44 protein-coding genes (1 of these 44 running past the window's edge) are annotated in these 57671 nt (G+C 46.1%); 25 read left to right on the top strand and 19 right to left on the bottom strand.

The annotated features are described in order from the left end of the window. The 5 genes from NE536_RS16790 to NE536_RS16770 form a co-directional block, all read left to right on the top strand. Positions 1-383: the 3' portion of a glutathione S-transferase family protein gene (locus NE536_RS16790; protein ID WP_261273400.1), read on the top strand. It extends 259 nt beyond the left edge of the window; the window shows 383 of its 642 coding nt (coding positions 260-642); its start codon lies off the left edge, out of view; the stop codon is at positions 381-383. 62 nt (positions 384-445) lie between these two features. After that, positions 446-1114 (top strand): glutathione S-transferase family protein, encoded by a 669-nt coding sequence (locus NE536_RS16785; protein WP_011790070.1) that lies wholly within the window; start codon positions 446-448, stop codon positions 1112-1114. 236 nt (positions 1115-1350) lie between these two features. Further along, positions 1351-2742 carry an RsmB/NOP family class I SAM-dependent RNA methyltransferase gene (locus NE536_RS16780; RefSeq protein WP_261273399.1) on the top strand — a complete coding sequence of 464 codons (1392 nt, stop codon included), beginning with the start codon at positions 1351-1353 and terminating at the stop codon, positions 2740-2742. Between the two features lie 288 nt (positions 2743-3030). Next, positions 3031-3192, top strand: a complete 162-nt coding sequence (locus NE536_RS16775) for a hypothetical protein (RefSeq protein WP_006080915.1) — start codon at positions 3031-3033, stop codon at positions 3190-3192. 235 nt (positions 3193-3427) lie between these two features. After that, complete coding sequence (locus NE536_RS16770) at positions 3428-6550, top strand: NAD(P)-binding protein (protein ID WP_261273398.1); 3123 nt, start codon at positions 3428-3430, stop codon at positions 6548-6550. A gap of 122 nt (positions 6551-6672) precedes the next feature. On the opposite strand, the gene NE536_RS16765 is transcribed toward NE536_RS16770, so the two are convergent. Continuing rightward, positions 6673-8346: a diguanylate cyclase gene (locus NE536_RS16765; RefSeq protein WP_261273397.1), complete on the bottom strand. Its 1674-nt coding sequence runs from the start codon at positions 8344-8346 to the stop codon at positions 6673-6675. Positions 8347-8592: 246 nt separating this feature from the next. Between NE536_RS16765 and NE536_RS16760 the strand changes: the two genes are divergently transcribed. Further along, positions 8593-9444 (top strand): DMT family transporter, encoded by an 852-nt coding sequence (locus NE536_RS16760; RefSeq protein WP_261273396.1) that lies wholly within the window; start codon positions 8593-8595, stop codon positions 9442-9444. Positions 9445-9504: 60 nt separating this feature from the next. Here the strand turns inward: NE536_RS16760 and NE536_RS16755 are convergent, their stop codons facing one another. The 3 genes from NE536_RS16755 to NE536_RS16745 form a co-directional block, all read right to left on the bottom strand. Continuing rightward, the gene (locus tag NE536_RS16755) at positions 9505-10044 is read right to left on the bottom strand and encodes a YfaZ family outer membrane protein (RefSeq protein WP_012196813.1); all 540 of its coding nucleotides are present in this window, start codon (positions 10042-10044) and stop codon (positions 9505-9507) included. 165 nt (positions 10045-10209) lie between these two features. Continuing rightward, positions 10210-10713, bottom strand: a complete 504-nt coding sequence (locus NE536_RS16750; protein ID WP_261273395.1) for a GNAT family N-acetyltransferase — start codon at positions 10711-10713, stop codon at positions 10210-10212. Positions 10714-10853: 140 nt separating this feature from the next. After that, positions 10854-12224 (bottom strand): magnesium transporter, encoded by a 1371-nt coding sequence (locus tag NE536_RS16745; RefSeq protein ID WP_011846297.1) that lies wholly within the window; start codon positions 12222-12224, stop codon positions 10854-10856. A gap of 150 nt (positions 12225-12374) precedes the next feature. On the opposite strand from NE536_RS16745, the gene NE536_RS16740 reads away from it, so the two are divergent. Further along, the gene (locus NE536_RS16740) at positions 12375-12860 is read left to right on the top strand and encodes a glutathione peroxidase (RefSeq protein ID WP_261273394.1); all 486 of its coding nucleotides are present in this window, start codon (positions 12375-12377) and stop codon (positions 12858-12860) included. 1027 nt (positions 12861-13887) lie between these two features. Here NE536_RS16740 and NE536_RS16735 read toward each other — a convergent pair. The 5 genes from NE536_RS16735 to NE536_RS16715 all read right to left on the bottom strand — a co-directional run bounded on the left by NE536_RS16735 (position 13888) and on the right by NE536_RS16715 (position 20881). Beyond that, positions 13888-15759 (bottom strand): M1 family metallopeptidase, encoded by a 1872-nt coding sequence (locus tag NE536_RS16735; protein WP_261273393.1) that lies wholly within the window; start codon positions 15757-15759, stop codon positions 13888-13890. 722 nt (positions 15760-16481) lie between these two features. Continuing rightward, a complete protein-coding gene (locus NE536_RS16730; protein WP_006080906.1) occupies positions 16482-17453 on the bottom strand; it encodes a PstS family phosphate ABC transporter substrate-binding protein in 972 nt (323 codons plus the stop codon). A gap of 228 nt (positions 17454-17681) precedes the next feature. Beyond that, positions 17682-18980, bottom strand: a complete 1299-nt coding sequence (phoR, locus tag NE536_RS16725; protein ID WP_261273392.1) for a phosphate regulon sensor histidine kinase PhoR — start codon at positions 18978-18980, stop codon at positions 17682-17684. Positions 18981-19060: 80 nt separating this feature from the next. Beyond that, the gene (gene phoB / locus NE536_RS16720) at positions 19061-19750 is read right to left on the bottom strand and encodes a phosphate regulon transcriptional regulator PhoB (RefSeq protein ID WP_006080904.1); all 690 of its coding nucleotides are present in this window, start codon (positions 19748-19750) and stop codon (positions 19061-19063) included. A gap of 186 nt (positions 19751-19936) precedes the next feature. Next, positions 19937-20881, bottom strand: a complete 945-nt coding sequence (locus NE536_RS16715) for a porin (protein ID WP_261273391.1) — start codon at positions 20879-20881, stop codon at positions 19937-19939. A 291-nt stretch (positions 20882-21172) separates the two neighbouring features. Between NE536_RS16715 and rdgC the strand changes: the two genes are divergently transcribed. Next, complete coding sequence (gene rdgC / locus NE536_RS16710; RefSeq protein WP_261273390.1) at positions 21173-22087, top strand: recombination-associated protein RdgC; 915 nt, start codon at positions 21173-21175, stop codon at positions 22085-22087. A gap of 176 nt (positions 22088-22263) precedes the next feature. On the opposite strand, the gene NE536_RS16705 is transcribed toward rdgC, so the two are convergent. Beyond that, positions 22264-24081 carry a M61 family metallopeptidase gene (locus NE536_RS16705; protein WP_261273389.1) on the bottom strand — a complete coding sequence of 606 codons (1818 nt, stop codon included), beginning with the start codon at positions 24079-24081 and terminating at the stop codon, positions 22264-22266. Positions 24082-24215: 134 nt separating this feature from the next. Between NE536_RS16705 and NE536_RS16700 the strand changes: the two genes are divergently transcribed. The 5 genes from NE536_RS16700 to NE536_RS16680 all read left to right on the top strand — a co-directional run bounded on the left by NE536_RS16700 (position 24216) and on the right by NE536_RS16680 (position 30847). After that, positions 24216-26384: a tetratricopeptide repeat protein gene (locus NE536_RS16700; protein ID WP_261273388.1), complete on the top strand. Its 2169-nt coding sequence runs from the start codon at positions 24216-24218 to the stop codon at positions 26382-26384. A 151-nt stretch (positions 26385-26535) separates the two neighbouring features. After that, positions 26536-28092, top strand: coding sequence for a GGDEF domain-containing protein (locus tag NE536_RS16695; RefSeq protein WP_107404121.1), 1557 nt, complete (start codon positions 26536-26538; stop codon positions 28090-28092). A gap of 56 nt (positions 28093-28148) precedes the next feature. Continuing rightward, positions 28149-29504, top strand: a complete 1356-nt coding sequence (gene ppnN, locus NE536_RS16690; protein ID WP_006080898.1) for a nucleotide 5'-monophosphate nucleosidase PpnN — start codon at positions 28149-28151, stop codon at positions 29502-29504. A 21-nt stretch (positions 29505-29525) separates the two neighbouring features. Next, positions 29526-30314, top strand: coding sequence for a flap endonuclease Xni (xni, locus tag NE536_RS16685; protein ID WP_261273387.1), 789 nt, complete (start codon positions 29526-29528; stop codon positions 30312-30314). 110 nt (positions 30315-30424) lie between these two features. Beyond that, positions 30425-30847: a DUF3192 domain-containing protein gene (locus NE536_RS16680; protein WP_006080896.1), complete on the top strand. Its 423-nt coding sequence runs from the start codon at positions 30425-30427 to the stop codon at positions 30845-30847. A 131-nt stretch (positions 30848-30978) separates the two neighbouring features. Here NE536_RS16680 and NE536_RS16675 read toward each other — a convergent pair whose 3' ends face one another. Further along, positions 30979-33813, bottom strand: coding sequence for a S9 family peptidase (locus tag NE536_RS16675; protein WP_261273386.1), 2835 nt, complete (start codon positions 33811-33813; stop codon positions 30979-30981). Positions 33814-34067: 254 nt separating this feature from the next. On the opposite strand from NE536_RS16675, the gene NE536_RS16670 reads away from it, so the two are divergent. Next, positions 34068-35075 carry an isocitrate dehydrogenase gene (locus NE536_RS16670; RefSeq protein WP_006080893.1) on the top strand — a complete coding sequence of 336 codons (1008 nt, stop codon included), beginning with the start codon at positions 34068-34070 and terminating at the stop codon, positions 35073-35075. Positions 35076-35329: 254 nt separating this feature from the next. On the opposite strand, the gene rlmM is transcribed toward NE536_RS16670, so the two are convergent. From rlmM to NE536_RS16650, 4 genes are all read right to left on the bottom strand, one after another. Continuing rightward, the gene (rlmM, locus tag NE536_RS16665) at positions 35330-36415 is read right to left on the bottom strand and encodes a 23S rRNA (cytidine(2498)-2'-O)-methyltransferase RlmM (RefSeq protein WP_006085158.1); all 1086 of its coding nucleotides are present in this window, start codon (positions 36413-36415) and stop codon (positions 35330-35332) included. 178 nt (positions 36416-36593) lie between these two features. Next, complete coding sequence (locus tag NE536_RS16660; protein WP_261273385.1) at positions 36594-36986, bottom strand: DUF423 domain-containing protein; 393 nt, start codon at positions 36984-36986, stop codon at positions 36594-36596. Between the two features lie 58 nt (positions 36987-37044). After that, a complete protein-coding gene (locus NE536_RS16655) occupies positions 37045-37689 on the bottom strand; it encodes an alpha/beta family hydrolase (protein WP_261273384.1) in 645 nt (214 codons plus the stop codon). After that, positions 37670-38581, bottom strand: coding sequence for a transcriptional regulator GcvA (locus tag NE536_RS16650; RefSeq protein WP_006080889.1), 912 nt, complete (start codon positions 38579-38581; stop codon positions 37670-37672). Before NE536_RS16650 ends, NE536_RS16655 begins: the two co-directional genes overlap by 20 nt. 211 nt (positions 38582-38792) lie before the next feature. Between NE536_RS16650 and NE536_RS16645 the strand changes: the two genes are divergently transcribed. Continuing rightward, positions 38793-39035 (top strand): hypothetical protein, encoded by a 243-nt coding sequence (locus NE536_RS16645; protein ID WP_006080888.1) that lies wholly within the window; start codon positions 38793-38795, stop codon positions 39033-39035. A 131-nt stretch (positions 39036-39166) separates the two neighbouring features. Here the strand turns inward: NE536_RS16645 and thiI are convergent, their stop codons facing one another. The 3 genes from thiI to pomA all read right to left on the bottom strand — a co-directional run bounded on the left by thiI (position 39167) and on the right by pomA (position 42483). Further along, positions 39167-40621, bottom strand: a complete 1455-nt coding sequence (gene thiI, locus NE536_RS16640; RefSeq protein WP_006080887.1) for a tRNA uracil 4-sulfurtransferase ThiI — start codon at positions 40619-40621, stop codon at positions 39167-39169. Between the two features lie 158 nt (positions 40622-40779). Next, on the bottom strand, positions 40780-41712 hold the full coding sequence (locus NE536_RS16635) for a flagellar motor protein MotB (RefSeq protein ID WP_106651134.1): 933 nt from the start codon (positions 41710-41712) through the stop codon (positions 40780-40782). A 3-nt stretch (positions 41713-41715) separates the two neighbouring features. Further along, on the bottom strand, positions 41716-42483 hold the full coding sequence (gene pomA, locus NE536_RS16630) for a flagellar motor protein PomA (RefSeq protein WP_006085155.1): 768 nt from the start codon (positions 42481-42483) through the stop codon (positions 41716-41718). A gap of 314 nt (positions 42484-42797) precedes the next feature. On the opposite strand from pomA, the gene xseB reads away from it, so the two are divergent. Genes xseB through dxs form a run of 3 tightly spaced genes read left to right on the top strand, consistent with a single transcriptional unit; the run spans position 42798 to position 45811 of the window. Then, positions 42798-43037: an exodeoxyribonuclease VII small subunit gene (xseB, locus tag NE536_RS16625; RefSeq protein ID WP_006080884.1), complete on the top strand. Its 240-nt coding sequence runs from the start codon at positions 42798-42800 to the stop codon at positions 43035-43037. Positions 43038-43039: 2 nt separating this feature from the next. Next, positions 43040-43921: a (2E,6E)-farnesyl diphosphate synthase gene (gene ispA / locus NE536_RS16620; RefSeq protein WP_261273383.1), complete on the top strand. Its 882-nt coding sequence runs from the start codon at positions 43040-43042 to the stop codon at positions 43919-43921. 21 nt (positions 43922-43942) lie between these two features. Further along, complete coding sequence (dxs, locus tag NE536_RS16615; RefSeq protein ID WP_261273382.1) at positions 43943-45811, top strand: 1-deoxy-D-xylulose-5-phosphate synthase; 1869 nt, start codon at positions 43943-43945, stop codon at positions 45809-45811. A gap of 156 nt (positions 45812-45967) precedes the next feature. On the opposite strand, the gene grpE is transcribed toward dxs, so the two are convergent. Further along, positions 45968-46588, bottom strand: a complete 621-nt coding sequence (gene grpE / locus NE536_RS16610) for a nucleotide exchange factor GrpE (RefSeq protein WP_028760692.1) — start codon at positions 46586-46588, stop codon at positions 45968-45970. Positions 46589-46688: 100 nt separating this feature from the next. On the opposite strand from grpE, the gene nadK reads away from it, so the two are divergent. The 7 genes from nadK to NE536_RS16575 all read left to right on the top strand — a co-directional run bounded on the left by nadK (position 46689) and on the right by NE536_RS16575 (position 57449). Continuing rightward, positions 46689-47567 carry an NAD(+) kinase gene (gene nadK, locus NE536_RS16605; RefSeq protein WP_106651138.1) on the top strand — a complete coding sequence of 293 codons (879 nt, stop codon included), beginning with the start codon at positions 46689-46691 and terminating at the stop codon, positions 47565-47567. Positions 47568-48375: 808 nt separating this feature from the next. Next, positions 48376-50019, top strand: a complete 1644-nt coding sequence (locus NE536_RS16600; protein WP_261273381.1) for an L-lactate permease — start codon at positions 48376-48378, stop codon at positions 50017-50019. A gap of 76 nt (positions 50020-50095) precedes the next feature. Next, positions 50096-52900 carry an FAD-binding and (Fe-S)-binding domain-containing protein gene (locus tag NE536_RS16595; RefSeq protein WP_261273380.1) on the top strand — a complete coding sequence of 935 codons (2805 nt, stop codon included), beginning with the start codon at positions 50096-50098 and terminating at the stop codon, positions 52898-52900. 301 nt (positions 52901-53201) lie between these two features. Next, the gene (locus tag NE536_RS16590) at positions 53202-53945 is read left to right on the top strand and encodes a (Fe-S)-binding protein (RefSeq protein ID WP_006085148.1); all 744 of its coding nucleotides are present in this window, start codon (positions 53202-53204) and stop codon (positions 53943-53945) included. A 10-nt stretch (positions 53946-53955) separates the two neighbouring features. Next, positions 53956-55350 carry a lactate utilization protein B gene (locus NE536_RS16585; protein ID WP_063882646.1) on the top strand — a complete coding sequence of 465 codons (1395 nt, stop codon included), beginning with the start codon at positions 53956-53958 and terminating at the stop codon, positions 55348-55350. Position 55351: 1 nt separating this feature from the next. Then, positions 55352-55921, top strand: coding sequence for a LutC/YkgG family protein (locus tag NE536_RS16580; RefSeq protein ID WP_261273379.1), 570 nt, complete (start codon positions 55352-55354; stop codon positions 55919-55921). Positions 55922-56270: 349 nt separating this feature from the next. Further along, a complete protein-coding gene (locus tag NE536_RS16575) occupies positions 56271-57449 on the top strand; it encodes an AAA family ATPase (RefSeq protein WP_261273378.1) in 1179 nt (392 codons plus the stop codon). Positions 57450-57671 lie beyond the last annotated feature (222 nt).

The following is a 57671-nucleotide window of genomic DNA, read 5'->3' as shown; positions in this document are numbered from 1 at the left end:
CACCACTTGAGCGCGCCAAAGTAGAAATGTGGCAACGCATCATAGAGTTACAAGGATTAATGGTCGGATTTCAAGCCTTTCGTAATTTAAGCGGTGTCTATAAAGACAGGGAAAATTGTGTCGAGTCTTGGGGCGCAGAATCACGCCAAAGGGTCATTGACTTCCTACCAAGCTTAGACCAACAATTGAGCAAGTCAGCCTTTGTGGCAGGCGATGCATTCAGTATTGCCGATATTTCGGCTTACGTTTTTATCAGTTTTATTAAAAATTTAGACATCGAAGTGACTGATAACTTGCCGCATATCAAGGCTTGGTTCAACACTATGGCGCAGCGTCCTGCCATAGTATCGTTAACCCCTAAAAATAGCGGCGCTAATGCCTGATGATGAATATTCATGGACACTAAAGTGAGTAGCTATAAGCGTTATAACCTAAAGGAATCATCATGATAGATTTATACACAGCCGCGACCCCTAACGGTTTTAAAATTTCCATCGCACTGGAAGAAATGGGACTTGAATATCGCGTCCATAAATTAGATTTCAGCACCAGTGAGCAAAAACAGCCAGAGTTTATCGCCATCAATCCCAATGGTCGCATTCCCGCCATTATCGACCGCGATAACGAGGATTTTGTGGTATTCGAATCGGGTGCGATTCTGCTGTATCTCGCCGAAAAAACAGGTAAATTCCTGCCAGCCGATCCTAAAAAGCGCTCACAGGTGATCCAATGGTTAATGTTCCAAATGAGCGGCGTCGGACCCATGATGGGTCAAGCTAACGTATTCTTCCGATACTTCCCTGAGAAAATCCCCGCAGCCATTGACCGTTATCAAAAAGAAGGTCGACGTTTATTCGAAGTCATGAATACTCAACTCGCGACAAATCAATATCTTGCTGGTGACGAATACACGATTGCCGACATTGCCACTTGGCCTTGGGTACGTATCCACGAGTGGAGCGGCATCAATATGGAAGGTTTGACCCATTTGCAACGTTGGTTAGATGAGTTAGCGCTCAGACCTGCGTGCCAAAAAGGCATAATCACGCCGCCACCGGTGGAAATGAGCGATGAAGAACGGGCTAAGCAAATCCAAAAGATGGTGACGAAATAGTCATCTGCTAAGCGGTCATTGCGCGAATAGCCTGCAAATAACCCTTTGGTACTGAATACACCATGAGTCTCAGTGACTCAACCACAAAAAGCCCTGCAAGTTGATACTACTTTGGGGCTTTTTTACTGCCTGTTATCGGGCAAAACTGCTACACTCTGCGCCACTTATTTTCCCCTCTGTTACGGCTATGTCCCTTACATAAGGGCCGTCACAGAAGCATGATTTAGGCTAAATTTATGGGTAATCCAAGCAGCTTCTCTTCCGGTATGGCATCCAAATCAGATACATCTTCGGCGTTAAATGTCCAAGCAAACACCCCAGCGCAAAAACGTGCGCTCAGTTACGCCAGTACAATTAAGCAGTTATTCGATGAAATTCAAAGTAGTAAAATGCCCGCCGACCGTATTTTGGCAAACTACTTTAGAGAACATAAAAAACACGGCTCGAAGGATCGTAAAGTCATCCGTGAATCTTTGTTTAGTCTATTTCGCTGGTGGGGTTGGTTTCAGCGAATAGGTGATCAACAAGAATCAGCGACTTATTTTGCCAGCCTAAGTGCCAGTGCGTTATTGGAAGCCCATGCATGGCAAGATATCGCCACTGCTTGGCATGAGTTATCGCAGTCGCCTATCGATTATCAACAAGCTCAAGCACTTGCCGTTGACAGTCTCGACGACAAACTCAAGCTAATGCAGCATTTATTTCCCGCGACTGAGTTTAAACCACAGGATTTATTACCCGACTGGTTCTGGCAAGTGTGCCCTGTAGATGCGGCGCAGCAAACCCAATTAATTGCTGCTATGTCTAGTCGCCCGCCGATTTGGGGACGCGTGCAAGGGATCACGAGTCAAGATGCGGCGGCGCAGCTGCAAGCGATAGGTATCGATGCTAGTTATGCTCATTACTTTAACGATGCCATTAACCTTGGCAGCAAGAGTATGAATCTTAATGAAATCGCCCTGTATAAAGACGGTAATATTGAGATCCAAGATTTGGCTTCACAGGTTATAGGGCAAATTTGTGCACCTGAATCCGATGCCCATTGGTGGGACGCCTGCAGTGGCGCCGGCGGTAAAACCCTGCAGCTGCGGTCTTTGATGTTGACCAAGACTGCTGATAATCAAATACCCTCTGCGGGCAGCATCATATCGTCCGATATTCGCTCCAATGCCCTAGAAGAACTGACTAAGCGTGCCCAAAGAGCCCACTTTAACAATATTAGCGTGGCCCGTTGGAAGAGTGATGCCCTGCCGGTATCTGCGGATCATTTCGATGGTGTGTTAGTCGATGCCCCGTGCAGTTGCACTGGCACTTGGCGACGTAACCCCGATATGCGTTGGTTGGATGGTATTGAAGCCGTCACCGATAAAGCCGCGTTACAGCTCGATATTTTAAGCCGCAGTAGCCGTGCAGTTAAAGCGGGCGGCATCCTCGTTTACGCCACATGTTCCTTGTCGCCGCTCGAGAACCAAGACGTGGTGACAGCGTTTTTACAGCAACATCCAGAGTTCACGCTCACGCCAATACGCCATCCTTTTACGGGTGAACAAACAGAAATGTTGACCGTATGGCCCTTTGAAGCGAATAGTGATGGTATGTTTGTCGCGCGTATGCTGCGCGTCAAGTAACACTAACTCATTATTTTGTATCAAAACTTGGCGCCTTTCATTCTGGGCGCCAGTTTCAATCGTATAATATAATTTATGATGAAAATCACACTTATCCTTTAATTATCATAAAGATAACCAACGCACTCCCCATTAAAATCTCAGATACGGCCATTTCAGTGGCAAGATATAGCCTTTGGACAAAACTTTTCACCATCAGTGATGAAATATTTCGCTTTAGCTTCATCTCACCTTTGGGTAAAAAGATCGGGTGCTGCGAATGGCACAGGTATTTTTGGAATTTTGACCATGTCACACTCCTATGAATTTGACGACGATGATGCGCCATGGGGCGATAACGTCAAAGGTAAGCAAAAGAATAAACGCGTGAAACAGCGCCGCAGGGATACTAAGCGACGTTACTCGGACGATAATACAGAGGTGGATTTCTACCAAAATAAATCGAAGTAACTGAACCTAAGTCCCCTAGCCCCACGGGTTTGTTTAACGAATTCGTTCTGTGCTAAACCTGCCAAATCTGAGCAAGTTGGATAAAATCCAACTTGCTACTCAATCCTGTTACCCCTCTCAAATTCTTAATAACTCAATTGTAAAATCAATGGGCTTAATGGCTTATTTACCCTATGCTTTTTGGGTTATAGCTTTCAAATCATTGGACTTACACTGAAATTTAAGGATGAACGCCATGGAAAAACAGCGCCCCGACTTTATTTATCCCCAAGGCAGTATGTTGATGCACTCCCCCTTAGTGTTAAATAAAGCCGATATGTACGGTTTTTTCCTGAAGGGGAAACAGGCAAATCTCCAACGCTCTATCGATAAGACCTTGAATCAAGTTGCCGGTAGTGCAATGTATTTTAAAGTGTTATCGCCCTACGTACTGACAACCTTCACTCAAATTGAAAAAGCCTACTCCGCGTATCTAGAAGACAAAGCCAAAGGTTGGATCCAAGAAACGGACATCATCACTTGGGTCATGGTCGGGCGCCAAGATAGCAGCGACAGCACACAAATCAACCAAGTCTATTTTCAGCCACTCCACATTTGGGTGAACGATGCCATGGCCTTAATTAATGGCCGTGAACTCTTTGGTTATCCTAAATATTTATGTGAATACACTATGCCAGCTGTGGGTGAGCCTCTGACGCGATTATCGCTTGCTGCCAAAAGTTTTTTACATTTTTCGCCCGAAACCGAACTTGCCCTGCATCCATTGATTGAAGTGAATTGCGATGCCAAACCCGAGGCGCAGCTTTCAACCCTTGAAGCGATAACCCAAACCTGGCAACTCTTTAAAGAACAAACCGATTTCATCCCAGAGCTCGACCAGCTCGGCGAAGAACAGCTGTTTCATCTGTTATTTAAACCCGCCATCGATCAAGTGTTTTTAAAGCAGTTCCCCGACTCATCAGGGCAAAAAGCCGTTTATCAAGCCATCGTCGCCGCACCTGCCCAAGTGAATAAAGTGCACAGTTTGGCCCTGCTCAAAAATGATTTTGTCGCGACCATTTTTGATAATGCCAGCTTCCCGTTACAGGACACGCTCGGGGTTGAGATTGGCGAGCAGCATGTCTTACTGCCTTACCATGTGAACTTTGATTTTGAAGTCCCACCCGGTGAAGTATTAGTCGATAACTCCGAAATCAAAAAACAGAAAATAGCCATTCTCGGTGGCGGTGTCGCGGCCATGACCGCAGCCTGTTATCTGACCGACAAACCCGGCTGGCAGAATCAATACGAGATTGATGTCTACCAACTCGGCTGGCGTATCGGCGGCAAAGGGGCAAGTGGCCGCAATGCTGCCATGGGACAACGCATCGAAGAACATGGCTTACATATTTGGTTTGGTTTCTATCAAAACGCGTTTGCCCTGATGCGTAAAGCGTATGAAGAATTGGATAGACCAGCACACGCGCCGCTCGCGACCTTTCTTGATGCCTTTAAACCCCATAACTTCATCGTATTACAGGAAGAGGTCGATGGCCGTTCTGTGAGTTGGCCAATCACTTTCCCGACGCTACCTGGCATCCCAGGTGATGGCACCGAAACCCTCACCTTCTGGAAAGTTGTTAAAGTCGCCTTTGCGTGGATCAAGGAATGGCTCAAGGACATGGATGACTTGCTTGATGCCGATGAAAAAGCCACGGGAACACCTAAAAACTGGCTCGATAGCAGCTGGTTTGAACGCTTAAAAGATAAGTTAGAGGATTCAGTCGAAGATGCCAAAGAATCACTCGACGCGCTCGGCGATAAGCTTGAATGCCATTTCAATCAAATGATTGGCCGCGAGTGCGATGAGCATGTTCACAGTGAAAGTGACGATGGCTTGGTAGAATCCGCTGTCGATGCCCTACATAAACGACTCGTGAAACGTTTTAGCGGCCATTTAGATAACAATGACGAACTGCGTCACTTGTATATTGCTGCCGATCTCGGACTCACGATACTCAAGGGCATGTTTGCCGACGATGTATTTGAGAAAGGTTTTGACGCCATCAATGGTTATGATTATCGCGAATGGTTAACCAAACACGGCGCCAGCCTTAAGTACACAGTCGACAGCGCACCCGTGCGCGGTTTTTACGACTTAGTATTCGCCTATGAGAAAGGTAACTTCGACAAACCCAATGTCGAAGCGGGCACAATTATCCGCGCAATGCTGCGTATCGCCCTCTGCTATCAAGGTGGCGTAATGTGGAAAATGCAGGCGGGTATGGGCGATGTGGTCTTTACTCCTTTTTACGAAGTGCTCAAACGCCGCGGAGTCAATTTCCACTACTTCAATCGCGTCGATAACCTCGAATGCCGCAATCAAAGCGTTCAAGCAATTGAAATCACCGAGCAAGTTGCCTTGGCACCAGCTGTCACAAGCTACGATCCCTTGGTCGATGTTAAAGGTCTCGCCTGCTGGCCGAGCACGCCCAATTATGAGCAACTTGAGCCTGAACAAGCTGCGCTGCTTAAAGCCCATAATATCAATCTGGAACACTTCTGGAGCGATTGGGACAGCGTGTATGAAGCGCACTTTGGCAAAGCCCTGCCGAAAAAGCGCTTAGTCAAAGGGGTGGATTTTGACAAAGTCATCTTCGGTCTTTCCATCGGTTCTGTACCCCATGTGGCGAGTGAAGTCATGGCACAAAGCCCCGCCCTCACACTTTGCGTTGATAAGGTGCAAACCGTTGCGACTCAAGCCTATCAACTGTGGATGAATCAAGATCTGAATGGAATAGGCTGGCCTAATTACTCTGAAGATGGCGAGGAACCCGTATTATCGGGTTTCACCGAACCCTTTGATACTTGGGCATCGATGAACCAACTGCTAGACAAAGAAGATTGGCGCGGTTTAGAACCTAAAAACGCCAGCTACTTTTGCTCTGCATTGCCTGTCGAAGCCTATCCACCAAGCTCGGATGTGGATTTCCAACAACGGAAAACCTTAGAAGCTAAAACCGGTGCTATCCACCAACTCAATACCGAAATCCATAAGCTTTGGCAAAATGTCGGTGATAGCTTCCCTTGGGAATGGCTTCACGATGAACAAGACCGTCAAGGCGTTGCACGCTTCGATAGCCAATATTGGCGCGCGAATGTAGACCCATCCGAACGTTATGTGTTGTCGGTTAAGGACAGTTCGCAGTATCGCATCACAACAGATGGTACAGGGATAGATAACTTGTATATGACGGGCGATTGGATAAAGACAGGCCTTAATGTGGGCTGCGTCGAAGCCGCGACGATGGCGGGAATGCACACCTCAAAAGCAATATCGGGTCATCCCGCCTTAATAAAAGGCGAGAAAGACTTCTAAACTCGTACTTATCAACCTGAGACGAAGCTTAACTTAAGGTAAAAACAATACGGCGCAGAATTTATCTGCGCCGTATTGTTTTGTCTAGCATCCAATGCAAACCATTTGATTAAACGCAGCCGCTAGCTTAAATGCAGTCTCACATCAACCCCACTAGTATCGGCATACTCTTGGCGGCGCTTATCCATTCGTGATTGGTACAAGTTAGTGTCAGCAGAACGCAGCCATTCATGGGGATCGGCCACCTCAGAGTTTAACGAGATCCCAAAACTACACTGACAATCCTTAAAGCCTTGGCTGGCTAATTGTTCGCCTAACCCATTTAACGAACCCAGCAATAGCGGGATCCCCACCGAAGGCGTCACAACCACAAACTCATCACCACTAATACGATAAAGCTTTAAATGCGCTAAGTCCGTTGCTTGCAATAACTGCACTATCACTTGCAGTAATCTATCGCCCTCTTGATGGCCGAGCGTTTCGTTAACACTTTTCAGACTATCGATATTCAATAGCGCTAACGCCATTGGCTGCACCACTTTATCGGCGAAGCCTAATTGTGAATTCATATATTCATCAAAGGCATAGCGATTACCTACTCGGGTCAAACCATCTAAACGTGCCTTTTCCCATGCAATCGCTAACTCTTCAATATGCGCCTTACGTTCCTCTGCGAGTAACTTGAGCTTATTGGCTAACGCCAGGGACAGCAGTAACGCATCGGCCGTGCCGCCCATAAGCGTCGCCAGCTCAGCATGTTCAATGAAATCAGGGGTTAGCCCCATATTACCGGGTAAAATAATTACCGCAGGCAAGAGTAAACAAGTAAAGGCGAGAATAAAATAACGCGCAGGAGCAAAGCCTTTCATCAAGCATACATTACCGCAGGTAATTGCTAGGGCAATCCACAGCATAATTAGCACAGAGGCAATAATCGCCGTATAGGACAACAACCAAATACTGGTCGGCAAAGCCACAATACAAGCAAACATTAAATACTGACTAAGGCGCCACAATCGCGGTGAGTAGCTAGGTAACTGCAAGAAATGCTTGTAAAACATGATATTAAAAATGGGCAAACTGATGAAAAACAGATGATGCAACTCAAGATAATGGAAATTAAACAAGTGCGCTGGCAAATGGAAGGTCAGTGCCCAGCCACCAAAATACGCGAAGACGTAAAGGCCATAATAAAGAAAAGCTTTATCGAGAATAGAGATATAAATCAGAATATTATATAAGGCGATAAATAATAAGCCGCCTAGGCAAAGCAGCACGGCCATGGCGAGGCGATCAGACATCAACTGATGATCCGTCACGCTTTGTAGGGCAATCTCGGGAGGCGATGAATAATAACGGCTACTCAGCTTAACTAACAGCCAATAATCCGTACCCATATTTAAGGTAACCTTACGGCCATAATCGAATAAAAATTCGTAGGGGGCGGTGTAACCGCTGTGGGCATGTTGTGTACTGCCGTCACTACCGAGTATCCAGTAATCAACAGATTCGATAATTGAATTACTCGCATCCACTACCCAATTCGACTGACGCTGATTAACCATCACAGGCGTGATCATCCAATAGTCACCGCCAGTTAAACTCACAGAATTAGCTTCATCGAGTTGGCCCATCCAATTGGGCACGGCATCAAACTGTTTTGGGGGCTGTTGATCCGCTTGAGCATGGAACAAATACGGCGAATTGAACGCAATTTCAGCGCTTAATACAGAGGGACTTAATGTCCATATAAAAAGTAAAAAACACCAAAATAGGGTTTGTTTAAGTTTGTTCATCGGCTTATTAAGTTAAAGGGCCATAGATCATTTAAACAGCTATGAAGTAAATGCTAATGCTGTCAATCTTAGTCGATAGTTGGAATTGTAGGTTAACTTTATGGCTACATTTAGTTTTTTACAATCAATTAGGCTAAATTAGTCGAATATCCCATGTCGTATGGAGGTATTTTAGTCTCAAAATCCAAACCGTGGCCTGAAATCAAAAATACAACTTAATACTGACTTATTTTTTGCTGGGTTCCTATGCTGCCTCTATTGATGATTTTAGCCGCACAATTACTGATTGCCAGTGGCAACCTGTTAGTGAAGTTGCTTGAAAATGATGTACCCGTGTTCCAACTGGTGCTCTACAGACAACTCTTTGCCACCTTGCTAGTGCTGCCTTTCGTATGGCGCTTACAGGGTAACCTCAAGCTGAGCCCTTATTATAAAGTTCATCTTGCCCGCGCCCTATTGATTGGGCTCGGCAACGCCATTTTTATGCTCGCCATTTTGCATCTTCCCCTCGCAACAGTAACCGCCGTGATTTATACCTCACCTTTGTTACTTCTGGTGCTTTCTGCGTTATTTTTACATGAACGCATCGGCTATCGACGCTCAGTTGCGGGGATCATTGGCTTTACTGGCATTTTACTCATCAGCCAGCCAACAGAGTTTAACCTGTATATAGGTTTAGCCTTTTTCGGCGCTATGACGTCGGCGTTGAATAGTTTGATTTTAAAGGCCTATTCGACCCATGAACATCCTTTCTCTATGCTCTTTTGGTCTAATGCCTTTGCGATGATATTTCTGATACCAGCGACCTTATACGAAGGCGCGGATTTTAGTTTGCCAGTAGCACAGGTGGGAATAACGTTGGGACTATTTTATATTGGTATGACTTATCTCATCATCCATGCCTATCGACGTGCTGATGCGAGCCAAATGGCGCCTGTTGAATATACCGGATTGATTTTTGCGGCCTTGTTCGGCTGGTGGATACTCGGTGAAGAACTCGGCCTAGTGATGCTAATCGGCATTGGATTAGTCATTTTCTCATCCATATTGCCCAGCTACAGCGAGCTAAAAGCAAAATGGAAAAGCCGGCGAAGTTGACCTCGGCCGGCTCTTTACATCGACTGCTAAGTTAACACAGCGAGATCAAAACGATTTGTTTTAGAAGCGGAATTTGCCGCCAATATACACGCCATCTTCGAAGGTAAAATCGCGCGCATCATCGTACTCATAGGCAATCTTGCGATAACCAACATAAAACGCCATGTTTGGCGTTACGCGGTATTGCACTTTTGAATCGAGCTCATATTGACCATCAACATTACCAAACGATAAGACTGACGGTGCGTAGTAAGCGGCGGCGTGTAATGAAATATTAGGTCCCATAGATAGCGCATAACGGCCACCAACAGAAATGGCGCTGCCATTTGGAGAATAATCAGACCAAAGCTGGCTTAACTTAGCGCCAACTTCAAAGTGATGCACACCCACATCATGGGTCATGTGCATTGCACCTTGGGCAATATGGCCGCCCTCGTCAGCATAGATATAACCTAACACTGCGTTAGTATCTTTGCTCAATTGCAGTTCTAACTCAGTAGAAACCACATCGTTATTCAACCCAAGATTAAATTCTGACGCATTCACTTGCAGCGCTGCTGCACTCAATAATAAAACACTTGCTACTCTGAACTTAGCCATAAAAACACCTCAATAAATGACTGTGGGTAATAGCCGCGGATCATACCGAATAAATAAAGAAAATCAGCCTATTTGCGTATAAATGGGGATAATTTGCGAGGGATATACAAATGTAAAACAAACTCGAAACAGCTGAAGATCTAAGTCTTTTCACTTACGGCACAATTACACCGCTTGAATACGATCACCCACTAAAGACAACATGATCGCTTCAGCGTCGACATTGGTACTTAAGGCTAAGTAATACCAACCCACAGTGTTGCCCGTGCCGCGGATACTCAAATAATCACGCCAAAACTGAAAGCCAGCCTTCAATAAATTGGCTTGGCTCGAGGTGTTCTCGGCGCGAATAGTGGCGTATAAAATCGAGATCCCTAAAGCCTTCGCCACTTCGATACGTTTTTGCGTTAAACCTTGGGCAATGCCTTGACGTCGATAATGGGACGACACCACCAGATAACCCAATTCACCGACAGTGCCTTTACCAGCTTTTATCGCAGCGCAACCGACTATCTCACCCTTAAGGGTTTTCGCTAAGATCACCGCACGAGAATCGAAAAATACCTGATGGTCCAGCGGATGGGCGTTATCATCACGCCCATCAATCAATTGTGCCGCCAGCGCTAATTCCTCTGGTTGTTCACTTATTACAAACTGAATGTCACTCATATCCAGATTAAACCGTTAATGTTGCCAACATACGGGGAATGCACGCCACTTAGCTGTGCACTCATATCCCACTTCGCTTTCACTCTCATACTACAAATCTAACAGAGCACTATTGATATAACTTTTTATATACCAATGCACTACAGATACAAGAGGGTCGCCATACCTAAGAAAGTAAAGAAGCCCACCACATCTGTCACTGTGGTCAAGATCACAGAACCCGACAGCGCCGCATCTTGATTAAACTTCTGCAGCACCATAGGCACGACCACGCCAGCAATTGCCGCCACGGCCATGTTGATCAAAATTGCACAGCCAATCACTATGCCTATGGTCGCTTCACCGAACCACCAGCCAGCGACTAAACCTATAACTATCGCCCACAAAAATCCGTTAACTATGCCAATGCCGAGTTCGTTCTTCATTAACGAAAACAAGTTACCCGCTGAAATCTGTCCCATAGCCATGCCGCGGATCATCAGCGTCAACGACTGACTACCCGCAATGCCGCCCATAGAAGCCACAATCGGCATCAATACCGCTAACGCGACCACTTGGGATAACACATTTTCAAATAAGCCAATCGTCGCCGAAGCGAGGAAAGCTGTCAGCAAATTGATCCCGAGCCACACAGCGCGGCGCTGGGCGCCTTTCATAATCGGCGCGAACAAGTCGTCGGACTCATCCATACCCGCAGTTGCCATCAATTGCGCTTCATAATGTTCACGCACTAAAGCGGTCGCAGTTCGCAGCGTCACGCGACCAATTAACTCTCCTGACTCATCGATCACAGGCAATTCGATTTCGCGGCTGTGCTCTATCGCTTCGGCCGCTTCCAATAAACTCGTGTCAGCGGATAACGCACGGCTATCCTCGGACAAGAGTGAAATCAATAATTCATCGGGATTATGTTTAAAAATGTCATACCGACGCACCGTGCCTTGATACTTATCCTGATCATCAACGATAAACAAATTGTCGTTACAATCGAGTTCAATACGGCGGAAAAAGCGCTGTGCCTGAGCAACGCTCGCCTTATCACTGAGCACCAACATTTGATGATCGGTATAGCGCCCGATTTCATTCTCAGAGTACTGATCGTAGAGTTCGAATCGTTGTCGCTGACGCTCGCCCATCTGGGCCAAGGCGCGATCGGTAAAACTTTCAGGGAGATAATCACTCCACTCAATTAAATCTTCTGGGCTTAACTGGGCAAATAGCAAGTCCACTTCATTGTCGGGCATCCGTTTAAGGATCCCCATGCGCGGATCGGCACGCATTAAGCTCAACACTGTTACTCGGTCAGCAAATTCAACTTGCTGCCAACGCTCGTAACGCTCATCCAAGGGCAAGGATTCAAGCGCTAAGGCTATGGTTCCAGGTTCTGAGTCATTCAAAATTTCGCTAAACACTTCAGCTTGTTCTTCGCCTTCAACTTCAGTGAGTTGTTGAACAACCTGCCCCACGTCAGCTTGCATGTTTGTTTCGTATTCTGCGTCATTTTCTGTCACACAGATGCCCTTTTCTTTAGCTACAAAATTGCTGTAACTATATTGATAATTAAGTAAATTAGCAAACCCACAAAATAAATTGCGCACAACTAGATTGCTGGAAATCATTTTTAAGTTTATGCTGTTGACTAAGATCCTATGGAGGTGAACATGACTACGAATATATACAGCCAATCAGCGACAGACATTCAAGGCAACGCGGTAAGTTTAGAGCAGTATCGAGGCAAAGTACTCTTGATCGTTAACACCGCCAGTGAATGTGGATTTACACCGCAATACAAGGGATTAGAATCGTTATATCAAGAATATAAAGATCAAGGATTAGTGATTTTGGGCTTTCCTTGCAATCAATTTGGCGCCCAAGAAAAAGCCGATGAACAAGGTATTCAAGCCTTTTGTGAATTGAATTTTGGCGTGACATTTCCACTATTTTCTAAAATAGAAGTGAATGGCGAACATACCCATCCACTTTATCAATACCTTAAGAAAGCCGCTCCCGGTGTATTAGGTACTCAAGGTATCAAATGGAATTTCACCAAATTTTTAGTTAATCGCCAAGGCGAAGCGATTGAACGATTTGCATCGACCACGAAACCCGAAGCATTAGAAAGTAAAATTGCCGCTTTGCTAAAATAATTTACTCGCTATCTATTTGAAATTTTGCGTTTTATAAAAATTTAGATTTATTTTAACTTTTTTATGGAACTTTAACCGTACAAGCCCCCTCAAATGTATTGAACAGTGAATGTCTTTTTCATGTTCATCATCTCCCTGGGGCTTCTAGCGCGGCCCCCTTGACCTAGGAATAGGTCACTAGGCAACCATTGGGTTGCCTTTTTTTATCCCAATGATTTATATGTAAAATAAATGTAATGTCTCATTTCAACTGCTTTTTATCTCTCAGAAATTCTTTTTTAAACTTTTTGGTGTTTTTTTGCGATATCGATGAACTTAATTAAAAATGGCGACTCTGAGTATAGGTAAGGATTAACGGATAAGATTAAATGCACCTTGAGAATGAAATATGTGAGTCGCAGTTTCATCTACTCAAATGACACAGTTTCTGTTTTATCGCATTGAGTCTAATTAGTTGGTCGTTCATCATCATCTCCCTTTTGGGACACAATAGAAAACACGCTAGCGCACTGAATTCTACTTGTATCCCGCACTGATTTCCTTGTGGCAACCTTAGGTTGCCATTTTTTTTTGCTTAAATTTCAACAAGCGCTAACGCTAGCTCATAGATTAATAAGCTGACACGCTTTTAATTTTTATCGCTATGATTTTAATGTAAAACAAATGTAGCACTTAAGTGTGAGCACTCAATATTTACCAGAAAAATACCTCAGAATATCTTTTTAAACTTTTTGAGATTTTTTTTCTGATATCGGTGAACTTAATTAAAAATGGCGACTCTGAGTATAGGTAAGGATTAACGGATAAGATTAAATGCACCTTGAGAATGAAATATGTGGAGTCACAGTTTCATTCACTCAAATGACACAGTTTCTGTTTTATCGCATTGAGTCTAATTAGTTGGTCGTTCATCATCATCTCCCTTTTGGGACACAATAGAAAACACGCTAGCGCACTGAATTCTATTTGTATCCCGCACTGATTTCCTTGTGGCAACCTTAGGTTGCCATTTTTTTTGCCTAAATATCTATAATATTAGCGACTTGTCTAATTGAACTTGAATCGAAGGGTGATAGCCTGCGCGAGCCTTTGTATAGATGTCTTTTAATTCAGTATGATACCCCGCGATTTGCAGCTCAGCATAAAGTGGCCGCACAAATTTACCGCGGCCAATACGCACTAAATAAGCACTTAAAGCCGGCAACACAGGGTCGTAATGATTGCGAATCGCCACCCTAAACCAATCACAGGCAATTTCCGCATTAGTCGATTGAGTGAATCGGAAGGTTTCGTCCAGATCCATCAGTTGCACTTGGCTGACGACTTCAGGTAATTGGGTCAGAAAATACTGCCAATGATGTACTCGCCAATCTTTCACGCTTAATTGGCTCGCGACCGTTCCCTGTAAAAAACTCGCCAGCGCATCATCGACTTTATCTAAACTCATGGATGTTGGTCCGCAATATCCCTCGGGTAAACCTTCGCCGTAAATCCACGTTAACAGCTCGGCTTCGGTGATCTTATCTGAGTGTAATGGCAGTAAGGTTTGCTGCGCGTATTCTACAAACACTTCGGTGGTAATCGCCTTAAAGGCAAAATGGTCCACATAGTTGCGTAAAAATTTATCAAACGCCACTCGCCCCAGTCTGCGCTCGAGATCATGGACAAACATCGAGGCTTTATCATAGGTAAAACGATTAAAGGCAAGGTTGGGATCGCCCTGCTGCACATTGGCGGGCAAGGTTTGTTTATCCTTAGGCAAAGACGCCATTTCTTCTGTTAAGCGACCAAACTCTATCACCCACTCCAACTCTGCCTGTTCTTTACCGTAAACCGCTTCCACGATACGGTTAGTAAAGTAAGTCGTGAAACCTTCGTTTAACCAGAGATCTCGCCAGGTTGCATTACTGACTAAATTGCCCGTCCACGAATGCGCTAACTCATGGGCAACGGTTGACACTAAGCTTTTATCGCCGGCGATGAGTGTGGGCGTTAAAAAGGCTAACCGCGGATTTTCCATCCCGCCAAAAGGGAAACTCGGCGGCAAGATAATCATGTCATAACGGTCCCACACATAAGGACCTAACAATGACTCGGCAACGTCGAGCATATATTCGGTATCTTCAAACTCTTTTGCGGCGGCCGCCAACATACTTGGCTCGGTATAAACCCCGCATCTTGGGCCTATCGCTTGAAAGGCAATATCACCGACGGCCAGCGCCATTAAATGGGTCGGGATAGGTCGTTCCATCTCAAAGTGAAACACACCATTAAGCGGTGTGTCGGGATGATTCATCGCACTCATCACTGCGCGCATGCCTTTGGGCACTTGCACTTTAGCATCAAAGGTCACTCTCGCCTTAGGCGTGTCCTGTAGTGGGATCCAGCTGCGGGCATTGATCGGTTGCGATTGGCTAAAGAGATAAGGTAAATGTTTACCCGCAGTTTGCTCAGGTGCTAGCCACTGTAATCCTTGGGCGGCTGGAGAGGTTTGATAGTGAATGCAAACCTGTTTGCAAGGTGACGTTGGCAAACTGATGCATAGTTTTTGCCCGAGAATAGAATTGGCTTCACTCAGCACAAAATCGAGCGGCACTTCATTTTCTGTTGTTAAAAAACTCACTGTATCAGTGGCATTGACGCTATCTGCAGCATTCACAGCAGTAACCGCGAGTATGGTTAAATCGCGGCTATCGAGCCAAAGCTCTGTTACATCGGGCTCAAGGTAATCCAAGGACAGCGTCGCTTTACCGAAAAGACGCTGCGCGTCAAAATCCACCACTAAATCCAAAGAGACATGTCTCACTTGCACTTGTTCGGTATTAGCAAAAGAATGGTAATCTCGGGTTAAATCCCAAGTCGTTGCATCCGCTAGCGTACTCTTAGTTGGTTGTAACACTGTCGCCTCGATATTCAAGTTCTGAGTTCTGGGTTCAGGGCTCTGGGCGCTAGCCCTCTAAGCTCTGGCTCTTAATTGTTAGGGTAAGTTTGAATACTTAATCGTGAGTTGTATGCCGCGCAGCTGTGGTGCAACGCTTCATGACTTGTCACGGTTATAACTTATCACGGATTGTTAGGCGTTATTATCGACTGCACATTTGCTCAGAGGCAAATCGTAACTGAGCTTTAAGTCAGCTTATCGGCACGTTATAGGCGAGTTTTTTGTAACAGTTCATCTTTGGCGGCGATCACAGAACTGCAATCGATTTTCTTTCGTGATGCAAGATTTGCCCGTTGCGACGGCCAATAGCGATGAGCAAACTGAAGAAACTGAAGAAACTGAGAAAAATAGAGGCTCGCGCTTCTAATAAAAACAAAGTGCAAAATTATTTAAAATATTTCGCACTTTCTCTGAACTAATTTAATTATGCTGAGTCAGATATTATGAACCGAATCTTTGTATTGAGTTTCTTCGTTCATCATCATTCTCCTTTAGATGGTTTCTAGCGCGACCGTCCCAAGATTCCGAATTGGAATTTACAGCAACCTATTTAGGTTGCTTTTTTTATGCCTTTTATTTAGCAATCTACCAGACAGAATGACCAAACATCATCGCCCAGATAAAACCCCAGAAACAAAAAAGGACCTCCGAGGAGGTCCTTGATTAACAAGCCGTTTGGCTTACAAGCGGATACCCACTTGTTCTAAATCTTTAGCAACTACGCTCTTAGGCAGAGTCACATAACCGTCTTTCTCAACCACTTGCTGACCTTGCTTAGACAGCACATAACGTAGGAATTCTTTTTCCATTGGTGCTAAGTCTTTGTTTGGTTGCTTGTTCACGTAAACATATAGGTAACGTGATAGTGGGTAAGTACCGTTAGCTGCGTTTTCTGCAGTTGCTTCGATAAACTCTTCGCCTTTCTTAGCAATCGCAACTGCTTTAACACCAGCAGTTTTGTAACCGATACCTGAGTAACCAATCGCGTTTAGAGATTGAGAAACAGATTGCACTACAGATGCAGAACCTGGTTGCTCGTTCACGTTCGCTTTGAAGTCGCCTTTACACAGTGCGTGCTCTTTAAAGTAACCGTAAGTACCTGATACAGAGTTACGACCGTAAAGTTGAACGTCTTTAGCAGACCAGTTACCGTCTAAGCCCAGCTCGCCCCAACGTTGGATGTCGCTGCTACCACATTTGTGAGTAGAAGAGAAAATACCATCAACTTGTTCAACGCTTAAACCTTTGATTGGGTTATCTTTGTGTACGAATACTGCTAAAGCATCGATAGCTACGCGAACCGCAGTTGGCTTATAACCATAATGTTTTTCGAACGCTTCAATTTCGTTAGGCTTCATCTTGCGGCTCATAGGGCCGAACTGTGAAGTGCCTTCTGTCAACGCTGGTGGCGCAGTAGAAGAACCCGCCGCTTGGATCTGGATGTTGACGTTAGGGTACATTTGTTTAAATTCTTCGGCCCAAAGTGTCATCATGTTGGCTAACGTATCTGAACCTACAGATGATAAGTTGCCTGACACGCCACTTGCTTTTTCATAAGTTGGCAGAGATTGATCAATCGATGCCATCGCAGTTGCAGAGAATACACCAGCGGCTGTTAGGGTAATCGCGCCGACAAGCTTTTTCAGTTTCATTATGTGCTCCAGTAGTAAGCTAACTAATTTGTAACTTAAGTTTCTTCAGACGCAGCCAGTATCAATCGCTACAATGACAATTCTATGTCCGTGATGTGACACTTAGATGACAATGCGTTATTTATCGCTTTTTTCTGTCATTAATAAACAACTCTCTGAACCTAGAAACAAAAACAGGCCATAATGGCCTGTTTTTATTATTAATTGCGAATATTTCACTTAAGCAATTTATTTCTTACGCTCGATAAGATGTAAAGGAATAACAAAGCTAAACGTACTGCCTTTACCCACTTCACTGCTGATTTTAAGCTCACTGTGATGATGGTTAAGCGCATGCTTTACTATCGCAAGACCTAGACCACTGCCACCGGTTTGCCTTGAGCGCGCACTGTCTACCCGATAAAAACGTTCAGTTAATCGACCTATGTGCTGAGGTGCAATGCCTTCGCCCGTATCCGTTACGCTAAAGATAGCTCCCGTTGCCGTACTGCGCCACTGCACTGTGATTTTACCGCCGGGTTCAGTGTAACGAATCGCGTTAGAAATCAAGTTTGAACAAGCACTTCTTAGCTGTAATTCATTACCGTGGGAATCAAGCCCAGGTTCGCAATAGAAGCTCAGCTCGTATCTATCTTGTGCCAGCGCTTTAGCTTCCTCCTTGAGCACTTCCATCAGCTGCGCCATGTTCACTGTATGTTCGAGGTTGATATCGGCCGCATCTTCAATCCGCGATAACATCAATAGCTGTTCGACCATAGATTGCATTCGCCGCGTCTGCTGCTGCATTAAAGCCAGCGGCTTGACGTTCATCGAATCGGGCTCAGCCATGCTTTGCATCATTTCGAGATAACCCTGCAACACAGTGAGCGGCGTTTTCAGCTCATGTGACACATTCGCGACAAACTCTTTACGCATGCCCTCGAGCTGACGTATACGGGTGATATCCCGCGCAATTAACAGTAGCTGCCTGTCACCGTAGGCCATGATACGGATCTCAAGCAAACGCCTATCCGATACCGGCGAAGGTAACTCCAGCGGCTCTTTGTATTGTGCAGATTTAATATAAGCGGAAAAATCAGGATGGCGGATCAAGTTATCAATACGCTGGCCATTATCCTGCGGCCAAACAAAACCGAGAATAAGCTGCGCTAACTTGTTGCACCATAAAATATTATGCTCTGAATCGAGCACCACAGCGGCATCGGGTAACGCTTCTGCACCTTGGCGGAATCGCGCCAGCAATGCGGCCAATTGACCGACACGTCGGCGATTCTTCCCTTGAAGGCGATAAATGCCGTTAAACACCCCTTCCCAACTCCCACTGCCCTGCGGCGGCGTGAGTTTTCTATCGCGCCATAACCAAAAGTTAAGCCGTGATAATTGTCGGTAATGCCAGCAAACCAGCCCTAGCATGCCGAAAAAGAGTATCCAGAGAAGTTTCCCTACCAATAAACCTATTAGCGCGCAAAGCAGTAGATATAAGGCTAAGCGCGTAAACAACCGGTACCCTGAATAAGAGTCAGACATAGATAAACCCAAACATCAGGCTAAATAAGAGGAGCACAAGATAGCCTAAAAGCTAACTTGTGCCTAACACTTATTCGGCACTAAATGCGTGTAGAGAAACGATAACCTGCGCCACGAACCGTTTGGATCAAGCGGTCGTGACCAGACTCTTCAACGGCTTTACGAAGGCGTCTGATATGCACGTCAACGGTTCTGTCTTCAACATACACATTGGTTCCCCACACATTGTCGAGCAGCTGTTCGCGGCTGTAGACACGTTCTGGGTGGGTCATGAAAAAGTGTAATAAACGAAATTCGGTTGGGCCCATGTCTAATACAGTATCGCCTACGCTCACCCTGTGGCTCACAGGATCGAGCATTAAGCCCTGCACATCAATGGTTTCTTCTAAACGAGTCGGTGCACTGCGACGCAATACGGCCTTAATACGTGCGACAAGTTCTTTAGGGGAGAAAGGTTTAGTGATGTAATCATCGGCGCCGACTTCGAGACCTTTGACTTTATCTTCCTCTTCACCGCGGGCAGTTAACATGATGATCGGAATTTGACGCGTGAACTCATCTTGCTTCAAGCGTTTCGCCAATTGAATACCACTTCCGCCAGGAAACATCCAATCCAATAAAATCAGATCGGGGTAAGGCTCCTTTAGCAGCGCAATGGCCGAATCAAAATCTTCCGCCGCAGAGGTCGTAAACCCATGCTGTTCCATTACAAAAGTCAGCATCTCGCGGATGGCTAACTCGTCTTCTACTATCAATATCCTTGCAGTCATAAGTGATTTTCTGTCAGTGAATGTCAACACGGCTATTATTAGTCATTTTTATTACAGATTTATGAATTAGCACGCCGTTTGAGCCATATAGTAGTAATATTTGTCATAATAAGTTTATATAACTGTTTGTTTATAGCAATAAAAAAGGAGGCCATATGCCTCCTTAATTGAATCTTAATACTGGATTTAGAATTTGTGTTCTAAGCCAACACCGATATATTTGTCATCATCAGTAGACGCTTCTAACGAACGATTGGTGTAGAAAGCGAAGACTTTAGTAGGTTTAGCCAGTGCATAATCAGCACCTACTGACCATGAATCACCTTTGTCTTCCATGTCTTGATATTGTGCTTTTAAAGTAACAGCATCGATATCATAGGCAGCGCTGAACAGGTAACCGTTAATGCTATCAGTCGTTACAGGTAGAGCATTTTTATACGTCTCTTCCTGTTGTTGGTACATACCGCCTAAAGTTAAATTAGCGATTTTACCTTGAACCGATGCACGTAGGATTTCATAACCTTTTACATCTGAGTCATATGCAATAGCAGCATAGATAGGTGATTTTTTCAGTTTAGCGTCACCGTACATAGCGGCTAAGCTGAAACCATCTTGACCCTGTTGGTCAGCATCACCTTCAGCAGCATAAGTCGCACCGAATACAAAACCGCTGATTGATGGAGATAAGTAAGTCGCAGTTTGACCTAAACGGTTGTCGCCTTTGAACAGGCTTTTTAAGTCGCCAGATAAATCGTTGAATTGGTCAACGTTACCTTGAGAGATTTTTAACAGCGTGTCGTTACGACCCACAGAGAACGAACCGAATGCGCCTTTTAGGCCAACAAATTGGTTACGAGCTTTAAAGTTGTCGCTAGTCGCAGCACCTGTATCAACTTCGTATTCAACGGTGTAGAACGCTTCCAGCGAGCTAGACAGTTCGAAATTACCCTTCACACCAAAACGAGAAGCATTACTTTGAATAGTTGTTGTAGCATCACCTTTCTCATCATTTGATTGAGCAGTGACATTCAACTTACCATAAACAGTCAGTGGCTCAGCGGCATAAGCTGAAGCCAGAGTTGCAGAAGCTAGCGCAGAAGCAAGTAGAGTTTTACAAAAAACGTTCATCATTTAATCCTTTCGACGTTATGTTCGTCTTGGTTATTGGTTTGGAACGACCGAAAGTGTGCAATGAATGTGTTTCAGTTTTATTTCAATTGTGACCATTTAGTGCGCAAGGTAAAAAAGCTGACGCTAAGCTTGGTGCTAAACCCAGTAAAGATGCGGCCTACAGACGAGTTAATTCTTATGTTACAGTTTAATGAATTCTGATTAGCCACTAGAAATTAGCTGTCGAACACAGGTTTACCGCGCCCAAACTATGCCGTAAACTGCCACTTTAATTTTCAATGAGCGCCTCTTATGTGGTTTAAAAATCTTACTCTTTATCGTTTCAATAAACCTTTTGCCGTCGAAACCGAAGCGCTAGAAACTGCGTTGGCCGATTTCACTTTCTCTCCGTGCTCAAGCCAAGATGTCAGTAAATTTGGTTTCTCAAATGCGTTAGGCAAAAAAGGCTGTTCTTTGGTACACAGCGCCGACAATCGCCATCTGATCTGTGTGACTAAAGAAGAGAAAATCCTCCCAGGCCAAGTCGTCAAAGAAGCCCTAGAAGAAAAAGTCGCCCTCATTGAAGATGAAGAAAATCGTAAGATGGCGAAAAAAGAAAAAGATGCGCTAAAAGATGAAATCATCACAAGTTTACTGCCACGCGCTTTTTCACGCCGCAGCCAAACCCATGCCTTGATTTTGCCAGAGCTGGAAATGATCCTTGTCGACAGTTCAAGTGCCACTAAAGCCGAAGAGCTATTAGCATTATTACGTAAAGCGCTCGGTAGTTTACCGGTGATCCCATTGAGCTTTAAAGCGCCAGTCGAATCCAATTTAACCGAATGGTTAAAACTTGGCAGCGCGCCATTACCTTTTGAAATGCAAGATGAAGCTGAACTTAAATCCGAAGCAGATGAAGGCGGCATTGTACGTTTCAAGCAACAGGATTTAAAAGAAGACGAAGTCTTAGCTCACCTAGCAACAGGCAAGCAAGTACACAAGTTAGCACTGCATTTCGGCCAGTCGATTGCACTATTATTGCAATCGGATGCCAGCGTAAAACGTCTTAAATTCTCTGAAGAATTTAGAGCGGGTAACGATGAAGTGGGCACAGACGACCCTATGGCACGTTTAGATGCAGACTTTGCCTTAATGGGCAGCGAGTTAGTCGCCTTGATGCATGCACTCGTGGCAGCACTAGGTGGACTCGAAGAAGCGCAAGTTTAAGCCTAAGCCGTTAGGTAAACTAAATCTACGACTCACTCGTATTCTTCTTATATGAATAACTTGAAATACAAAATAATAAAAGGCGCACCGTCTAAATGAGGGTGCGCCTTTTTTATGACAGTTAAACGCCTAAATTTAAGGCATTCGGCCTAATCGCAAGCTGAATGCCATTTGATTTAGTCATTGGCTTTAGACACTAGCTCGCCTTTATTATTAAACGGCCAATCAATGCCTAACCAAGCCTTGAAGAAGGCTTTTTGCTGTTTAGTCGCTTTTGCATCGCCCTTAAGCACTAACTTACCGCTTTGCTGCTCCCCAAGGATGAGCTTAACTTGTTTGATTTTATCGTTGCTGAATAATGTTACTTCGATGCTATCGCCAGTCTTAAAGTCTTTAATGCGCTTATCAAAACCCGCAGCCGTCACCTTAAGACCATTAATCGCTAATACTTCATCCCCCGCGACGATACCCGCTTGCCACGCAGGGCCATTACGCAGTACTTGATCCAACACTAAAGAGCCATGGGCGCTGCTTAACGTCATGCCGGCAAATGCCTCGACTTTTGAATCTTTGCCATAGGACATTGCTAACCCAGCCTGCGATAACAACTCAGGGAAATCTAAGCTCATCGGGCTATTCACATTTGCCTGCCACCAAGGCGCATAATCTTTGCCGGATAAATCCTTAAGGATATGCTGCACATCACTAACCCCATAGCCCTTTGGCACACTGTGATCTTGATATAAACGGCGATGCACATCGCGGTATGAATGCTTTAGCTTAGTATCTTGGAGCAGCGAGAAATCTAACGCTAAGGAGGTTAAGTAACCCTCAGAATAGATATTCACACTGTGATTAATCGCATAATCACCGCCCGTACTGCTCCACTCTCCTGCACTCGCCTCGGCAACAGATTGAGTTTCACGCCCAGGGTTGAGTTGGTTTTTCTCAACGCGTTTAGCTAAGTCTTCGAGGAACTCTTTAGGCGTCATCACCCCAGCACGCAGCAGTAACTGGCCTTGAAAATAACTGGTAGAGCCTTCGGCCATCCACAGTAATTCCGTCATGTTTTCATGCTGATAATCATAGGGCACAAGTCCCGCAGGACGATAGGCCTTTACGTTCCAGGTATGGATAAACTCATGGGATGCTGTGCTAATAAAGCGTAGGTAATCCTTGCGCTCACGGAAACTAAAACGCGGCAGTTGGATAACCGTAGAATTTAAATGTTCTGTCGCGCCACTGGCGCCGCTAGTGGCGTGCACCATATACACATAACGATCAAAGGGATAATCATCCCAAATCGCCTTTGCTTGACCACTTAATGCCGTTAAATCCTTAACGACTTTATCGGCGTCATAGTTACCTTCACCCCAAAATACTAACTCATAGTTTTTGCTATTAGCACTGAATTGCTTATGGGTGCTCACACCGGTTTCGATAGGGGAATCAATTAACACATCGTAATTTTGCGCGATAAAAGAATGCGCTGGCGTGCCTGAAGCCATACCCGAGTAACTTTGCCACGTTTCAGGAACGTTCAATTGAACCGATACAGGCTCAGAGCGAAATTGCGGACTATACATGAACACGCCGCTGGCATCTAAATACGCGTGGCTCGCATCAATATGGCGAACCCTTTGGCCTAATTCATTGGCATACAACTGATAACTAACCGTTACGCTAGTTGGCTGCGTGAGCGCGACTTGCCATTCACCGCTCGCCGAACGTTTCCATGGGAGTTCATGACCTTGATTGTCTTTAGCGCTAAATAAACGCACGCCATCGGCCAAAGGCAATACTTGATATTTACCCGTGCGCCACACTGGCAGATTGACCGTAAAATCTGTGGTCTTCACTTCAGGAAAAGTCACACTCACTTGGGCGATATGATGCTCGGGTTTAACGAGGTCGATTTGATATTTCACATCGGCTAATACTTGGCCCGAAAATAATGCACTTAATATCAAGATTGATAATCTGTTGGGTTTCACTCTTGCTTCCTTCTGTTATTATGCTTCTTATGATTTTTCCAAGTATAACAAGTCGATGTAGCATCCTCATTAGGCGCTAACAAAAGCTAACAAAATAAGTTCCTTGACTTAAGGAATGAGGAATCACAGTTCAAATGCAAAAACTCACGGTTATTTTATTTACTTTGTTGCTGTCACTGCCTTTTAGCGTTCAAAGCCGAGATCTCGAAGCTGATGAGGTGGAGTTAAGAGAATCACCACAGCAAATGTATGATGTGCTCAACAAATCCATTTCCTTCCCCCTTGCGTTCCAAAACCGTGACCAATTTGAGCGTGCAGCCCAAGAGCAAGGCTACAGCCCAATCGAATTTGAACAGATTTTGTATCTGCTGACTCGGCTGAATATGGAGCCGAACGTGAAAACCAAGGTCGGTTTTCAAGACGCAAAAAGCTTGATTGAACTCTTAGCCACTGCGGCGCAATCGCCCTACGAACTCGCTATGGTCGCCATGTTGAATGGTCGTTACCTTGGCCGTACCGAACAGAAATATCAAGAAGCGATTGGCCTATATAATGAAGCGCTCACTCGCATCAACGACAGTTATGACATCGAAGCATTGATTCTTAAGCACAATATTCATGAGCACTTAGGCGGCTTACATTTATTGATCCGCCAAGAAGTACCGGCGTTGATGCACTTCCATACATACCGCGACATTGCCTATAAGCTCAGAAACGATTACTTAATCGCGGCGGCAGAAGCTAGACTTGGCTTTTATTACAATTTTAATCAGCAGCTGACCAAATCTTTACAGCATTACAGTGAAGCAATTCGGATCTCCAATCGCTCTAATTACCCGTCAATGAAAACCAATCTGCAATTGCAACTATCTAAGGTATACCGTGACTTAAAGCAATGGGATGAAGCGCTTAAAAACGCTCATGAAGCCGCGGCAGGCTTTAAAAAAATGGGCAATGACACCTATCTTTCAAGTTGTATGACAGTGATCGCCATGGTCTATGGCGAACAAGGGGATTGGAATAAAGCGATTGATTACTACCTTAATGCCCAGCAATTAGATGCCAAACGCGGTAACTATATTGCCCAAGGTCTTAATTTCCACAATCTTGGCCAAGCTTACTCAAATATTAATGACAATGTTAACGCCCTAAAATATTTACTGATGGCGAATCAAATATTTAAAGAAAAACAAAGCCATCACTATCAGGTTTATAACGAACTCTTAATTGGCGAAACCGCGCAAACCAATCAAGATTGGCCACTGATGATGACCCATGCCGACATCGCATTGGCGCTAGCCACCGACTTAAAACTGGTCAATGAACAAAAAGCCGCGCTCACACTGATTGCCTCGGCGTCGCAAAAATTAGGGGAATTAACCAAAACCATCGATGCCCAGACCCGTATCATAGAGCTAGGCAACACACTTGCAGAGAAAGAGAAAGAGAAAGACTCACCAGTGTCGACCTCAGCCCTTGCGGAGCAACAGCTCAAACTTGAGCTCAACATGGTACAGGGAAAACTTGCTGAGACAGTTAAGGAAAGCAACAGCACCCACACGCTACTGCTCATCAGCTGCCTCATTGCCGGACTCTTACTTCTGGTGATTGCGTATATGTTGCATCATCGCCGCAAAACCATGGAAAAAAACGCCGCATTAACCCGACTGAGCCTACAGGAACCCTTCACCCATAACTTAGGCTATGCGGCGCTATTAGCGCACTTAAGCTATAATCAAACTCAAGCGTCGACGACTGCCCTAGGGATTATAGCCTTCCCCGCCCAGCTCACGACCGACCTCGACTATGGCCAATATTTTAGTGATGCAGTAACAGCGCAACTGGCCACTCATCTAACCGATGCGCTCGCAGCACCAGTGTATGTGATACGCCAAGGCGTATTTGCAGTGCGTTTCACCCAGGCCGTTGAGCCAACGCACGTGCTCAGCCAGATACGCCAGAAACTCGACCAACAGCACATCGTCCATCATTTCCGGCTTGGTTTTGCCAACTTGCCACTGTTAGCGAAATCAGAAATCAAAATGGCCGCGAAATTAAAGTTCGAAACCGTGCAGATGGCGCTCGCCTGTGCCCGCAGTTTAGAGGGCAATAACGATTATTTTGTCGCCCTCAGAGCACTCGATTTTGTCCCTCTGAGCTTATTTGCCAATCCGTTATTTTTACACCTTGAAAAAGGCATTGAGCGCGGGTTAATCAGATTAGATACCAACGGAAATAAAGAGGATGTTCGCTGGCCTTGCTGGGAAAATAACCAAGATAGGCAATTACTGGAAAATATTTGATCAATATCAGCAATTAATCACAGAGTCATAGGTAAATCGCATTTGCACTCTACGCCCAGTGTTATAACATTAGTATCATATGAGTTAACAGCTAATCTGGACATAGGATCGTCATGTTTTTTAGCCTTGCAGAGTTAGGACAACACTCAGAATGAAGGATTCGAGCGCTACCGTTTCACAACTTGCCTTGCTGCAACAGAAACTTCATTCGGCCAAACTAGCCCTCGATGAAGTCAATGAAGACAGAAACGCAAAGTTACAGACATTACTGCAATTTATTGGTCACTTAAGCCTCGCCTGTAAAGGGCAAAATCTTGAGCTAGATAATAAACTCGCCAAACTTCGCCATAACTTAAATACGTTTGAGCGAGTCGATGAGGCGTTGCCAGAATTAGTCGATGTCGAGCGCCTGTTAAAAGGCCAATATCACCATGTGATGGTACAACTCGAAGAGAGTCGTGCGGGTTTGTCACAGGTGATCCGTCAGATCCAACGCGTTAACTCTGCACCTGAAAAACTCAAAAAAGAAGTCAATTACTTCAAACAAGATCTGGCTAAACCTTTCCACACAGTTTGGGAATATATTCCTAAAGTTAAGCAAATCATCGGCTTCTACGAAACCATATTACAGCTACAATTTAACGAATCTGAAAAACTCGATGTCTTGCCAAAACACAGGCAGCTAGCCCATGAGCTGGCGCAGATGATTTCGGAAATCGAGTTTCGTAAAGATCAGCGTGACCAAGTCTTAGTGATTAAAGAAGTGCTCTCTTCTGAGATTGAAGTTGATAGCTTGCTCGAAGCCTACCAAACCATTTTAGCGTTATTACTTGATAACATCGCCCGCGAGAAATCGGCATCGCAAGAGTTTTTGTTTGCCCTCAACGATGCCTTAGCCGCAGTGCGTGAAGTGGTCAGTGAATCTTACAACCACAATCAACGCAGCTTCCAACTCAAGACCCAGTTGAATCGTGAGATCAACACCCGCGTCGATAACGCCGGTGAAATCATTATCGATGTGGAAGATATTGTCGATCTTAAAGCCCAATTGACTGAGCAACTTAACTCCATTCGTTCGGCATTGGCCCGTAAAGAAGCCTTAGAGCAAAGAGAACAAGCCTTGCTGCGTAAGTCGATGGAGACGATGCGCAAAGAGCTTAATGAATTAAGTAACGAGGCGAACACCTACAAAGAGCGTTTGTTCGAACAGCAAAAACTTAACTTGCTCGACAGCTTAACTCAGTTACCTAACCGTGCCGCGTTAGAAGAGCGCATGGATTTGGAATACCGTAACTATCAACGGCATAAATCGCCCCTGTGGGTGGCGGTTGCCGATATCGACCACTTCAAAACTATCAACGACAGCTTTGGTCACAGCACGGGCGACAAAACCCTGCAGGTGATTGCGATGGCCTTGAAAAACTCGCTACGCGATACCGAATTTGTTGCCCGTTATGGCGGCGAAGAATTTGTCCTGCTATTACCCGATGTCGCACCTGCTGATATCGCTCAACTTTTAAACAGAGTGCGCGAGAAAGTAAAAAATATTCCATTTAAATTTAAAAATCAGAGAATTACAGTTACAGTATCTATAGGGGCTGCGCAAGTTATGGGAAGTGAGCTCATACATGAGACCTTCGAACGCGCCGATGCAGCACTCTACAAAGCGAAACACGAAAGCAGAGACAGGGTTGTGATTGACGTATAATTGAGCCCCACTATACGCCTCCTCTAATCACTCCTGTCATGACGAAGGAGTGGTAAATGATAGTAAAAGTCAGCCCTAAAGGCAGCATGGATCAGCTTTCGCAACTTGAAGTTGATCGTCTCAAAAAAAGTGCCAAAAGCACGCTATATCAACTGTACCGCAACTGCTCCTTAGCAGTGCTTGCCGCGGGTTTAAAAACCGACAACTCTAAAGCCCTATTCGAGCAATACCATGATTTCGATATCCACGTCCTACAACGGGAACGCGGTGTTAAATTAGAATTGGTCAATCCCCCTGAACAAGCCTTTGTCGATGGTCAAATAATCACTGGCATTCAAGAACATCTGTTCTCTGTTTTACGCGACATCCTCTATATCAGCGACAGATACGACTCGCTCAAACACATTAATCTGACCAACGCCCACCATATCACCAATGTGGTGTTTGATATTTTGCGTAATGCGCGGGCAATTGCCCCCATGAAAGACCCTAACGTCGTGGTCTGTTGGGGCGGGCACAGTATTAATGCCATCGAATACCAATATACCCGCGAGGTAGGTTATCAACTTGGCCTGAGGGAATTGGACATTTGTACTGGCTGTGGTCCTGGCGCGATGGAAGGCCCGATGAAAGGTGCGGCCATAGGTCATGCCAAACAAAGGATTAAAAATGCCCGTTATATTGGTTTGACTGAGCCGAGTATTATTGCCGCCGAGCCACCGAATCAAATCGTCAATGAACTGGTGATCTTACCCGATATTGAAAAACGCCTCGAAGCCTTCGTGCGTTTAGGTCACGGCATTATTATCTTCCCAGGTGGTGCTGGCACGGCGGAAGAGTTGCTCTATATCTTGGGTATCTTACTCAACGAAGAAAACCAAGAAACCCCTTTCCCGCTGATCCTCACAGGCCCCACGGAAAGCGCCGATTACTTCATTAAGATTGATGAGTTTATTGCCTCAACCTTAGGCCCTGAAGCTCAGAAAAAGTATCAAATCATCATAGATAATCCCACTGAAGTGGCGCGTATCATGAAGAAAAGCATGGAGCAGGTTAAAGCCTATCGCCGCTCAACGGGTGATGCTTACCAATATCAGTGGGCACTGAAGATTGAATCTGAATTCCAGTTACCTTTTGTCCCGAGCCACGAGGTGATGGCAAACTTAGACTTGCACTTCCAAACCAATAAAGCCGAGCTTGCCGCCAACCTGCGCAAAGCGTTTTCGGGTATAGTGGCGGGTAACGTCAAGTCGGAAACAATCAAGCACATAGAGCGCGATGGTCCCTTCCAATTGAAAGGCGATCCTAAACTCATGGACATGATGGATAAGCTCTTGAGTGCATTTGTGCAACAGCAAAGAATGAAGCTTCCCGGAAGCGCTTATATTCCTTGCTACCAAATAGTGAAATAGAGAGCGAAACAACGACACCCCATGAACAAGTTTTTAATCATCGATGGTCTCAACTTGGTTCGCCGCATCTATGCGGCGATCCCCGATGAAGCAGATATGCAAAGCCTCACAGAGCGCGTCAGTTCGGCGTGCACTAAACTGCTGCGGGTGCATCGCCCTACCCATGTAGCTATCGTGTGGGACGGTGATGAAATCTCATGGCGTAAACAGCTTTATCCCGATTACAAAAAAGGCCGTAAACCTATGCCAGAACCACTGGCGCAGGGTTTAGTTGCGCTGCAAGACCACTTAACCGCAATGCACATTGGCTCTATTTATGCCGCCGCCGAGGCCGATGATGTGATTGCGACACTGGCGATAAAAACCGCCAAAGCGCAAGGTGAAGCCATAATTGTGTCCACCGACAAAGGTTTTAGTCAGCTTAATCATCGCCAAATCAGTCAATGGGATCACTTTAATCAGCAGTACCTCGATATTGCGGCGTTGGAACAAAAACTTGGTGTTGAGCGCAGCCAATTTCTCGACCTGATGGCATTAGCGGGCGACAGCGGTAATAAAATTCCTGGTATTGCGGGCATAGGCCCTAAGTCGGCCGCCGAGTTATTGAAAACCTTTAGAAGCTTACCGACCTTGTTCTCCTCCTTATCTAACCTAGGCGCTAAGCAAGCGAAGAAGCTCGCCGAGGGCAAAGAGATGGCGAGGCTGAGTTATAAGCTGGCGCAGTTACAAACGGACCTACCACTCAATATCAACTTGAAAGACTTTCGCGTGATTGACTCCCCACCTGAAAAAACCATCAATCAAGACTAAACTTCTGTTAACACAAAGTTGCAATTAACGCATTTACCTTAGCGCAACAAAAGCGTATTTTATGGACGTGCTCAAGTGACTCATCTAATGAGGTAAAGGAATAACTATAAATGAAATCAAAAGTTTCAGTAATTATTGGTAGTATTTTTGCCGCCTACGTCGCCTTTGTCGCTGTGGTTGTACTGGTTTATGAACCAACGCCAGAAGACATGAATTGGGAGGACCGACAGGCCTATAACAGCCAGAAGATGAACGATTTAACCTTAGGGCAAAATATCGGTTCAGTAAAAGAATTGCTCGGTAAGGCCGACTTTTCTGAGGCAAAAGCCGTCAAGGAAGCTAAGTTACAGGTACTCTTTTATCGCACTCACCATGAAAAGTCAGACGGTGTGACGACCAAAGAGGAATGTACCCCGCTTATTTTTGAAAATGATAAGTTGATTGCTTGGGGCCAAGATACCTATAAGCAATACCTCGATGCGGGCACAGACACTGTGCTCACTTCCGCCCACGAGACATTGAGCAGTAAATAAATACGACTGACAACTAAATAAAAACGCCACCTAATCGGTGGCGTTTTTATTTTCATAATTAACCAACTGAACGTCTTAGTGACTGCATACCTAGGTCACTCAGTGCGATAGCAATAAGCTAAATCAGTCACTTATTCATCATCTGCCTTGTACTCGACATAGGCTTCGCCTTTGCTGAGCCATTCTGGTGCGGGTTTACCTTTCAGATAATGGTCGAAATACTGCATCATACGAATGCTGTAATCGAGCTTGTTCGGGTACTTTTTCAAGTGATGCGGCTCATCCTCGTATTGCAAGAACACCACATCTTTACCCGCACGGCGCATAGCCAAGTACATTTCAACACCTTGCTCCCAAGGTACCGCATCGTCCTTATCACCAAACATGATCATCAAAGGCGTTTGAATACGGTCAGCGTAAAATACTGGCGAGTTTTCAATGTACTTTTGCGGCGCGGCAAACAAACTCGCGCCAATGCGACTTTGGCCAGTTTCATACTGGAACTGACGCGCAATACCCGTACCATGGCGAATACCACTGTAGGCGCTGGTCATGTTCGATACTGGCGCACCGGCTACCGCTGCCTTAAACATCTTAGTCTGAGTAATGGCAAACGCCGTTTGGTAACCACTCCAAGAATGACCTTGCAGCCCAATGGCATCGGGATCGGCAATGCCCATCTCAATCAGCTTTTGCACGCCTGAGGTGAGCGCTTGCACCGAACTCGCGCCGGGGTAACCAATTTCAAAGCGCATATCCGGTAAGAACACCGCATAACCATTATTGATATACCAAGCAAAATTAGGTCTGTGGTTAATGTTCATTTGCGGGAAGGCATGCAGTCTATCCGTCATAAAGCGATAGTAATAAACCAACACAGGAACGCGCTGACCCGCTTGATAATTAGTCGGCTTGATCAGCACACCATCTAACGGCTTACCATCGCCATTCGTCCAGTGAACTAACTCAGATTGGCTCCAGTTAAAGGCTTGACGTTGCTTATCTAAATCCGTTTGCTTAAGCGCATTTTGCGGTGCGCTATAGTTAGCTGTATACAAATCAGGGAATAAATCGAAACGCTCCTTAGAAAACACAATGGTATCAGCGTCTTTGCTGCGGCCTAACACAGTCAATTTATACTCGCCTTGCATCAGCGTCTTCACGCCCGCTGCGCCTAGCGTCGCTTGGTAGAAGCCATCACCCTTAGTTTTATCGCTATAACCGTGGAGTAACACAGTGGCGTTATAGGCAAGCTCAGTCGGTTCATCGGGATTATCGACTAAGCCCTCAAGACGATATTGAATTTTCTGGGTGCGCCCTTTACCTGCGGTTAAGGCAAAACCTGCCTTAGATTCAGTATTAAACTGCCAGACATCATATTTATCGTAAACCAAGAACCCAGCGTCATCTTTCAGCCAAGGGCCAAAACCGTATCCCGGCGCACTCGATGGATAGTCATGGTCTTCATCGGCAAAGCTGACCTTTAATGATCTTGTCAGGTTAGTGCGATGAGCCTCAGCAATATCATAAAGATACACATTACCTTGCTGATAATAAGCTACATACTTGCCGTTACCCGACAAACTTGGCTCGGCATCGCTCGGCTGCTGAGTCAAAAAAGGCACCTTACTGCCAGTGTTAATGTCGACCAGATAATAGTCTTGATAGAAGCCCGCCCACGTCGCCATCTTGCGATAGGGCAAATCTGAACTCGCCAACATAAAGCGCTTATGTTGTGAAATGGTCACATCTGGAACAGTTTTATCGCCAAGCTGCACCACGTTATTTGAGCCTAAATGCAATACCGCAAGGTAAGTGCGTTTTTGCTCATCCTCATATTGCTTGATTTCGTGAGGTTTAATCCGTGGGTCGTTACCATGCCACACCTTAAGCCCGCGCTGTCCAGTAACAATATCGGCATCGAACAGGTCTTTTTCTTCGGTGATTTTCTGCAAACTAAGCTGCTGGCTCACCTCTGGCACGCGGCCGAAGAACAGCCGTTCGCTATCCAATGAGAAGCTTAAACTTGTGTAGCGATTAAGTTTCCACTCAGGTGACTCAGGAGTTTTGCTGATTTTACCCGATTGCAAATCGACCAACGATAACTGATAGCTGCGACCATAGGGCAACTCGCTATCTTTGCCCTGCGTAAACGCCAGCCAACGACCATTTTTAGCCAGCGCTAACGCACCAACCTGTTGGCTAGGCGAATCAAAAACGACGGTTTTTTGGTGGGTATGTAAATCCACTAATTGCAATTGATGCTGTTTATTGGCGATATCATTCACCGCTAACGCAAGTCGGCGGCTCGCCTTATCAAACACATAACCAGTCACTTGCTCAACATCGATGCGCTTAGTTTGATCGTCTAAACTGATCAAACTAAAACGGCGGTCTTGGTCAAACTTATCAACCTTTGGCTTATCGGCTTTAGCATGAGTTTGTGTGCCTGCTTCAGCGAGTTTTTCGATGGCTTTAGGCTCAGCATCTTTTTTAGACTCTTCATCGGCCTCAAACCACATTGCCAAATGCTTACCGTCCTCACTGAACACGAATTCCTTCACGCGCTCAAAGCGGGTTTGAGTGCCCGTTTGGGTATCGAGTAATACCATGTCGGACTTGAGTTTTTTCTTCGCCTTGGCATCACTCGTTTCACGCGTGAGCAAACTCGGTTTGACCACCACAGCCACAAAGCGACCATCGTGACTCACTAAAGGATCTGACCCACCCGCAATTTGATAACTTTGCTGCGACAGCACATTTATCACAATGACGTGACTATCCCCGCGATCGGGCGCAGACTCGACCGCGATGACTTGGCCCTTATCTGCGATAACCGGCTTTTCAAGGGATTCAAAGTGCATGATGTCTGTGAGGGTGAGCGGTTTAGTGCTGGTTTCAGCCTGCACTGCTGGCAATATTCCAAGGGATAACAGCACCAGAGATGTGATAGGGATTAACTTCAATGTCTTCCTCTTTTATATATTTGTTAGACTAAAGTAGACTTTTTTAACCATTGGCTCTCCATCATGGTGAGAACCCAGTATTTTTACAAGTTATACCACATAAAAAATCGTGATATTGCTCACTATTTCCTGTGAAGTTTGACCAAAGATGGTTAAAATAATAGGCAGAAAAAATACCAAATTCATAGTCCTGCTATCCAGTTAACGCTGGGGCAGACAATTGCAGTAACGACGAACCGTGGAAGGACTTCTCCATGTCAAAAAGAACGATAACCGTAATTCCAGGTGATGGAATTGGCCCAAGTATTATTGATTCAGCCTTAAAAATTCTCGATAAAGCGGGCTGTGATTTTGAATATGAATTTGCCGATGCCGGCCTGACTGCACTCGAAAAGCAAGGCGAGTTACTGCCACCGCGCACCTTAGAATTAATCGAAAAAAACCGTATCACACTGAAAGGTCCACTGACGACGCCAGTAGGTGAAGGCTTTACCTCTATCAACGTGACTTTACGTAAAAAATTCGGCCTGTACGCTAACGTACGCCCAGTGATTTCTTTCAAAGGCACTCAAGCTCGTTACGAAAATATCGATATCATCACTGTGCGCGAAAACACTGAAGGCATGTATTCTGGCTATGGCCAAAAAGTGTCTGAAGATGGTTTGACGGCAGAAGCGACCAGTATCGTGACTCGCCAAGGTGCCGAGCAAATCGCCACTTTTGCCTACGAACTAGCTCGCAAAGAAAACCGTAAGAAAGTCACTATCGTGCACAAAGCCAACATCATGAAGTCAACATCAGGCCTGTTCCTGAAAGTGGCCCGTGAAGTGAGCCTACGTTACCCAGACATCAAGACTGAAGAAATGATCGTCGATGCAACGTGCATGAAGTTAGTGATGAACCCAGAAAACTTCGATGTGATCGTAACGACCAACCTGTTCGGTGACATTTTATCGGATCTATGTGCCGGTTTAGTCGGTGGTTTAGGTATGGCACCAGGCGCAAACATTGGCCGTGATGCTGCGATTTTCGAAGCCGTTCACGGTAGTGCACCGGATATCGCTGGTAAAAACCTCGCGAACCCAACCTCAGTAATTTTAGCCTCTATCCAGATGCTGGAATATTTAGGTATGGCTGACAAAGCTGAGCAAATCCGTAAAGCGGTATCTGCAGTGATCGAAGAAGGCGACCGTACCACTCGCGATTTAGGCGGCACTCACGGCACGACTGACTTCACTCAAGCGGTTCTTGAGCGTCTGTGATCTCAATGCTGAGCGCGTTTAAGGCGAGTCTATAACGCGCTTGTTCAAGCTTCAGCTTCATAAGAAGTAAGCGTTTGAAACTCAAATGAGTAAATACGAAAAAGCCCCGAAGTTTCCTTTGGGGGCTTTTTGTTATCTGGCTTTTAAACCTGCATGACTTTAAAACTGCGTAGCTTTAAACTTGCGTAGTTTTTAAAGCCGCCTAACGATTAGCGTGATTGCGACAGCAAGATCAACGCAGGTTAGCACTGGAATTAATTCCACGCAGTATTAGGACGTAGCCATAAATGCACAGTCACTTCATCACGGTCGTGATAAAGATGCTTACACTGCACTTTAAAATCGGTCACGCCGTTCTCTTTAAGAATGGTCTGCATGGTCTCAAGAATGGCAGTGACTTCTTTATAGCGGCTCTTCATCGGTAATTTAAGGTTGAAAATAGCTTCCTTAAACCAACCGTTAATCGCCCAAGCTTCAATCAGTTCAGCTACGCGCGCTGGTTTCTCAACCATGTCGCACACTAGCCAATAGATATTTTTGCGCTGTGGTTCGAAACGGAAACCGTCTTCACGGTAATGCTTCACTTGGCCCGTTTCCATGAGTTTCTCATCCATGGGACCATTATCGACAGCCGACACAAACATGCCGCGACGCACCAGTTGATAAGTCCAGCCACCTGGGCAAGCGCCCAAATCCACTGAGTTCATGCCACTGCGAATACGCTCTTCTTGCTCTTCCTTAGGCACGAATTGGCCAAAGGCTTCATCGAGTTTCAGGCTAGAACGACTCGGAGCATCCGCCGCCATTTTCAGACGTGGAATACCCATAAAGTGTGGCGAGCTGTTATTGCTGTAGGAATAACCCACATAGGCACGGCCGGGTCCGATAAAACACACGTGGATAATCGGACGTTTTGGATTTTCCTGCGCGAGCAAACTGCCGGATTTTTTTAAATGCTGGCGTAAAGGCACAGTGAACTTACGGCAAAAAGCCGATAGCTCTTTCGCTTCGTTAGTATCTGGCGTTTCAACCCGCACTTCACCCGCTTTGCTGACTTCACTGAGTGCCGCCACGATTGGGCTAATTCTGTCGTTTTCAGGCAAGTCGACTAATAAGTCGCTGGCAGCAAACATCTGGCGAGCGAAAATGAGCGAATCTAAAGGCAGTTGTTTCACTAACGTATCTGCGGCGTCATCTTCAAAACATTGGTACACGACATAGGCGTCGTTATTGTTGGCCTTAACAAAGCCACCCACATTGAGCTCACCGGCTCGCTGTTGGATTTCTGCAGCGCATTCTTTTTCAAAGCCTGCGCGGCAAAATAAAAATAGGTTTTTCATGGGGATCCCTGAGAAATCCAAGCCAAAGCATTGGCTGACTATCGATTTGGGCGTCAGTATACCAATTTCAATCCACAAATGCCCTATTTGCCTACTTGCGGAACTTTGAATTGCGATTGGAGAAATAAAAAAGGCTTAGGTGCGTCCTAAGCCTGTTAACTCAAATTGATGATCGAGATTAAGACTCGTGACCGTCAATCACTTTATGGCGCCATACCGCAGCGGCAAATAATAACCAGCCGAGTAAGAAACACCCACCGCCCATTGGCGTAATAGGGCCAAGCCACTTAGTGCCAAACAATGCCAGTCCGTATAACGAGCCAGAAAACAACACTATGCCTACAATAAACAAATAGGCTGACCAATCCAATAAACGTGAGGTTAACCATTGGCCCGAAAAGGCAACCATGATTAAGGCGAAGGTATGGTAGAAATGGTATTGCACCCCAAGATTAAACACCTCAATCAAATCCGGTGGTGCGACTGCTTTTAAACCATGGGCACCAAAAGCCCCTAAGGCGACGGCTAAAAATCCGCTCACGGCGGCGAGTAACAATAGACCTTTACGCATTTAACTCTCCTGCTGGAATGGGCTTAACTCATTCAACATTCATTCGCTCAACATTAAGCTAACCAATAAAATCGCTAGATAAATCAATGGCACGTGCAAGGTTAGCGGCTTCAGTGGTGCCTGACGACTTTCTTGGGACAAAACTATGATCGCCGTCGGTTATCCAAGCCAATCCTATCTCAGCTTTCAAAAGCCAATTTGGGATCTGCTCTTTGCCACCGAACTTATCCCGCTCGCCCTGTACGACTAATACTGGGACTTGGCATTCATTCAAAGGTTCCAATCTAGGCTCGCCGCCTTTAAGTGGCACAAAGGGATAACCTAAACAAATCACCCTATCGATGCGCGAAGCTAACGCGGGATCGCAGGCTAATAACGCCGCCATACGCCCGCCCATAGATTTACCCATCAGTACGACACGCTCGACCTTAGGTTGTGAATGGGCGATATCGAGCATCTGTGTAAAACACGCGAGCAATTTAGGCGCGCGGTCCGGTGGACGCCGTTTGCCATCGACGGCATTGGCCTGCATATAGGGAAAATTAAAGCGCATCACTTGGCAGCCCTTAGCCACAAGCCCCGCCGACATGGCCTGCATAAACTCAGAGTCCATGTTAGCGCCCGCGCCGTGGGCCAATAAAATCATTGTGCTCGCAGGCTCACCCTCTAATACAAAACTTGGCTTATCCGGGCAACAACTCACTACGCGACTCCTCAGCAAACATGTCTAACATCCATTCGCGAAACGCGACGACCTTACCAAGCTCTGCGTGATTCTGCTGGCAAACCAAGTAGTAAGCATCTTTACTGACCAAGACTTCTTGGAATGGGCACACGAGACGCCCCGCTTTTATATCGGGACGCGCCAGTACGCTGTAACCTAAAGCCACGCCTTGACCATGGGCCGCCGCCTGCAATACCAAGGACGAATGACTGAAGATGGGGCCTTGGTTCACATTAATATCGTTAATCCCACATTGTCTAAACCACGCCTGCCAATCGTGACGATTCATATCATGTAATAGTGTGTGATATTTTAAATCGCTCGGTTTTGACAACGGCTTAGGGCCATTGAGTAACATGGGCGAACACACAGGAATGAGCACTTCGTTTCTGAGCTTATCGGCGCGCAGACCAGGCCAATTGCCTAGACCATAATAAATAGCCACATCCACATCATCGGTTAATGAGCTGGCTTCGGTATCGACAGCTTTAATACGCACATCGATATCGGGATTTTTCTCACTGAACTTTGCCAAACGCGGCACTAACCATTGAATTGCAAAACTGGGCGACATACTGACCGTCAGTGAACCAATCGCACTGCGGGCGAGTAATCGGTCGGTAGCATCGGCGAGTTGAATAAAGATGTCTTTGATGTCGAGGAAGTAGCTCTGCCCTTCTTCAGTTAAAAGCAAAGAACGGTTCTTTCGACGAAATAATTTTAATCCGAGGAAATCTTCTAATGCCTTTATTTGATGGCTCACCGCAGCCTGCGTAACAAACAATTCTTCTGCTGCGCGCGTAAAGCTCAAATGCCGCGCGGCTGCCTCAAATGCTTTAACCGCATTAAGCGGTGGTAATCGTCTGGACATAGTGATCTCAGTCTCGTTTTTTAATTAGTTTTTCTAATCCGTATTGTTACATTTAATCGTTTGTAAAGGCCAGTGATTTTGGTTAAATTTTGCGCCATTGAAACAGCGGTATCCACGAAACACTTATATCTATGAAACACCCTAGTTGGACAATCTCAAAGTTGGTGATGGGAATGTCTGACAGCGTTAATTTGTCAGCCCGGAGGCGACTATGTTTAATTTAAAATCAGCGTTTGCGTTAGCGATAATTTCAGCACTCAGCTTAAATGCCAGTGCTAATGTACTCGTTGACGAAATCGTCATCGATACTAGCGACTTACAAGCCAGTATCACTGCAGACTTAACTGCTGCAATGAATAAAATGCACCAAGAAGTGCTGCAAGAAGCCACGCTATTGATTGCCGCAGATGATGTCGCATCAAATCAGCAAGTCGTTAAGCCTAACAGCTTATAAGACAACACCAATTTAGGTTTTCACCGCGAAGACCAAAAGAAAAAGCCGCATTGATATGCGGCTTTTTTGTATTCAAGATCTATGGGCACTTCCCACTGACAAGACATGTCAGTGGGCAAGTTTGCATGGATTTATGGGCGATACACTTTGACGTTAGTGTAGCCTTGCTCGATTAAATACAATGCCTGCAATTTACTCATCACCCCACGCTCACAATACAGCAAATAGGTTTTTTGCTTATCGAGATCGGCAAATTGAGTCGCTAACTTGAAGAATGGGATACGTTTAATCTCGATGCCTTCAATTTGCAACGGTTTGCTTTCCTCTTCTTCAGGGGCGCGAATATCAATGACCACTTGGTTGGTATCAATACTGGCGACCGTTTCAGTCTCAGTAATCCGAGTATCCATTTGTTCTGCGATCTCCCTGATATCAATCGTGACAGACTGGGCGATGATTTGATCGATCAAATCTTCAGAGAACTTCTTCTCTTCCGCTTCAACTTTAGCTAATACCGCTTTAACCGTTGGCTTTTGCGAAATCACGCCGCAATATTCAGGCATCGACTTGGCAAAATCTTCGGTGCCGATTTTACGGCTCTCGTTGATAATGTCTTGCTTATCCATGGCGATCAGCGGACGTAAAATCAACAGCTCAGTACAGCGGTCAATCACGTTCAAGTTAGTCAGCGTTTGGCTAGAGACTTGGCCTAAACTTTCACCGGTTACTAAGGCTTGAATGCCCATACGGTCGGCAATACGCGCCGCAGTGCGCATCATCATACGCTTGAGCACAACGCCCATTTGGCCATTATCGATACGCTCTAAAATCTCAGCGACCACAGGCTCAAAAGGCACAGAGATAAACTTCACCTTATGGGATTCGCCGTAGGTTTTCCACAAATGGTAAGCCACTTGCTTCACGCCAATTTCATGCTGTGCGCCGCCCAGATTGAAGAAGCAGTAATGGGTACGCGCGCCCTTTTTGATAAATTGATAGCTAGACACACCTGAGTCAAAACCACCTGAAATCAAAGACAACACATCTTCCTGTGTCGCCATCGGGAAACCGCCTAAGCCTTCAATACGCTTAGTGACCATGTAAAGATTATCGCGTTCAATTTCAAGGTTAACGGTAATATCGGGATTCTTTAAACGCACACCTAAAGCATCGGTAAACTGATTTAAGCCGCCGCCGACGTAACGCTCCACTTCGATAGAATTAAAATCGTGATCGCCAGTGCGCTTCACTCGCACGCAGAAGGTTTTACCCGCGAGTTGGTCACGGTAAACAGGCAAGACTTGCTGATAAATATCGTCCACAGATTCAAAGCTGTACTCATCCACTTGCACTACGTGTGCAATGCCAGGAATACACGCCAGACGCTCACCGAAGGCTTGGGCCAACTCAGGCTTATCCTTTGGTACCATAACCATAATGCGGTCCCACTGACGTTGAACTTTAGCGTCTTCGTCGACTTTTTTGAGCACATTACGTATGTTGGTTTCGAGCATTTTGGTGAAGCGCATGCGTACAGGCTTGCTCTTCATCATGATTTCTGGGTACAGCTTTACAATAAACTTCATGGGATTTCCGCGGGCAATTTTAAAACAGCAAAATTGGTTAAAAGAATAATCGGAGGATTATATACCCAAGCGACCTAAAAAGGGAAAAGTCTGCATTAGTACAATAAAAAAAGCCGCAACAGAATTGCGGCTTTAGATACAGCGCGTATTGAGCCTATCTAAGGCGAATTGCCAACCTGAATTTCATCAGATTCCTTGGCTTTACCTTGTTCAATGGCAATTTCCACCCTGCGGTTACGGGCACGATTCTCCGGTGAATCATTTGGCACTATCGGATTGTTAGACGCCATGCCAACCACTTTCATCCTTTTAGAATCAAAGCCTTTAACTTGTACTAACTCGTGGGCCACAGCCACAGCACGTTTACTGGATAAATCCCAGTTAGAGCTATAAAGCTCATCGCTGATTTGCATATCATCCGTGTAACCCGATACCGTAATAATCCCTGGCACATCTTTTAGCAGTTCGCCAACAGAGCGCACCACAGGTTTAAATCGAGGCTGAAGGAAGCCAGAACCAGAGGCAAATGAGCCCTTCTCACGGATACGGATAATAATCTGCTGACCTAAGGACTCAATTTCTATCGCACCATCGGTGATTTCTTTATTGAGTTCCTGCGCCATCTTCTTCACTTCTTGATTGATCTTATCCTGCGCCGCTGCCGCTTCGGCTTTAACCGCATCGGCCACTTCTTGCGCCGTCGCAGTGGCTTCACCGCCACGCTGAGAACCACTTTGCTGCTGTACGCCGCCCGCACTGTCGTCTTCACCCGCTTGGTAATCCAATACAGGTTCCGTCATTTCATTGGTTTGCTGGTTGATGATTTCAATCGGCGTGGGATCGGGGCGGCCTGGTCTAAATTCTAAGGCAATTACTGAAGTCCCCTTCGGGATATCTTTGACTTCCACCTTATTTTGCACACCAAAGGCATACTTCATTGAGCCCGCGATCTGCTTAAACTTCATTACGTCCATTTCGGAAAATGACAATAACAACACGAAGAAACACATCAACAACGACATCAAGTCAGCAAAGGTCGCCAACCACATCGGTGCTCCGGCCGGTGGACAGTTGCACTTAGCCTTAGCCATGGGCTACTCTCCGTCCGTTGTATCTATTTTGCGATTTTTCTCAGCCAGATAATTTTTCAAGAAGCCTTCAATCACCCGAGGGTTTTGTCCGTCTTGAATCGCCAATACCGCATCCATAATCAAGTTACGGTTCAACATTTCTTCACCCATCCTAAGCGTTAACTTATCCGCGATAGGAAGACAAACCATGTTAGCGACCATAGCGCCGTATAAGGTAGTTAACAACGCAACCGCCATCGAGGGGCCAATGGATTTAGGATCTGACATGTTTGATAGCATGGCCACAAGGCCCACTAGTGTACCTATCATGCCCATTGCCGGGCCTACGTCACCAAACGCTCTAAAAATGCCGATCCCAGTACGATGACGCTCTTCAGTCAGCGCAATATCCTTTTCTAAGGCAGCGCGCACCACTTCACCATCGTGACCATCAACAAGCATGTCGACGGCTTTTTGCATGAAACTGTTGGTAATTTGCGCTTCTTCTAAAGCTAAAAAACCGCCTTTACGGGCGGCATCAGCCATAGTCACGGACTGTTCAATCAAATCTTCTGGCTTATCAATCTTAAAAATAAACGCTTTGGCGGCGATTTTTACCGCGCTAAAAAACTGTTTAAGATTGAACTTCATCATCACCACGAAGAAGGACCCACCGAAAACAATAAGAATCGAAGGTACATCAACGAAAATCATTAAACCGCCGCTGGTGGCCATTGCCCCTAAGATGAAACCAAAGGCACCCACAATTCCAATTACTGTTGCTAAATCCACAACGGCTCCTCACTTTTCGTAATAAACGACATAATACTCACCCTAGGTAAGCAATAAGACTCAGCTGTTCCACTGAGTAAGATAATCCCAACGACACACATGCGAGCCTTGTCTATCAAGTTAAAAATTACCATACAAATGATGATACTATTGTCAGTTATCGGACACACACTAAGCAAGTTTAGCGACAATTTATATTTTCTGAAAAAAATTCAGTAACAAAGCGTGCTATTGAGCAAATATCTTTAGTCTGAATTTGACCCTTAAGCCGCCCTGATATACCTTGTGTCCGCTAAATCAAAGGAAGCATAAACGTGGCGAAAAAACCCGAAAATCTCAGTTTTGAAGAATCCCTTGGCGAACTTGAGCGCATTGTTGCCGATCTAGAACAAGGCGATATCTCCCTCGATGACGCGTTAAAACAATTTGAACGTGGCATCAATCTGGTTCGAAATAGCCAAGCAAAACTCGAACAAGCCCAACAAAAAGTGGCCATTTTACTGAAACAAGATGAAAATGCGCCCCTATCCCCCTATGCCGTTGAGGGCGAATAAGCGTGTTAGTCAGTGCCATTCAAGAATATCAACAACGGGTTGATAATCAATTAAAACAGCGTTTTAGTACGCTTGAAGAAACCGCTCCCCAATTAAAAGCCGCCATGACTTACGGCGCCTTATTGGGTGGCAAACGCATTCGACCTTTCCTCGTATACAGTGTCGGACGCATGTTTGGGGTCGAGCTCGAAAAATTAGATGCCTGCGCCGCAGCCATTGAATGTATCCATGCTTATTCATTGATCCACGATGATTTACCCGCCATGGATGATGATGAGCTGCGCCGTGGTCAGCCCACAGTGCATATCGCCTTTGATGAAGCGACCGCCATTTTAGCGGGGGATGCACTGCAGACCTTAGCCTTTGAAATTGTCACCGAAGCGGTAGCTGGGATCAGCAGCGAGCAACATATCGCTATGGTCAGAGTATTAGCAAAAGCCTCAGGTTATCGTGGCATGTGTGGCGGCCAAGCGATAGACTTAGCCTCAACAGATAAACATATTGATCTTAAAGCATTAACTCAGTTACATAATATGAAAACGGGCGCCCTTATCAGCTGCGCCGTTGAGTTAGCTTTAATCGCCGCAAACGCGCCAAAAGATCAGTATGCTGCTATGATGGATTTTGCCCATGCGGTCGGACTCGCCTTTCAAGTACAAGACGATATCCTCGACATCGTAGCCACCACCGAAGAACTCGGTAAGCCGCAAGGCTCTGATACTGAATCGAATAAAAGTACGTTTCCACAACTACTTGGACTACAAGGTGCACAAGACACCGCCAAACAACTGATCCAAGAGGCACTATCAGCGCTGGCTAAATTGCCATACAATAGCCAGTTAATTGCAGACTTCGCCCGCTATATCATTGAGCGAAGAATATAATAAGAGTCGAAGTATCTCGCTATGAGTTTGGACATTTCTCAGTTTCCCGTGTTGGCGCAGGCCAACACCCCCAATGAACTCCGCCAGCTTCCTCAGGCACTTTTACCACAAGTAGCCGACGAACTGCGCGAGTTCCTTCTTAAGTCTGTTGGCATGTCCAGCGGACATTTTGCCTCTGGGCTCGGCACAGTGGAACTCACTGTTGCGTTGCACTATGTCTACAACACCCCTTTTGATCGGCTAATTTGGGATGTGGGCCATCAGGCTTATCCCCATAAAATTCTCACGGGTCGTCGCGACAAGATGCACACCATTAGACAAAAAGATGGCTTGCATCCTTTCCCATGGCGTGAAGAAAGTGAATACGACACTTTCAGCGTTGGGCACTCAGGCACGTCGATTAGCGCCGCACTGGCGATGGCGATTGCCGCAGAGAAAGAGCAAGCGGGTCGTAAAGTCGTTGCCGTGATCGGCGATGGCGCCATGACAGGCGGCATGGTATTTGAAGCCATGAACCACGCTGGCGACTTGCACAATGACATGCTCGTGGTATTGAACGACAACGAAATGTCGATCTCTGAAAATGTCGGCGCCCTCAATAACCATTTAGCACAACTGATGTCAGGCCGTTTCTACACTACGCTGCGCGAAGGCGGCAAGAAAGTATTGAAAGGCATGCCCGTCATCAAAGAAATGGCCAAACGCACTGAGGAACACCTCAAGGGCATGGTCGTTCCTGGCACGCTATTTGAGGAGTTAGGTTTCAACTATATCGGTCCTATCGACGGCCACGATGTTGATGCTCTGGTCGAGACCATGCGTAATATGCGCAATCTGAAAGGTCCACAGGTGCTGCACATCATGACGAAGAAAGGTCGTGGTTATGAACCTGCTGAAAAAGATCCTATCGGTTGGCATGCGGTGCCTAAGTTTGACCCGTCGCTGTTTAAAAAGCCGGCTACCAAACCCGGTTTACCGACCTTTTCCCAAGTCTTCGGTAAATGGTTATGCGACATAGCCGAGCAAGATGAGAAAGTGTTAGCGATTACGCCTGCGATGCGCGAAGGCTCGGGTATGGTTGAGTTTTCCCAGCGTTTCCCGAAACAATATTTCGATGCGGCGATTGCCGAGCAGCATGCAGTGACTTTAGCCGCAGGTTTTGCCTGTGAAGGCTTTAAGCCTGTGGTGGCGATTTACTCGACCTTCCTGCAACGCGCCTACGATCAACTTATTCATGATGTGGCGCTACAGCAATTACCGGTATTGTTCGCTATCGATCGCGGCGGTATTGTCGGTGCCGATGGTCCAACTCACCAAGGTGCATTCGATTTAAGCTTTATGCGTTGCATCCCCAACATGGTGATCATGGCGCCGTCGGACGAAAATGAATGTCGTCAAATGCTCTACACTGGCTATTGCTATGATGCGGGTCCAAGTGCAGTGCGTTATCCAAGGGGCAGCGCCACGGGAGCGATGCAAGTCGAAGCGATGACGGCATTACCGATTGGTAAAGGCGTGATTAAACGTGTGGGCAAACGCATTGCCATTCTCAACTTTGGCACCTTGTTAGCCTCGGCGTTAACCGCTGCCGAATGCTTAGATGCAACGGTTGTCGATATGCGCTTTGTAAAACCGCTCGATGTTGATTTAGTCAAAGAGATGGCGCAAACCCACGAAGTGCTCGTCACTGTGGAAGAAAATGCCATCATGGGCGGCGCAGGTACTGGCGTACTTGAACAGCTTCAAAAGCTGCGAATGCCCAAGGACGTGCTTCAGATTGGTTTGCCTGATGAATTTATCAAACATGGCTCACCCGAGGAAGTTACCCATGACTTGCAACTGGATGCCGAAGGCATACTGGCGCAAATCAATGCTTATCTAGCGCAATAAGCGATTCAATAGCTGGCGGCGTAATAGAGCGAGAACTAGGTCAAGTACTGCTGACCGATTCTGTTTGCCGATTCAGATTTCGCCCATAAAAAAAGGACTGCAATTGCAGTCCTTTTTTGTTGCTGTCTGTTAGAACAGCGGCTGTTCCAATAAAGCTTAAGCTTCGATATCTATCGTTGCGCTTTCTTGGTTAGGGCCACCCTGTGACACCATTACCATAGCAGGGCGCAGCAAGCGACTGTTCAGCTCATAACCCTTTTGCATCACCAACATCACAGTGTTCGCAGGGAACTCGGCACTTGGCTGCATACCAATCGCTTGATGTTGATCAGGGTTAAATGACTGACCTTGTGGATCAATCTGCTTAACACCAAATTTAGCCACCGCAGTGAGTAAGCTTTTTTGAGTTAACTCAACACCTTGATAAATCGCTTTCGTCGCTTCATCTTCAGGGTTAGTCCCCATCAATGCGCGCTCCATGTTATCAAGCACTGGCAAAAGTTCATTGGCGAACTTTTCCAAGGCAAACTTGTTCGCCTTTTCCACATCCATTGCAGCACGACGACGAATATTGTCGACTTCGGCTGCGGCGCGGATAACTGAATCCTTCTGCTCTTCAACTTTCGCCAAAGCTTCAGCGAGTAACTGTTCCAGCTCTTCAATACGGAAATTGGCCTGGGTAAGCTCATCGATCAGACTTGCCTCTGCGGTAGATACTTCAGACTCTACACCCTCTTGGATCAGATCCTGTTCTGCTTTAATCGATTCGTTGCTCATTTTCACTCCAGCTAAAAATGCTTTGTTTCTGAAATACTCTGGGCATATTATGGGGATCAATTTTGACGTTTCAAGGCCTAAGGCCTGATCTAGCATAAATATGACCACAAAGTTTCATACTATCGGCCTTATCGGCAAACCTCATCACCAAGGGACCAACCAAACCTTAAAACGTCTGCATCATTGGCTGACAATGCAAGGCTTTGAAGTCTTAGTGGAAGAGCGTGTTGCTACTGAACTAGGGCCCAATATCGAGGCGGTCGATTTGCTAGAAATTGGCGCGCGCTGCGACTTAGCCATAGTCGTCGGTGGTGACGGTAACATGCTTGGCGCAGCTAGGGTATTAGCCCGCTTCGATTTAGGCGTGATTGGCGTTAACCGCGGCAATTTAGGCTTCTTAACCGACCTGCCGCCCGATGCCTTTGAAGAAGCCCTCGCTAAGGTACTCGACGGTGAGTTCGATACCGAGCACAGATTCTTACTCGAAGCCGAAGTCTATCGCCACGGTATGCTCAAGGCGAGCAATACCGCCGTCAACGAAGCCGTACTCCATCCGGGTAAAATTGCCCACATGATTGAGTTTGAGGTCTATATTGACGATCAATTTATGTACAGCCAGCGTGCCGACGGCATGATAGTGTCAACGCCTACCGGTTCAACGGCTTATGCCCTCTCCGCTGGCGGCGCTATCCTGACGCCTAATTTACAGGCCCTGATCTTAGTGCCTATGTTCCCGCACACTTTGTCGTGTCGCCCGATTGTCGTCGATGCCTGCAGCACGATAAAAATGGTTGTGTCACCTGAAAATGGCGAGAACCTCGAAGTCAGCTGTGATGGCCATGTGCATTTAGCCGTGTTACCGGGCGATGAAATCATAGTGCGCCGCAGCTCTGAACGTTTACGTTTAATTCATCCTAAAGGTCACAATTATTTCCACGTGCTGCGAACAAAATTAGGCTGGGGCAGCAAGTTGTTTTAAGCCTGCGCTTATTTGTCCTATTTCTATAACTTACCCAATTACCCTATTAAAGAGACGTATTCCGTCTCTTTTTTATTTTGTAAATATTCCCATAAAAATGGCGGCTAAAGACGAGAAGTTCTCTTTGAGTTCGTAGAAAGAGAATTATCCCGCTATTCAAAAAACTGAAAGTGACTTAAATAACGGTTATTTAATTTCAAATTAAAGTAAATTTAATTAAGTGACTTACATCACAATAAAATTTCGACGTTAAAAAGGGTGATCTGCGTCACTATAAAAAAACATCAGCGAACCATAAATTTAATCAATAAAAATAATCACTTGATAATATTCAGTGCAATTTCACTAATTCTACGGCGTCGCCTTACGTGATCTTAATCACACCTTAAAAATGTCTTAAAAAATCATTAAGAGTCTATTAATGAAATAAATGGATCAGTTAATTGCAATAATGACGATAAATATGAGTGATAGCTCTACTTTTAATAACCAGAAAAACAACAAACTCAATTTTATATAACCAAAGTAGATATACATCCAAGAGTCTAAGTGATCATTGTCACATATAAGAAAATCCCCTGAGAGAAGCACCCCGCAGCACTGTAAATTAGCATTTCATATAGCAGCCAAGATGATCTAGATCATATTAGTCAAGCCCACAATAGCGTCTAGTACACAACACAGAATGTCGAGACCATAACTCGTTGCAGTATTAACTGCTGATTTATCGGTCTGGGAAGTCGACATGAAGGCAGATGAAAAATTCTAATATCAATAATAAGACAGACCACTTTATGAAGAGGCAAGCATGACAATACTTCAACTCCTCGCCAGCTTGACGCCTGTGCTCAGTGTAATGCTATTTCTAGTATTACTCAGAATGCCCGCATCAAAGGCTATGCCCATTTCCATGCTAGTCACTGCGCTCGCCGCTGTGTTTATTTGGCAAATGGATACCACATTACTGGCGGCATCGGTCCTCGAGGGACTGCTATCAGCCATCACTCCATTAACCATCATCTTCGGCGCGGTATTCCTGCTTAATACCCTGAAATACTCAGGTGCGATGGATACCATCCGTGCGGGCTTTACTAACATCAGTGCCGATGCCCGTGTGCAGGTCATTATCATTTGTTGGTTGTTTGGCGCCTTTATCGAAGGTAGTGCCGGTTTTGGTACACCCGCCGCGATTGGTGCGCCACTGCTTGTACTGCTGGGCGTACCACCGGTTGCCGCTGCGGTTGTTGCTTTGATTGCCGACTCAGCCTGCGTATCATTTGGAGCGATTGGCTTACCTGTGCTCTTTGGGATGGAACAGGGTCTGATCCAAGGTGGCGTAAGCATGGCTGCGGAGCAATTTGCGGCACATGGCGGTAACTATGCTGGTTACGCGCAATATATCGTCATGCATATGATCACTATCGACTTAATCACAGGTTCATTAATCCCGCTGGTCATGGTGACTATGCTGACCGGATTCTTTGGTCGCAATAAATCCTTTAAGGAAGGCTTAGCGATTTGGAAATTTGCGATTTTTGCAGGTCTTGCGTTTACTGTCCCCGCATGGATCATCAACTACCTCGCAGGCCCTGAATTCCCAGCGGTTATCGGTGCATTAATCGGTATGGCACTGGTGATCCCTGTTGCGCGCAAAGGTTATTTGCTTCCTAAAACCCCTTGGAATGATTTTGCCGAAAATGACAGTCAAGAGGGAGTCAAGGTTGAAGCCACAGCCAAATTCTCACAAATAGCCGCTTGGACGCCCTATATCATCATGGCTGCGCTGTTGGTGTTATCTCGTACAGTTATGCCGCTTAAAGCCTGGTTATCAAGCTTCAATATCAGCTGGACAGGTTTAATGGGAACCGAACTTAAGGCCAGCTTCGCGACGCTATACGCCCCAGGCGCCTTCTTCGTCGCCGTGTGTATTCTCGGTTTCTTCCTGTTCAAAATGAAAAGCCCTGCGATTAAGCAAACGGTCGGTGTGTCATGTAAGTCCATGTTACCCACCATTATTTCATTAGGTGCTTCGGTGCCTATGGTGAAAATCTTCTTAAACTCAGGTGCTAATGGTGCAGGTCTTGCCTCTATGCCAGTTGCCCTAGCCGATATGCTTGGCCAGTCAATGGGGGCGGTATGGGCATGGGTGGCGCCTATAGTAGGGATTTTTGGTGCCTTCTTATCGGGTTCAGCCACTTTCTCGAACATGATGTTCTCCAGTCTGCAATACAGTGTGGCTGACAATGTTGGCATGAACCACACATTGGTTTTGGCACTACAAGGTATAGGTGCGAACGCCGGTAACATGATGTGCGTAATGAACGTGGTAGCCGCTGCCACTGTGGTGGGTATGGCGGGTAGAGAATCAGAAATTATCCGTAAGACTATGCCGGTTGCCATCGGTTATGCCCTATTGGCAGGAACTATTGCAACCCTATGGGGTGGTTTCTAATTCATTGATTTAATTGAGCAGTCGAAGTCACTACCTATGACTTCGACTTCTGTCAGTTTACAAAGAGAGCAATGCAATGTCGATTAACTACAAATTGGTCATCGATGATCTAAGAGTGCAATTAGGCGACCACCCTGTCACGGATGATCCCGTCCGTCGTTTTGCTTGGTCCACCGATGCGAGTTACTTCAGAATCGTCCCAGAAGTCGTAGTCCATGCCGAGACCCTAGAGCAAGTTAAACAGACCTTAGCGGTAGCAAGGAAGCATAATGCGCCCGTGACTTTTAGAGCAGCGGGCACCAGTTTATCGGGCCAAGCTATCGGTGAGGGCATACTGCTCATTCTTGGTCATGATGGTTTTAGAAAGATTGAAGTCAGTAGCGATGCCAAACAAATTACCTTAGGTGCCGCTGTCATTGGTTCCGATGCCAATGCCGTATTGGCGCCACTTAACCGCAAAATTGGCCCCGATCCTGCGACCATTGCCTCGGCTAAGATTGGCGGTATTGTTGCCAATAATGCTTCAGGTATGTGCTGCGGCACTGCCCAAAACAGTTACCAAACGATCGCCTCTGCAAAGCTGCTTTTTGTCGATGGTACAGAGCTAGATACTGGCTGTGAGAAATCAAAGGCTGAATTTGCTAAAACCCACGGCAAACTACTCGAGGCGGTCAAAGAGCTGTCACACATGACTCGCCATAATGCGGTATTGGCAGACCGTATTCGTAAAAAATATTCGATCAAGAATACCACTGGCTATGGTATCAACTCGTTACTCGATTTTACCGATCCCTTCGACATCATTAATCATTTAATGGTGGGTATGGAAGGCACCCTCGCCTTCATTAACGAAGTCACCTACAACACAGTCAATGAGGCTAAATTTAAAGCCTCGGCCATGGCCGTATTCCACAATATGGAAGATGCCGCCCGCGCGATTCCATTGATCAACGGTGAGAGCGTTGCAGCGGCTGAGCTCCTAGACTGGCCATCTATCAAAGCGGTAACGGGTAAGCCTGGTATGCCGGACTGGTTATCGGAATTGCCCGCATTATCCGCTATTTTGCTTATCGAATCCCGTGCCGATGACGCGCAAACCCTCGAGGCTTATACCCAAGATGTCACCGCGAAACTCGCCGGCTTTGACTTTATTCGCCCAATGGAATTTAGTACTAACCCAGCAGTTTGTGACAAGTATTGGGCAATGCGTAAAGGCTTATTCCCCATTGTGGGTGGCGAGCGGCCAAAGGGCACCTCGGTCATTATCGAAGACGTAGCCTTCGAACTCGAGCATCTAGCGGCAGCAGCACACGATATTACTGAGCTTTTCCATAAACATGGTTACCCTGAAGGCTGTATCTATGGCCATGCCCTAGCGGGTAACTTCCACTTTATTATTACGCCGACTTTCTCTACCCAAGCCGATATCGACCGCTTCCATGCCTTTATGGACGATATTGCCGATATGGTGATTAATAAGTACGACGGTTCAATGAAAGCCGAGCATGGCACCGGCCGTGCTGTGGCGCCGTTTGTCGAAAAAGAATGGGGGCAAGATGCCTACACCCTGATGAAAAGTATCAAGCAAGTGTTTGATCCTAATGGTATCTTAAACCCAGGTGTTATCCTCAACGACGATAGCAATGTCCACGTTAAAAACATCAAGCCCTGCCCTGTGGTCGATGATTTTGTCGATAAGTGCATCGAATGTGGTTTCTGCGAAAAAACCTGCCCAACATCGGCGCTGAACTTCTCGCCGCGCCAGCGTATCGCCACTTTGCGTGAAATCGAACGCTTAGAGCAATCCGGTGATAAAGCCGCCGCAGCCGAAATGCGCGCCGCCGCTAAGTACGATGTGGTTGATACCTGCGCCGCCTGTCAGCTTTGTACTATTGCCTGCCCGGTTGACAACAGCATGGGCCAATTGGTGCGTAAGTTGCGCACGCCATACATCACGACCACTGAGCAAAAAGTCTTAGATTTCCAAGCCAAACATTTTGGCGCGGTCAACCAAGTGATCAGCTCAGGTTTTGACATGCTCGGGGTTATCCATAAAATCACTGGCGATGGCATCACCAATGCGCTAATGAAAACCGGCCGTTTGATTTCAAAAGAAGTGCCCTATTGGAATCCGGATTTCCCCAAAGGCGGCAAACTGCCAAACCCCTCCCCTGCAAAAGTGGGCCAAGAAACTGTGGTCTACTTCCCTGCTTGTGGCGGCAGAACCTTTGGCCCAACGCCAAAAGATCCCGATAACCGCACTCTGCCCGAAGTCGTCGTCACCCTGCTGGAACGCGCAGGTTATAACGTGATTACCCCTGAAAAGACCCGCGATTTGTGCTGTGGTCAAATGTGGGAGTCTAAGGGCGACTTTAAAAATGCCGATGCCAAACGCCAAGAGCTTATCGATACTGTGAGCAAAATGACCAACGGCGGCAAGTTGCCTGTGGTCGTCGATGCACTGTCTTGTACCTATCGCACCCTCACGGGTAACCCCAAAGTACAAATTATCGACTTAGTTGAGTTTATGCACGACAACTTGCTAACTAAGCTCAACATCAGCAAAAAAGTCAATGTAGCACTGCACTTAGGTTGTAGCGCCCGCAAGATGAAACTTGAGCCTAAGATGCAGGCGATTGCCGATGCGTGCTCAGCCCAAGTGCTTAAACCTGCGGGAATTGACTGCTGTGGTTACGCGGGTGAAAAAGGCTTGTATAAACCAGAAATCAACGCCAGTGCACTGCGTAATATCAAAAAGCTCATTCCTGTCGAGATTAAGGAAGGCTATTACGCCAACCGTATGTGTGAGGTCGGTTTGACTCAACACAGTGGCATTTCCTATCGCCATTTGGCTTATCTACTCGAAGAGTGCAGCCGCTAAAACACTGACTAAACGGGGCTCAAAGTAGCCCCGTTTTTCTTTAGAAGACAACTATTCTCATTTATCGGCCGACACGCTTCAACTTGTAGTTAAATTACAAAATCAAACCATAATAAAGCAATTAAAATCATAAACTTAAAATATTTTCATTTTTGCAAAAATCTACAAGCTCATTTACTAAATTAGGGCTACTTATTTACTTTAGATAGGCCTATATTTGATCAACTACCTTAGCATTTGTGTGGACTTTGGGGGCACAATGCAAGGCAATGTCGTTCACTAACAAGAAAGAGAAAACACAATGAAAATCGCCCTTTTCATCCCGTGTCTAGTCAATCAAATGATGCCAGAGGTTGCTATTGCCACCTTGGAATTATTAGAGAAACTTGGGCACCAAGTGATTCTACCCGCGGGTCAAACATGTTGTGGCCAGCCGATGACAAACTCGGGTTGCTTCGATGCAGCGCGCAGTACCACCCTTAAATTGCTCAACGCCTTTAAGGGAGTGGAATGCGACGCTATTGTTTGCCCAGCCGCCTCTTGCTTAGTGGCCGCCAAAGAAAACTTCCACGAGTTTGATAGCAGCCCTGAAGCGCAAGCTGTGATCAACAAGCTCTATGAACTCACGGAGTTTTTACACGATATCGCGCCGATCCCCGCCTTTACCAAGCCCTTCGCGCACAAGGTAAGCCTACAACTGAGTTGCCATGGTATTCGCATGTTAAGCCTTGCGACACCAAGCGAGCAGATGGGGCCAAGATTTAACAAAGTCGAAGCCGTGCTCGCCAATATTGCGGGTATAGACATAGTCTATCCCGACCGTCGTGACGAATGCTGTGGCTTTGGCGGTACGTTCGCCGTCGATGAGGGCGCAGTGTCAGCCAAAATGGGCAAAGACAAGGCCCAAGCCCACGCGGCAACGGGTGCAGAGTATGTCGTAGGTTTTGATCCTTCATGCCTGTTGCACCTCGATGGCATGATCCGCAGACAGCAATTGCCGATTGAAATTCGCCACATAGCGCAAGTGCTGAACGCCGCGCTCTAGGAGACTCACCATGGCTTACAATCATAATCACGGGGCTCAAGGCTCACAGATCCATGCCCATAAAGCCGATATTTTTTGCCGCGACGAAACCCGTGTCGACTGGCATTCAAAAGCCCTGTGGATGCTCAGAGAAAAACGCGACCGCGCCGCGGGTAGCATCCCAGAGTGGGAACAACTGCGTCAGTTAGGCTCAGAAATTAAGCTGCACACGCTAACCCATCTTGCTCAATATCTTGAAACCTTTGAACAAAACTGTATCGCCAACGGCATACAAGTCCACTGGGCCAAAGATGGCGCCGAGCACAATCGCATCGTCCATGACATTTTATCCCGCCATAAAGTCAAAAAATTGGTGAAGTCGAAGTCAATGCTGACCGAGGAATGCCACCTCAATCCGTACTTAGAACAGCGCGGCATTGAAGTCATAGATACCGACTTAGGTGAGCGGATTATTCAGCTCGCCAAAATGCCACCATCACACATAGTTGTGCCCGCAATCCATATGAAGAAAGAAGAAGTCGGCGACCTCTTCCATGAGAAAATCGGCACTAAAGCGGGGGGATCCGATCCCTTGTATTTAACCCGCGCCGCCCGTGCCCACCTGCGTGAACAGTTCCTTAGCGCCGATGCCGCGATGACAGGCGTGAACATGGCGATTGCCGATAAAGGCGCCGTGGTGGTTTGCACCAACGAAGGCAACGCCGACATGGGCGCTAACCTGCCTAAGTTGCAGTTGCATTCAATGGGTATCGACAAAGTGGTGCCCGATATCGATAGCGCAGCCGTCTTGCTACGCACACTGGCGCGCAACGCCACAGGCCAACCTGTTACGACTTACAGCGCCTTTTACCGTGGCCCACAGCCCGAAGGTGAGATGCATATTATTATCGTCGACAATGGCCGCACTGAGATGCTTAAGGATAAAATCCTTGCAGAATCATTGAAGTGTATCCGTTGTGGTGGTTGCCTCAATACCTGTCCTGTGTATCGTCGCTCTGGCGGTTACAGCTACAACTACACCATTCCGGGCCCAATTGGCATCGCTGTGGGCGCTAAGATTGATGACACTAACTCGATTGCTTGGGCCTGTACCTTGTGTGGCAGCTGTACCTATATCTGCCCGACTAAAGTGCCGCTCGATAAGATTATTTTCCACCACAGACGCCTTAAGGCCGAAGCTGGAAAACTCCCCTATGGCAAAAACAGTTACATGCCATTAGTGGGTAAATTTATGGCAAGCGAAACCATGCTGAACTGCTCTATGAGTGTGGCGAGAACTGCGCTGCGCATTCTACCGGGTAGTCTGTTAAAACCCTTTAGCGGTGCATGGGGTAAATACCGTGAACTGCCCGTCGCCCCGAACTCCAGCTTCGAAGCTTGGTTTAAGAAACACAGGAGCCTATAAGATGTCTAGTAAACTTGAAATTCTCAATGCGCTCAAACTGTCGGCCTTAACAAATCATCCTATGCCAAGCATAGATGTGACGCCAAGGCTCGAAAATCTCGTCGGCCAGTTCGAGACCAACCTCAATACTGTCGCGGGTACGCTGCATAAAGAAGGTGGCTTAGTCGCCCTGCAAGCCAAAGTCGATGAACATATCGCCCAAGGGTTACAGGTCATCTCCCTTGTAGAGGGTGTCACGGCAAACCGTGAAATGCCACCCACTGCCCGCGAGCTCAAAAACATAGATTATGCAGTGATCCCAGGGGACATTGGCGTTGCCGAAAACGGTGCCATTTGGGTTAACAATAAGAATCTAGGCCACAGAGTGACACCTTTTATCTGTGAAAACCTGATCTTAGCCCTGCCAACCGATAAAATTGTGCCAAACATGCATCAAGCGGCAAAAGAAATCACGCTAGCCTCAGGTGAGTTCGGGGTGTTTATCGCGGGTCCCTCAAAAACCGCCGATATCGAACAAGCCCTCGTCGTCGGTGCTCACGGCGCCTGCAGCTTGAACGTGTATTTGCTCTGATACCTCAAGATTTAATGTAACCAAGAAAACACAAAGGTTACGGGACAATCGAAACACGAAAGCCGACCTTTTTTGGCGGCTTTCTTATTTAAACGTTAGCATCAGATGGCGAACGGGCTGTTAAACACGGATGCTGTGCAAGTCAATCAGTGGATGCAAGGCCGCGCTGTCCAGCTCATTGATGAGCCCCGCAGCCTAAAGCAATCGTTAGTGATAAGTAGAGGATCTTTATCAAGTCGCTTTAACCAGGTGCGATAGCACAATGCTGAGGATACCTTGCGAGTCTCCTCGACGCGGCTGGTCGTATTCTCGACTATCTCCATGAGGCATTTATAGTAAAGGTGAGTAAATGAACGAAGTATTACTACAAATAAAGGCGCTCACCAATGGTGATCCTTTGTTGACGGCTGTCATTGTTGGAGTATTAACATTTACGTTAATTGGACTCGTAGGCTACATGCTAAAAGATGTCCCCGCGAAACTGTTAAGTTGGCTCAGTAGCCTACTGTTTGTGCGGCTCACTATAGACGATAGCCATCAGGCGCGCACAGAGATATTCAATAAGCTGTCCTTTTTGATCAGTAATACTACCATTCCGTTTTTTTCACGCTCTATCTCTGAGGCTGTGTACTTTGACTATGGTGTGAATTACGACGGGCGTGTCAGTGTTAAGTCTATTGGCTACGGTATGCACCTGTTTAAATACGCTGGTTGTTTCATGTTGGCTAGCCGTACTAAGGTCGATAGTACTATGGCATACGATTCTATTACTGTAAGTGCACCCTGGTGGGCAAAAGATAAACTACATAGTTTTTTAGAAGATACTCGTGGGGACATCTCTACTGAGCCAAAAGTGAATATTTTCGAGGAAACCGAATGGTGTCGCTACGGCACATTGAAATCATCGGGTTTTAGTGAATTAGTGCTAGATGAAGGGTTTAAGCAGGAGTTGATGAGGGAAGTTGATAACTTCGCCAGTCGGGGAAAATCGGTTGTCAGTAAGCTAACCATATTACTACATGGAAAAACGGGCACAGGTAAGACGGGTATAGCGAGGGCCTTAGCGGTTGAGTATCATCGCGATCTATACATATTGAATCTATCGACTGTCAATGATGCCACTATTCATAAGGCGATTAGAAAGGTAGCGCCCGGAGCTATGTTGTTAATAGAGGATTGTGACTGTGTAAAGGCTACAGTATCACGTACTGCTGAAAGCAATGTAGATAACCCACCACTCACTTTAGGCGGCGTACTAAACGCGTTAGACGGGATCATTCCTCTTGATGACTGCCTTGTCATAATGACCACAAATCATCTTGATAATCTTGACCCTGCGTTGATACGTAAAGGTCGTGTAGATGTCAGTATTGAAGTACCACTTATCAGTGCAAAACAAGTTAATGAAGACTACTTTGAACGTTTTGGCGCAGTGCTTAATAGAACTGAGCCATTGTTAGGTTGTGAAGTCTATGAACTCCATCGTAGAGCGAACTTAAGATATGGTAGTGTCCATAATTCTGTGTGATTTCAGCAAAAATCTGGCCATCCATTTTAGATCAACGACATAATGCACTTTTGGTTTGTCTACAACTTGCACTAGCTATAATGGCTTAAATTAAAATCATTAAAAGTTGAAGAGCTGAAGCTGAGACATGAATTGAGCTAACTCATTAAAAAATGGTGTATTTTAAACATGCTAACCCACCCAATAAAATAAATGGGCAGTGATTGATTTGGATAAGCAAGG

This window comes from Shewanella septentrionalis, assembly GCF_025370265.1.
GTDB lineage: Bacteria > Pseudomonadota > Gammaproteobacteria > Enterobacterales > Shewanellaceae > Shewanella > Shewanella hafniensis.
Note: the sequence above shows the minus strand (reverse complement) of the source record. Positions and strands in the feature narration are given on the sequence as shown.

What these genes read in the sequence shown, in the direction of transcription:
- NE536_RS16785 (WP_011790070.1), top strand. Translation starts at nt 446, where the DNA reads ATGATAGATTTATACACAGCCGCGACCCCTAACGGTTTTAAAATTTCC.
- NE536_RS16780 (WP_261273399.1), top strand. Translation starts at nt 1,351, where the DNA reads ATGGGTAATCCAAGCAGCTTCTCTTCCGGTATGGCATCCAAATCAGAT.
- NE536_RS16775 (WP_006080915.1), top strand. Translation starts at nt 3,031, where the DNA reads ATGTCACACTCCTATGAATTTGACGACGATGATGCGCCATGGGGCGAT.
- NE536_RS16770 (WP_261273398.1), top strand. Translation starts at nt 3,428, where the DNA reads ATGGAAAAACAGCGCCCCGACTTTATTTATCCCCAAGGCAGTATGTTG.
- NE536_RS16765 (WP_261273397.1), bottom strand. Translation starts at nt 8,346, where the DNA reads ATGAACAAACTTAAACAAACCCTATTTTGGTGTTTTTTACTTTTTATA.
- NE536_RS16760 (WP_261273396.1), top strand. Translation starts at nt 8,593, where the DNA reads ATGCTGCCTCTATTGATGATTTTAGCCGCACAATTACTGATTGCCAGT.
- NE536_RS16755 (WP_012196813.1), bottom strand. Translation starts at nt 10,044, where the DNA reads ATGGCTAAGTTCAGAGTAGCAAGTGTTTTATTATTGAGTGCAGCAGCG.
- NE536_RS16750 (WP_261273395.1), bottom strand. Translation starts at nt 10,713, where the DNA reads ATGAGTGACATTCAGTTTGTAATAAGTGAACAACCAGAGGAATTAGCG.
- NE536_RS16740 (WP_261273394.1), top strand. Translation starts at nt 12,375, where the DNA reads ATGACTACGAATATATACAGCCAATCAGCGACAGACATTCAAGGCAAC.
- NE536_RS16730 (WP_006080906.1), bottom strand. Translation starts at nt 17,453, where the DNA reads ATGAAACTGAAAAAGCTTGTCGGCGCGATTACCCTAACAGCCGCTGGT.
- phoR (WP_261273392.1), bottom strand. Translation starts at nt 18,980, where the DNA reads ATGTCTGACTCTTATTCAGGGTACCGGTTGTTTACGCGCTTAGCCTTA.
- phoB (WP_006080904.1), bottom strand. Translation starts at nt 19,750, where the DNA reads ATGACTGCAAGGATATTGATAGTAGAAGACGAGTTAGCCATCCGCGAG.
- NE536_RS16715 (WP_261273391.1), bottom strand. Translation starts at nt 20,881, where the DNA reads ATGATGAACGTTTTTTGTAAAACTCTACTTGCTTCTGCGCTAGCTTCT.
- rdgC (WP_261273390.1), top strand. Translation starts at nt 21,173, where the DNA reads ATGTGGTTTAAAAATCTTACTCTTTATCGTTTCAATAAACCTTTTGCC.
- NE536_RS16700 (WP_261273388.1), top strand. Translation starts at nt 24,216, where the DNA reads ATGCAAAAACTCACGGTTATTTTATTTACTTTGTTGCTGTCACTGCCT.
- NE536_RS16695 (WP_107404121.1), top strand. Translation starts at nt 26,536, where the DNA reads ATGAAGGATTCGAGCGCTACCGTTTCACAACTTGCCTTGCTGCAACAG.
- ppnN (WP_006080898.1), top strand. Translation starts at nt 28,149, where the DNA reads ATGATAGTAAAAGTCAGCCCTAAAGGCAGCATGGATCAGCTTTCGCAA.
- xni (WP_261273387.1), top strand. Translation starts at nt 29,526, where the DNA reads ATGAACAAGTTTTTAATCATCGATGGTCTCAACTTGGTTCGCCGCATC.
- NE536_RS16680 (WP_006080896.1), top strand. Translation starts at nt 30,425, where the DNA reads ATGAAATCAAAAGTTTCAGTAATTATTGGTAGTATTTTTGCCGCCTAC.
- NE536_RS16670 (WP_006080893.1), top strand. Translation starts at nt 34,068, where the DNA reads ATGTCAAAAAGAACGATAACCGTAATTCCAGGTGATGGAATTGGCCCA.
- rlmM (WP_006085158.1), bottom strand. Translation starts at nt 36,415, where the DNA reads ATGAAAAACCTATTTTTATTTTGCCGCGCAGGCTTTGAAAAAGAATGC.
- NE536_RS16660 (WP_261273385.1), bottom strand. Translation starts at nt 36,986, where the DNA reads ATGCGTAAAGGTCTATTGTTACTCGCCGCCGTGAGCGGATTTTTAGCC.
- NE536_RS16650 (WP_006080889.1), bottom strand. Translation starts at nt 38,581, where the DNA reads ATGTCCAGACGATTACCACCGCTTAATGCGGTTAAAGCATTTGAGGCA.
- NE536_RS16645 (WP_006080888.1), top strand. Translation starts at nt 38,793, where the DNA reads ATGTTTAATTTAAAATCAGCGTTTGCGTTAGCGATAATTTCAGCACTC.
- thiI (WP_006080887.1), bottom strand. Translation starts at nt 40,621, where the DNA reads ATGAAGTTTATTGTAAAGCTGTACCCAGAAATCATGATGAAGAGCAAG.
- NE536_RS16635 (WP_106651134.1), bottom strand. Translation starts at nt 41,712, where the DNA reads ATGGCTAAGGCTAAGTGCAACTGTCCACCGGCCGGAGCACCGATGTGG.
- dxs (WP_261273382.1), top strand. Translation starts at nt 43,943, where the DNA reads ATGAGTTTGGACATTTCTCAGTTTCCCGTGTTGGCGCAGGCCAACACC.
- grpE (WP_028760692.1), bottom strand. Translation starts at nt 46,588, where the DNA reads ATGAGCAACGAATCGATTAAAGCAGAACAGGATCTGATCCAAGAGGGT.
- nadK (WP_106651138.1), top strand. Translation starts at nt 46,689, where the DNA reads ATGACCACAAAGTTTCATACTATCGGCCTTATCGGCAAACCTCATCAC.
- NE536_RS16600 (WP_261273381.1), top strand. Translation starts at nt 48,376, where the DNA reads ATGACAATACTTCAACTCCTCGCCAGCTTGACGCCTGTGCTCAGTGTA.
- NE536_RS16595 (WP_261273380.1), top strand. Translation starts at nt 50,096, where the DNA reads ATGTCGATTAACTACAAATTGGTCATCGATGATCTAAGAGTGCAATTA.
- NE536_RS16590 (WP_006085148.1), top strand. Translation starts at nt 53,202, where the DNA reads ATGAAAATCGCCCTTTTCATCCCGTGTCTAGTCAATCAAATGATGCCA.
- NE536_RS16585 (WP_063882646.1), top strand. Translation starts at nt 53,956, where the DNA reads ATGGCTTACAATCATAATCACGGGGCTCAAGGCTCACAGATCCATGCC.
- NE536_RS16580 (WP_261273379.1), top strand. Translation starts at nt 55,352, where the DNA reads ATGTCTAGTAAACTTGAAATTCTCAATGCGCTCAAACTGTCGGCCTTA.
- NE536_RS16575 (WP_261273378.1), top strand. Translation starts at nt 56,271, where the DNA reads ATGAACGAAGTATTACTACAAATAAAGGCGCTCACCAATGGTGATCCT.